At 68.2% G+C, this 55,413-nt stretch carries 52 protein-coding genes and 2 pseudogenes (2 of these 54 cut by a window edge); 19 read left to right on the forward strand and 35 right to left on the reverse strand.

Annotation, left to right across the window (positions count from 1 at the left end; all coding sequences use genetic code 11):
• Both RSP_RS14300 and RSP_RS14305 read left to right on the forward strand, forming a co-directional pair.
• On the forward strand, positions 1–704 hold the end of the coding sequence (locus tag RSP_RS14300; protein WP_011338772.1) for an autotransporter assembly complex protein TamA. The gene continues 1,120 nt to the left of window position 1, outside the view; the window shows 704 of its 1,824 coding nt (coding positions 1,121–1,824); the start codon falls outside the window, past its left edge; it ends in the stop codon at positions 702–704.
• Entirely contained in the window at positions 704–4,534 is a 3,831-nt protein-coding gene (locus tag RSP_RS14305) for a translocation/assembly module TamB domain-containing protein (protein WP_011338773.1), read from the forward strand. The genes RSP_RS14300 and RSP_RS14305 overlap by 1 nt, the downstream gene beginning before the upstream one ends.
• Positions 4,535–4,734: 200 nt before the next feature.
• Here RSP_RS14305 and RSP_RS14310 read toward each other — a convergent pair whose 3' ends face one another.
• The 11 genes and pseudogenes from RSP_RS14310 to RSP_RS14360 all read right to left on the reverse strand — a co-directional run bounded on the left by RSP_RS14310 (position 4,735) and on the right by RSP_RS14360 (position 14,672).
• On the reverse strand, positions 4,735–5,571 hold the full coding sequence (locus RSP_RS14310) for a YihY/virulence factor BrkB family protein (RefSeq protein ID WP_002721655.1): 837 nt from the start codon (positions 5,569–5,571) through the stop codon (positions 4,735–4,737).
• Between the two features lie 74 nt (positions 5,572–5,645).
• Entirely contained in the window at positions 5,646–5,876 is a 231-nt protein-coding gene (locus tag RSP_RS14315; RefSeq protein ID WP_002721657.1) for a hypothetical protein, read from the reverse strand.
• Positions 5,877–5,964: 88 nt separating this feature from the next.
• Positions 5,965–6,648 carry a YjbF family lipoprotein gene (locus tag RSP_RS14320; protein ID WP_017139990.1) on the reverse strand — a complete coding sequence of 228 codons (684 nt, stop codon included), beginning with the start codon at positions 6,646–6,648 and terminating at the stop codon, positions 5,965–5,967.
• A complete protein-coding gene (locus RSP_RS14325) occupies positions 6,627–8,795 on the reverse strand; it encodes a YjbH domain-containing protein (RefSeq protein WP_011338775.1) in 2,169 nt (722 codons plus the stop codon). The genes RSP_RS14320 and RSP_RS14325 overlap by 22 nt, the downstream gene beginning before the upstream one ends.
• Positions 8,796–8,870: 75 nt before the next feature.
• Positions 8,871–10,757: a polysaccharide biosynthesis protein gene (locus RSP_RS14330; protein WP_011338776.1), complete on the reverse strand. Its 1,887-nt coding sequence runs from the start codon at positions 10,755–10,757 to the stop codon at positions 8,871–8,873.
• Positions 10,758–10,904: 147 nt separating this feature from the next.
• Positions 10,905–11,549 (reverse strand): sugar transferase, encoded by a 645-nt coding sequence (locus RSP_RS14335; RefSeq protein WP_011338777.1) that lies wholly within the window; start codon positions 11,547–11,549, stop codon positions 10,905–10,907.
• The gene (locus tag RSP_RS14340; protein ID WP_011338778.1) at positions 11,546–12,379 is read right to left on the reverse strand and encodes an NAD-dependent epimerase/dehydratase family protein; all 834 of its coding nucleotides are present in this window, start codon (positions 12,377–12,379) and stop codon (positions 11,546–11,548) included. Before RSP_RS14340 ends, RSP_RS14335 begins: the two co-directional genes overlap by 4 nt.
• Positions 12,379–12,822, reverse strand: coding sequence for a MarR family winged helix-turn-helix transcriptional regulator (locus RSP_RS14345; RefSeq protein ID WP_002721667.1), 444 nt, complete (start codon positions 12,820–12,822; stop codon positions 12,379–12,381). The genes RSP_RS14340 and RSP_RS14345 overlap by 1 nt, the downstream gene beginning before the upstream one ends.
• Positions 12,822–13,652: pseudogene (locus RSP_RS14350) on the reverse strand (carbon-nitrogen hydrolase family protein). Before RSP_RS14350 ends, RSP_RS14345 begins: the two are co-directional and overlap by 1 nt.
• A gap of 4 nt (positions 13,653–13,656) precedes the next feature.
• Positions 13,657–13,914: a glutaredoxin 3 gene (gene grxC / locus RSP_RS14355; RefSeq protein ID WP_002721669.1), complete on the reverse strand. Its 258-nt coding sequence runs from the start codon at positions 13,912–13,914 to the stop codon at positions 13,657–13,659.
• 35 nt (positions 13,915–13,949) lie between these two features.
• The gene (locus tag RSP_RS14360; RefSeq protein WP_011338779.1) at positions 13,950–14,672 is read right to left on the reverse strand and encodes a ComF family protein; all 723 of its coding nucleotides are present in this window, start codon (positions 14,670–14,672) and stop codon (positions 13,950–13,952) included.
• 32 nt (positions 14,673–14,704) lie between these two features.
• Here RSP_RS14360 and RSP_RS14365 point away from each other — a divergent pair, with 32 nt between their 5' ends.
• The gene (locus RSP_RS14365; protein WP_011338780.1) at positions 14,705–15,517 is read left to right on the forward strand and encodes a methyltransferase domain-containing protein; all 813 of its coding nucleotides are present in this window, start codon (positions 14,705–14,707) and stop codon (positions 15,515–15,517) included.
• A 37-nt stretch (positions 15,518–15,554) separates the two neighbouring features.
• Positions 15,555–16,688, forward strand: a complete 1,134-nt coding sequence (gene hemH / locus RSP_RS14370) for a ferrochelatase (RefSeq protein WP_011338781.1) — start codon at positions 15,555–15,557, stop codon at positions 16,686–16,688.
• Positions 16,689–16,853: 165 nt separating this feature from the next.
• On the opposite strand, the gene RSP_RS22270 is transcribed toward hemH, so the two are convergent.
• Positions 16,854–17,030, reverse strand: a complete 177-nt coding sequence (locus tag RSP_RS22270) for a hypothetical protein (RefSeq protein ID WP_009563233.1) — start codon at positions 17,028–17,030, stop codon at positions 16,854–16,856.
• A gap of 148 nt (positions 17,031–17,178) precedes the next feature.
• Positions 17,179–17,781, reverse strand: a complete 603-nt coding sequence (locus tag RSP_RS14375) for a L,D-transpeptidase (RefSeq protein ID WP_009563235.1) — start codon at positions 17,779–17,781, stop codon at positions 17,179–17,181.
• Between the two features lie 177 nt (positions 17,782–17,958).
• Here RSP_RS14375 and RSP_RS14380 point away from each other — a divergent pair, with 177 nt between their 5' ends.
• Positions 17,959–18,498 (forward strand): divisome-associated lipoprotein DalA, encoded by a 540-nt coding sequence (locus tag RSP_RS14380; RefSeq protein ID WP_002721675.1) that lies wholly within the window; start codon positions 17,959–17,961, stop codon positions 18,496–18,498.
• Between the two features lie 49 nt (positions 18,499–18,547).
• Here RSP_RS14380 and RSP_RS14385 read toward each other — a convergent pair whose 3' ends face one another.
• The 7 genes from RSP_RS14385 to hslO form a co-directional block, all read right to left on the reverse strand.
• Complete coding sequence (locus tag RSP_RS14385) at positions 18,548–19,042, reverse strand: L,D-transpeptidase family protein (RefSeq protein ID WP_002721677.1); 495 nt, start codon at positions 19,040–19,042, stop codon at positions 18,548–18,550.
• A gap of 103 nt (positions 19,043–19,145) precedes the next feature.
• Positions 19,146–20,360, reverse strand: coding sequence for a class I SAM-dependent RNA methyltransferase (locus tag RSP_RS14390; RefSeq protein WP_011338785.1), 1,215 nt, complete (start codon positions 20,358–20,360; stop codon positions 19,146–19,148).
• Positions 20,357–22,201: an ABC transporter ATP-binding protein gene (locus RSP_RS14395; RefSeq protein WP_011338786.1), complete on the reverse strand. Its 1,845-nt coding sequence runs from the start codon at positions 22,199–22,201 to the stop codon at positions 20,357–20,359. Before RSP_RS14395 ends, RSP_RS14390 begins: the two co-directional genes overlap by 4 nt.
• Complete coding sequence (locus tag RSP_RS14400) at positions 22,198–24,042, reverse strand: ABC transporter ATP-binding protein (RefSeq protein WP_011338787.1); 1,845 nt, start codon at positions 24,040–24,042, stop codon at positions 22,198–22,200. The genes RSP_RS14395 and RSP_RS14400 overlap by 4 nt, the downstream gene beginning before the upstream one ends.
• Positions 24,043–24,104: 62 nt before the next feature.
• On the reverse strand, positions 24,105–25,247 hold the full coding sequence (locus tag RSP_RS14405) for a CCA tRNA nucleotidyltransferase (RefSeq protein WP_011338788.1): 1,143 nt from the start codon (positions 25,245–25,247) through the stop codon (positions 24,105–24,107).
• Entirely contained in the window at positions 25,244–25,831 is a 588-nt protein-coding gene (locus RSP_RS14410) for a CoA pyrophosphatase (RefSeq protein WP_011338789.1), read from the reverse strand. The genes RSP_RS14405 and RSP_RS14410 overlap by 4 nt, the downstream gene beginning before the upstream one ends.
• Entirely contained in the window at positions 25,824–26,813 is a 990-nt protein-coding gene (hslO, locus tag RSP_RS14415; protein WP_002721690.1) for an Hsp33 family molecular chaperone HslO, read from the reverse strand. The genes RSP_RS14410 and hslO overlap by 8 nt, the downstream gene beginning before the upstream one ends.
• 72 nt (positions 26,814–26,885) lie before the next feature.
• Here hslO and RSP_RS14420 point away from each other — a divergent pair, with 72 nt between their 5' ends.
• Complete coding sequence (locus RSP_RS14420; protein WP_011338790.1) at positions 26,886–27,323, forward strand: NUDIX hydrolase; 438 nt, start codon at positions 26,886–26,888, stop codon at positions 27,321–27,323.
• A gap of 27 nt (positions 27,324–27,350) precedes the next feature.
• On the opposite strand, the gene RSP_RS14425 is transcribed toward RSP_RS14420, so the two are convergent.
• Positions 27,351–28,607, reverse strand: coding sequence for a PP2C family protein-serine/threonine phosphatase (locus RSP_RS14425; protein ID WP_017139992.1), 1,257 nt, complete (start codon positions 28,605–28,607; stop codon positions 27,351–27,353).
• 185 nt (positions 28,608–28,792) lie between these two features.
• On the opposite strand from RSP_RS14425, the gene RSP_RS14435 reads away from it, so the two are divergent.
• The gene (locus RSP_RS14435; RefSeq protein ID WP_011338792.1) at positions 28,793–29,122 is read left to right on the forward strand and encodes an Hpt domain-containing protein; all 330 of its coding nucleotides are present in this window, start codon (positions 28,793–28,795) and stop codon (positions 29,120–29,122) included.
• Here RSP_RS14435 and ilvA read toward each other — a convergent pair.
• Positions 29,119–30,367: pseudogene (ilvA, locus tag RSP_RS14440) on the reverse strand (threonine ammonia-lyase IlvA). The gene RSP_RS14435 and the pseudogene ilvA sit on opposite strands and share 4 nt — an antisense overlap.
• Positions 30,368–30,488: 121 nt before the next feature.
• On the opposite strand from ilvA, the gene RSP_RS14445 reads away from it, so the two are divergent.
• Entirely contained in the window at positions 30,489–31,715 is a 1,227-nt protein-coding gene (locus tag RSP_RS14445) for an argininosuccinate synthase (RefSeq protein ID WP_002721701.1), read from the forward strand.
• A 63-nt stretch (positions 31,716–31,778) separates the two neighbouring features.
• Positions 31,779–32,456: a tellurite resistance TerB family protein gene (locus tag RSP_RS14450; protein ID WP_017139994.1), complete on the forward strand. Its 678-nt coding sequence runs from the start codon at positions 31,779–31,781 to the stop codon at positions 32,454–32,456.
• On the opposite strand, the gene RSP_RS14455 is transcribed toward RSP_RS14450, so the two are convergent.
• The 4 genes from RSP_RS14455 to RSP_RS14470 all read right to left on the reverse strand — a co-directional run bounded on the left by RSP_RS14455 (position 32,446) and on the right by RSP_RS14470 (position 37,240).
• Positions 32,446–33,168: a sulfotransferase-like domain-containing protein gene (locus RSP_RS14455; protein ID WP_011338794.1), complete on the reverse strand. Its 723-nt coding sequence runs from the start codon at positions 33,166–33,168 to the stop codon at positions 32,446–32,448. The genes RSP_RS14450 and RSP_RS14455 overlap by 11 nt on opposite strands.
• Complete coding sequence (locus RSP_RS14460; protein ID WP_011338795.1) at positions 33,165–34,064, reverse strand: D-amino acid aminotransferase; 900 nt, start codon at positions 34,062–34,064, stop codon at positions 33,165–33,167. The genes RSP_RS14455 and RSP_RS14460 overlap by 4 nt, the downstream gene beginning before the upstream one ends.
• 66 nt (positions 34,065–34,130) lie before the next feature.
• Complete coding sequence (locus tag RSP_RS14465) at positions 34,131–34,985, reverse strand: ribokinase (RefSeq protein ID WP_011338796.1); 855 nt, start codon at positions 34,983–34,985, stop codon at positions 34,131–34,133.
• Positions 34,985–37,240 (reverse strand): NADP-dependent malic enzyme, encoded by a 2,256-nt coding sequence (locus RSP_RS14470; protein ID WP_017139995.1) that lies wholly within the window; start codon positions 37,238–37,240, stop codon positions 34,985–34,987. Before RSP_RS14470 ends, RSP_RS14465 begins: the two co-directional genes overlap by 1 nt.
• 131 nt (positions 37,241–37,371) lie before the next feature.
• Here RSP_RS14470 and mutS point away from each other — a divergent pair, with 131 nt between their 5' ends.
• A complete protein-coding gene (mutS, locus tag RSP_RS14475; protein ID WP_011338798.1) occupies positions 37,372–39,999 on the forward strand; it encodes a DNA mismatch repair protein MutS in 2,628 nt (875 codons plus the stop codon).
• Positions 40,000–40,111: 112 nt separating this feature from the next.
• On the opposite strand, the gene RSP_RS14480 is transcribed toward mutS, so the two are convergent.
• Together RSP_RS14480 and hrcA are read right to left on the reverse strand one after the other, a co-directional pair.
• Positions 40,112–40,672, reverse strand: a complete 561-nt coding sequence (locus tag RSP_RS14480) for a nucleotide exchange factor GrpE (RefSeq protein WP_017139997.1) — start codon at positions 40,670–40,672, stop codon at positions 40,112–40,114.
• 5 nt (positions 40,673–40,677) lie between these two features.
• Positions 40,678–41,748 (reverse strand): heat-inducible transcriptional repressor HrcA, encoded by a 1,071-nt coding sequence (gene hrcA, locus RSP_RS14485; RefSeq protein WP_002721709.1) that lies wholly within the window; start codon positions 41,746–41,748, stop codon positions 40,678–40,680.
• A 133-nt stretch (positions 41,749–41,881) separates the two neighbouring features.
• On the opposite strand from hrcA, the gene rph reads away from it, so the two are divergent.
• Genes rph through RSP_RS14510 form a run of 5 tightly spaced genes read left to right on the forward strand, consistent with a single transcriptional unit; the run spans position 41,882 to position 45,089 of the window.
• Positions 41,882–42,595 carry a ribonuclease PH gene (rph, locus tag RSP_RS14490; protein ID WP_011841941.1) on the forward strand — a complete coding sequence of 238 codons (714 nt, stop codon included), beginning with the start codon at positions 41,882–41,884 and terminating at the stop codon, positions 42,593–42,595.
• Positions 42,592–43,203 carry an RdgB/HAM1 family non-canonical purine NTP pyrophosphatase gene (gene rdgB, locus RSP_RS14495; protein ID WP_011338801.1) on the forward strand — a complete coding sequence of 204 codons (612 nt, stop codon included), beginning with the start codon at positions 42,592–42,594 and terminating at the stop codon, positions 43,201–43,203. Before rph ends, rdgB begins: the two co-directional genes overlap by 4 nt.
• Entirely contained in the window at positions 43,200–43,574 is a 375-nt protein-coding gene (locus tag RSP_RS14500; RefSeq protein ID WP_002721714.1) for a RidA family protein, read from the forward strand. Before rdgB ends, RSP_RS14500 begins: the two co-directional genes overlap by 4 nt.
• Positions 43,575–43,576: 2 nt before the next feature.
• Positions 43,577–44,734, forward strand: coding sequence for a radical SAM family heme chaperone HemW (gene hemW, locus RSP_RS14505; protein WP_011338802.1), 1,158 nt, complete (start codon positions 43,577–43,579; stop codon positions 44,732–44,734).
• A 1-nt stretch (position 44,735) separates the two neighbouring features.
• Positions 44,736–45,089 carry a YbaN family protein gene (locus RSP_RS14510; protein WP_009563264.1) on the forward strand — a complete coding sequence of 118 codons (354 nt, stop codon included), beginning with the start codon at positions 44,736–44,738 and terminating at the stop codon, positions 45,087–45,089.
• Here RSP_RS14510 and RSP_RS14515 read toward each other — a convergent pair.
• From RSP_RS14515 to hemJ, 7 genes are all read right to left on the reverse strand, one after another.
• Positions 45,064–45,966, reverse strand: coding sequence for a ParB/RepB/Spo0J family partition protein (locus tag RSP_RS14515; RefSeq protein WP_017139998.1), 903 nt, complete (start codon positions 45,964–45,966; stop codon positions 45,064–45,066). The two genes, RSP_RS14510 and RSP_RS14515, sit on opposite strands and share 26 nt — an antisense overlap.
• The gene (locus RSP_RS14520; protein ID WP_002721721.1) at positions 45,966–46,790 is read right to left on the reverse strand and encodes a ParA family protein; all 825 of its coding nucleotides are present in this window, start codon (positions 46,788–46,790) and stop codon (positions 45,966–45,968) included. Before RSP_RS14520 ends, RSP_RS14515 begins: the two co-directional genes overlap by 1 nt.
• The gene (gene rsmG / locus RSP_RS14525; protein WP_011338804.1) at positions 46,783–47,403 is read right to left on the reverse strand and encodes a 16S rRNA (guanine(527)-N(7))-methyltransferase RsmG; all 621 of its coding nucleotides are present in this window, start codon (positions 47,401–47,403) and stop codon (positions 46,783–46,785) included. Before rsmG ends, RSP_RS14520 begins: the two co-directional genes overlap by 8 nt.
• Positions 47,400–49,265: a tRNA uridine-5-carboxymethylaminomethyl(34) synthesis enzyme MnmG gene (mnmG, locus tag RSP_RS14530; protein WP_029534489.1), complete on the reverse strand. Its 1,866-nt coding sequence runs from the start codon at positions 49,263–49,265 to the stop codon at positions 47,400–47,402. Before mnmG ends, rsmG begins: the two co-directional genes overlap by 4 nt.
• 11 nt (positions 49,266–49,276) lie before the next feature.
• Positions 49,277–50,563, reverse strand: a complete 1,287-nt coding sequence (mnmE, locus tag RSP_RS14535; protein WP_011338806.1) for a tRNA uridine-5-carboxymethylaminomethyl(34) synthesis GTPase MnmE — start codon at positions 50,561–50,563, stop codon at positions 49,277–49,279.
• A 25-nt stretch (positions 50,564–50,588) separates the two neighbouring features.
• On the reverse strand, positions 50,589–51,857 hold the full coding sequence (rho, locus tag RSP_RS14540) for a transcription termination factor Rho (protein WP_009563271.1): 1,269 nt from the start codon (positions 51,855–51,857) through the stop codon (positions 50,589–50,591).
• Between the two features lie 141 nt (positions 51,858–51,998).
• Complete coding sequence (gene hemJ / locus RSP_RS14545; protein ID WP_011338807.1) at positions 51,999–52,496, reverse strand: protoporphyrinogen oxidase HemJ; 498 nt, start codon at positions 52,494–52,496, stop codon at positions 51,999–52,001.
• 382 nt (positions 52,497–52,878) lie between these two features.
• On the opposite strand from hemJ, the gene RSP_RS14550 reads away from it, so the two are divergent.
• The 4 genes in view from RSP_RS14550 to dnaQ are tightly spaced (each overlapping or abutting the next) and all read left to right on the forward strand, a layout consistent with a single transcriptional unit that may run on beyond the window.
• Complete coding sequence (locus RSP_RS14550) at positions 52,879–53,472, forward strand: Maf family protein (RefSeq protein ID WP_011338808.1); 594 nt, start codon at positions 52,879–52,881, stop codon at positions 53,470–53,472.
• A complete protein-coding gene (locus RSP_RS14555) occupies positions 53,469–54,308 on the forward strand; it encodes a shikimate dehydrogenase (protein WP_011338809.1) in 840 nt (279 codons plus the stop codon). The genes RSP_RS14550 and RSP_RS14555 overlap by 4 nt, the downstream gene beginning before the upstream one ends.
• Complete coding sequence (gene coaE / locus RSP_RS14560; protein WP_011338810.1) at positions 54,305–54,898, forward strand: dephospho-CoA kinase; 594 nt, start codon at positions 54,305–54,307, stop codon at positions 54,896–54,898. The genes RSP_RS14555 and coaE overlap by 4 nt, the downstream gene beginning before the upstream one ends.
• A protein-coding gene (gene dnaQ / locus RSP_RS14565) for a DNA polymerase III subunit epsilon (RefSeq protein WP_009563276.1) crosses the window boundary here: on the forward strand, positions 54,891–55,413 show its 5' portion. The gene runs 167 nt beyond the window's last position; the window shows 523 of its 690 coding nt (coding positions 1–523); its start codon is at positions 54,891–54,893; its stop codon lies off the right edge, out of view. Before coaE ends, dnaQ begins: the two co-directional genes overlap by 8 nt.

Here is a 55,413-nt window from a genome sequence, read left to right on the forward strand (position 1 = left end):
CGCTGACCCGGCTCTTCAGCAAGCGCCTCACCGGCAGCCTCGGGGTCGGCTATACCTACTCGGACGTCGAGGACGATTTCGGAAGCTACGTCTACGAATATGTCTCATTGCCCGGCACGCTCGTCTGGAACTCGCGGGACAACGACCTGAACGCGACCGAGGGCTTCTACGTCGCGGCCGGAGCCACGCCGTTCGCGGGCATGGGCGACACCGGGTCGGGCGGCCAGCTCACGCTCGACAGCCGCGCCTTCGTGGGCTTCGGCAACGAGGACCGGCCCTTCGTGCTGGCCGGGCGCCTGCAGGCCGGAGCGGTCCTCGGCCCCGAACTGATCGAGACGCCGCGGAACTACCTGTTCTATTCCGGCGGCGGCGGCACCGTCCGCGGCCAGCCCTACCAGTCGCTCGGCGTGCGTCCCGACCCGACGGATCCCGATTACAAGATCGGCGGCACCCGCTTCGCCGCGATCTCGGCCGAACTGCGCGCGCCCATCACGCGGCGGATCGGCGTCGTGGCCTTTGCGGATGCGGGCTACGTCACCGCCGAGGATATCGACTCCGACCGCGACGACTGGCACGCCGGTGCAGGCCTCGGCCTGCGCTACGACACCGGCTTCGGCCCGATCCGCGTCGATGTGGCGGCCCCGGTGGGCGGCGACACCGGCGACGGGGTGCAGATCTATGTGGGAATCGGGCAGGCCTTCTGATGCGGATCATCCTCTTTCTTCTCTGGCTTCTCTTGCCCGTTGCGGCCTTCGCGCAATCGGCCGAGGAGGATCGCGGCTTCCTTCAGGGCCTGATCGAGGACAATCTTTCCTCGGCCGGACGCGAGGTGCGGATCGAGGGCTTCCGCGGCGCGCTTTCCTCGCGGGCGACGGTCGAGCGGCTGACGATTGCCGACGATCAGGGCATCTGGCTCACGCTGAACAAGGTCGTGCTGGACTGGAGCCGATCGGCCCTCCTGTCGGGGCGGCTCTCGGTCTCCGAACTGTCGGCCGACGAGATCCTGCTCGAGCGGCTGCCCGTGGCGGACGAGAGCGTCGATGTCCCCTCTCCCGAGGCGCGGGACTTCGCCCTGCCCGAGCTGCCGGTCGCCGTCGAGATCGGCCGGATCGCGGCCGATCGGCTCGTTCTGGGCGAGACCGTTCTGGGCACCCCTGTCGAGGCCACGCTCGAAGCCTCCGGCTCGCTCGCGGGCGGCTCGGGGCAGGCGCAGCTCCTTGCCCGCCGCACCGACGGGCCGCAGGGAGAGCTCCGGCTCACGACCAGCTTCTCGAACGCGGACCGGCAGCTTGCGCTCGATCTGGCGCTGATCGAGGCCGACGACGGGATCGCGGCGACTCTCATGGATCTCCCGGGGCGGCCGCCGCTCGAACTGACGGTGCAGGGTCAGGGACCGCTGTCGAACTACGCGGCCGACATCCGGCTCGTGACCGACGGCGAGGAACGGCTGGCTGGGCGCGTCACGCTGCAGGGCGACGCGGCGCAGGGCCGCCAGTTCGCGGCCGAACTCGGCGGCAATGTCGTGCCGCTCTTTCTGCCGCAATATGCATACTTCTTCGGCCCGGACGTGCAGCTCGACGTGGCGGGCACGCGGGCGACGGACGGCCGGCTGGACCTCAGCCGGCTCAATCTCTCCACCCGCGCGCTGCAGCTTCAGGGCGCTCTGGTGGTGGCCGCCGACGGGCTGCCCGAGCGGATCGCCCTCACCGGCCGGATCGCCTCGGCCGATGGCCAGCCCGTGCTCCTGCCCCTGTCCGGCCCGGAAACGCGCGTGGGCAGGGTCGATCTCGACGTGGCCTATGACGCGGCCCAAGGCGAGACCTGGACGGCGCGGCTTCTGGTGGCGGGCCTCGACCGGCCGGACTTCGCGGCCGAACGCTTCAGCCTCGACGGCTCGGGCCGGATCGCGCGCACCGACGGCGGCACCTCCACGGTGTCCGGCCGCCTCGCCTATGCCGCCGAGGGTCTCGCGCCAGCCGATCCGGATCTCGCCACCGCCCTCGGCCCCCGCATCGCGGGCGCGGCCGACTTTTCCTGGACCGAAGGGGTCGACGGCCTCCGGCTGCCGACGCTCACCCTCGACGGAAGCGACTACGGCCTCGCCGCCGACCTGACGCTGGAGGGCCTGACGAGCGGCCTCGCCGTCTCGGGCGAGGCCGACCTGCGGTTCGAGGACCTTGCGCGGTTCTCCGGCCTCGCCGGCCGTCCGCTTTCGGGGCAAGGCGAAGGCACGGTCAGCGGCACCTATGCGGCCCTGACCGGCGCCATCGACGCCGAGGCCTCGATCACCGGCACCGACCTCGCGCTCGGACAGGCCGAACTCGACAATCTCCTCAAGGGCACCTCGACCATCGAGGCCTCGCTCATCCGCGACACCACGGGCACCCGGCTCCGCACCCTGCGGATCGCGGCGCAGAGCCTGACGGCCACGGCATCGGGGACCCTCGCCAGCGCCGGCAGCGACATTGCGGCCCAGCTGGCCTTTGCGGATCTCTCCGTGCTGGGCCCGGCCTATGACGGCCGGCTCGAGGCCGACGCGCGCTTCACTGGCACCCCCGAGGCCGGGCAGATCTCGATTCAGGCCAATGGCCGGGATCTGCGCGTGGGTCAGCCACAGGTAGACGGTCTTCTCGCCGGCACCTCGACCATCGACATCGCCGGACGGCTGGATCAGGGCGCGCTCGTCCTTGAGCGGGCGCGGGTCAATGCCCGCACGCTCACGCTGACGGCCGCGGGGCGGCTCGCGACCGAGGGAAGCGACCTTACCGCCGACCTGAACTTCAGCGACCTGTCCCCCCTCGGTGCGGGCTACGGCGGCGCGCTTTCGGCCGAGGCCACCTTCAAGGGCACGCCGGAGAACGCCACGATCACCGCCGACGCGCGGGCGACGAACCTGCGCGTCGGCCAGTCTCAGGCCGATGCGCTTCTGCGCGGCGAGAGCACGCTCTCGGCGCAGGTTCGTCTCGAAAACGGCGCGATCCGCGTCGACCGGGCGGCCCTGCGCAACCCGCAGCTCACCGTTACCGCCGATGGGTCGGTGGCGGGCGCGGACCGCAACCTCACCCTCGACGCGCGGCTGTCGAACCTTGCGCTGGTCGTGCCGCAGTTCCCCGGTCCGCTGACCGTGCAGGGCACGGCCCGAAGCCAGGGGACGAGCTACCGGCTCGATCTGCGCGCCCGAGGACCGGGCGGCATCGACCTGCGGGCGCAGGGGACGGCGGCGGGCGACTTCTCGACGGTCGACGTGGGCGTCACCGGCAGCGCGCAGGCAGCGCTGGCCAATCCGTTCATCGAGCCGCGCAATGTGGAGGGCCCGATCCGGTTCGACCTGCGCGTCAACGGGCAGCCCGCGCTTTCCTCGGTGTCGGGGACGGTATCGCTGGCCGGAGGCCGCTTCGCCGATCAGGACCTCGGCCTGGTGATCGAACGGCTGCAGGCCGACGCCCGCCTGGCCGGAGGCCGGGCGACGCTGGATGTGCAGGGCCGTCCCGCGGCGGGCGGGCGGCTGGCGCTGACCGGCAACATCGGTCTCGAATCCCCCTTCGCGGCCGACCTCGCCCTCGAGATCCGCCGCGCGGTCCTGCGCGACCCCGAGCTCTACGAGACGACCGCCAGCGGGCGCATCACCGTTCAGGGGCCGCTCACCGGCGGCGCGCAGATCGCGGGCCGCATCGATCTCGAGGAGACGGAACTGCGCATCCCCTCGACCGGCTTCGGCGGCGCGAACGGGCTGCCCGATCTGCAGCATCGGAACGAACCCGCGGCGGTGCGCACGACCCGCGCCCGGGCCGGCCTTCTGGATGATGGCTCCGGTGGCTCCGGCGGGCGGGACTCGCGGCCCTTCGGGCTCAATCTGCTCATCAGCTCGCCCGACCGGATCTTCATCCGGGGGCGGGGTCTCGATGCCGAGCTCGGCGGCCAGCTTCTCGTCTCGGGGACTACGGCCAATGTGGTGCCCAGCGGGGCCTTCAACCTGATCCGCGGCCGCCTCGACATCCTCGGCAAGCGCCTCACGCTGAGCGAGGCACAGCTGCTGCTCGAGGGCGACTTCGTGCCCTACATCCGCGTCGTGGCCTCGACGGAGAACGACGGGATCACGACCTCGGTGGTGATCCAGGGGCGCGCGGACGAGCCCGACGTCAGCTTCACCTCGACGCCCGAACTGCCCGAGGAGGAGGTGATCTCGCGCCTGCTCTTCGGCAGGGGTCTCGACACGATCAGCCCCCTGCAGGCCGCGCAGCTTGCGAGCGCCGTGGCGACGCTCGCGGGCCGCGGCGGCGAGGGCGTGATCGGGCGGCTGCGGCAGGGCTTCGGGCTGGACGATCTGGATGTGGCGACGGATGCAGACGGCGGCACTTCGGTGCGGGCCGGGAAATACATCTCGGAGAATGTCTATACCCAGGTCGAGGTGGACCAGCAGGGGCAGAGCCAGATCAACCTGAATCTCGACGTCACCCCGAGCGTCAAGCTGCGCGGCAGCGTGGGGACCGAAGGCGATACCTCCATCGGCATCTTCATCGAGCGGGATTACTGAGGGCTGGCAGCCCGGATCGGGCTGCCAGCGCCATCTCACAAAAGCCTCGCGCGGGTGGCTCCTGGCGGATGTGCGACGGCGCGATGCGGCTGCCGTGACCAGATGTGCGCTGCTCTGGCGACACCGCTCAGGGACCGGCGCTCGTGATCCGAGGCCGAGGCTCTCTGCGTCTGTGGGGAGTGCGTCTCAGGCCACGCACCCTAGTGCGGCGTCGCGCGGACGGCGTCGACCGCAGCTCCCAGCAGCACGGCAAAGGCGCTGAGGTAAAGCCAGACGAGGAGCGCCACCACCGCCCCGATGGAGCCGTAGACCTCGTTATAGTTGGCGAAGTTGGCAAGGTAGAAGACCAGCCCGCGCGAGGCTGCGGCCCAGAGGGTGACGGCGATCAGAAGCCCCCAGGTCACGATCGGCCGGGGGCTGCCCTTCGGCCGGTTCGGGCCGAGCCGGTAGACCAGCGCCACCCCGAAGACCACGACGAGGAGGCCCACGCCCACGTTGGCGAGCTCCAGCACCTTCTGGTCGAAGTCACCGAGCGGGATCACGTTCAGAACGAGGGGCGCCACAACCGACAGGAGCATCGCCACGAGGCCCACCCCCACCAGGGTCAGCGTGAGCACGATGGCCCGCACGATGTGCCACGGCCCCATGCGGTTCGGCAGTCGGTGCGTGGCGTTCAGGCCGCGGATCAGGGCCGCGACGCCCGCACGGGCCGACCAGATCGCGGCGCCGGTGGTGAAGAGGCTGGCCCAGCCCAGATGGCGGCTGTTGGCGGCCAGAAGCGCCTCGACCTGACCGCGGAACAGACCGTAGGCCTGTTCCGGCAGGAAATCTGCTGCGAGATTGATCTGGGCGCGGATCACGCTCGGGTCCGAGGCCCAGCCCCAGATGGCGATGAGCGCCGCCACCGCGGGGAAGATCGCGAGGAATCCGTAGAAGGCGATGCCCGCCGCCGCGAGATTGAGGTCGGCCGAATCGACCCGGTCATAAAGCCGGACCAGCAGCCGCCATCGCGCATGCCAGAAACCTTCGCCGCCCACAGATCACCCGTTCCGGAATGAAGAAGGCCCGCGGCTTGCGCGGGCCTCCTTAGGTCGTTCGCATCGAGCCGAAATCAGTCGGTCGTGTCGGTCGAGTCGTCGTTGTCGTCCGACGCGATCAGGGCGATGATCGCCGCAGCGCCGAGCACCGGCAGCAGCATGCCGCCCATGCTGCCGGTTTCTTCGGCAGCGACAACGGCGACCGGTTCGGGTTCGTCAACGACGACGACCGGGCCACCCGCGAAAGCCGTCATGGCAGACGACATCAGGGCAGTGGTCGCGACGAGAGCAGTCAGTTTCTTCATTTGCGTTCTCCAAGTATTTATGGCCGCTTGGGTTTTTAACTCATACCATAGAGGCAACTACCAGCAAAGGATGAACATTGGGTTTAAGTCAATCGATCACTCGGCTGATCTTCAGCTTGCCGAGACCCTGATCGAAAGTCTGCCGACTCTGCCGGATCGTGCCGGCATCATCGACCCAATATTCATTGGTGAACTGCCCCGTAGCTCCCTCACAATGCTCTAACACATGCCGGGTGGGATAGTTTCGTTCCACGATGGTGATGGTTTTCGGACCATCCGTTGCGAGTGTGCAACGATATTCGCGCTTCACCGTCTGATCGAGCCCGTCGATCTGGTAATGCACGCGCAGGTAGTTCCCGCTCGCCGAGGCTATGCGCGCCGCGGAGGGCACCTCCGCCGACATGAGGTCGGGACCGAGGCCACGCGTGGCGAGCAGGACCCCGTCGCGCAGAGCGACGGTGCGGTCGTCGGTCGAGGACCATGTGACGACCCCGCCGTTGGTCTGGAAGGGCACCATCAGCGCCCAGGCGCTGGTTCCTTCCACCTCGACCACCAGAAGCGGCGATGTCACGCGCGCGAGCTTGGCCCGTGTCAGGTTCTGCGGCCCGGTCGCAGGCTTTTCCTTGCCCCCCGTCATGGCGGACAGCGCCTGCTTGACGTAGGTCGCCTTTCCCTGTGTATCCTCCTGAGATCCGCAGGCGGCGAGCAACGCGCAGGCGGCAAGAAGGCTGGCTCCGATCGCGTGCCGCATCACTTCCAGAATCTCCCCCATTGATCGTCGATTTCCTGCGCATGGTAGGGGCGCACGGTCTCGTAGAGCCGGTCCTCGACGCGCAGACGCGCGCCGCCGTCGCGCGTGACCGGACGGATGCTGTATTTCGCCGTCTCCCGGGTGGGCTGGCCGAGCAGCGACGTCAGCGGAATCTCGAGCCGGATGCCCTTGTCGAACGACCCTTCCCCGAATTCCTCGGACGAGACGTCGGTGAGCGTCGCGAAGGCCCCGACCTTCCAGCCGTTCTCGAACTCGCGGTCGAGCGACACCGTCGCGCCGTAATCCCCGGCGAGATAGCGGCCCACATCGATCTGGCCGAGGAACTGGTTGCCGAAGTCGTAGTAGACCGAGGCGTGGCCCGTGACGACGTCATAGGCCTCGTCACCCGAAAGGAAGCCGAAGCCCTGATCGAACTCGCGCTTCTTGGCATAGTTGATCTCGGCCCCCAGCGCGAGGCGGCTTTCGACCGGCTTCCACAGCACCTCGGCCGAGGCGCCGCCATACATCCGCTCGAGATAGCCGACCGTCACCCGGCTGTAGATGTTGCGCGCGGGATGGGCATACCAGGCAGCGGTGAGGCTGTCGATCGTCGTGTCGCCCTCGCGGCTGTAGAGGTAGTTGTCGGTCCGGACCCGCGGGAGGTTCGACTCCGACCGATCCTGATCGCCGATATTGCCGATGAGCTTGTGGCTGATCGCGCCCGACAGGAACAGGCCGGGCGACAGCTCATACTCTCCGCGCAACCGGAGCCCCAGATCCGCCCGCACCGGCTCTTCGGGATCGAAGAGACTGGTGCGCAGGTAGGGGCCGAAGGACCAGTTGAAGCTGGGATAGCGGTCGGGATCGAAGGCCAGCCCCGCAATGGGCGCGCCGGCCTCCGCCACGCCGACCTGCGGCCGCAGCCGGCCCGACGCATTGGGAGCGAACTCCAGCCGTTCGAGATCCGAGCGGCGCACTGTCACCTTCGACAGCGGCACCCCTCGGACCACGGGCACGATCTCGAAGGTCTCGACCGAGGCGGGCAGCGAATAGGCCATCGCGCGCGCCGTGCGCCCGATCGCCTGCGCCTCGGCATCGTAGCGGATGTTGCGGATGCGGATCTGCGCCGTCCGGCCATCGGTGCCGAAGGCCTCGATCAGCACGCCGTCCTTGTCGAGCTGCTTCTGCATGTTGTTGCGCAAGAGCGCGGGCGCATCCTCCTGAGTCACCCACTCCGAGGACCAGGCCTCCGGATCCGCCGCCCGGGCAGGCCGGGGACGGATCGGCGTCGGCGCACGGTCCACGAGACCCGTCGTCGCCCGGTCGCGCGGATTGAGCACGAAGTGCAGGCCGAGCCCGATCTCGCTGCCATACATGTAGTAGGCGCCCAGCTGCACGCCCCGCGAGACCTCATATTCCGCGCCGAAGTTGAACGGGCTCTTCCGGTCGAAGATCTGCCGGTCCTCGGCCTCTTCCTCGTAGTCGTCCGAGGAATATTCGGCCTTGAGGGTCAGCCGGTCGGTCGGCTGCCACTCGATGCCGGCAAAGCCCGCCATATCGCCGCGGAACCACTGGTCCGCATTGACCTCGCCGCCCTCGCTCTCCTGCGGAACGAACTCGGGGCGGGTGCCCACGCCGCCGAAGCTGCCGTAGCTGCCAAGACGGCCCCATCCCACGCCCGCGGTGACCTTCAGGCGCGGGGTGAGATGTTTGGTGGCGGCCACATATTCGGCGCTCTGGATGCCCGTGCCCACGAAATCCTGCAGGCCGATGGTGACGGCGGGCATGTAGCGCCCCTCGTCGAAGGCCCTGAAGCGGAGATCGAAGCTGCGGTCGTAATAGGTGTCGAACTTGTTGACGCCGACGCGGTCCGCCTCGGGGATGGACTTGTTCCAATCGCCGATGCCCTGATAGCGGAAGCTGGCCGACAGGCGCGGCGTGATCTGGAAGGTCAGCGTCGTGCGGGTGATTCCCGCGAAGCTCGTGATGCTGGTGTTGAAGATGCCGTCGGGCTGCGCCTCGCCCGAGGGCATGTCGATCAGGCCGGTCGCACCATACAGGTTCAGGCTGGGACGCGTTTCCGACAGAGCCGGGGCCGTCATCACCAGTGCCGCGCAGGAGACGCCAGCGAGCAGGCCGCGCCGGCGCGCGGAAGGGGGCATTGCCATGGTTACCTCATTCGTTCCGCGCACTCTAGCAGCCGCCTCCTTCCGAACAATGCCATTCAACCGGAATGTCGGCAGCTATCGTCCGGCGGCAACGATTTCCGGAGGGCGATATCCCTCAACCCAGGAGAGTATGACCCGGCGGGCCGCCTGCGGGTCTCCGGCCGCCATGGCACTGCGCAGCGCCCGCAGCGCGGTGGCCATCTCGAGCTCGGACAGGCTCTCCTCCTGAGCGCGCAGGATCTTCGAATGCGGCGTGGTCAGCAGGCCCTCGCCGATCAGAAGCTCCTCGTGCAGCTTCTCGCCGGGCCGCAGACCCGTGACCACAATCTCGATGTCCCCGAAGGGGTTGCGCTCATCGCGCACCGACTTGCCGGCCGCCTCGATCATCTGCACGGCGAGATCGCGGATGCGCACGGGCTTGCCCATGTCGAGCACGAACACATCGCCGCCACGGCAATCGCCCGGATCGGCGAAGGAGCCCGCCAGCAGCACCAGCCGTGCCGCTTCCGAGATGGTCATGAAGAAACGGGTGACATCCTCGTGCGTCAGCGTGACCGGTCCGCCGCGGGCGATCTGCTCCTTGAAGAGCGGGATGACCGAGCCCGACGAGCCGAGAACGTTGCCGAACCGCACCATCGAAAAGATCGTTTTCTTCGACCGCTTCGCGAGATCCTGAATCACCAGCTCGGCCAGCCGCTTCGAAGCGCCCATGACGTTCGTCGGGCGCACCGCCTTGTCTGTCGAGATCAGGATGAAGCGCGCCACGCCGGCCTCGTGCGCGGCATCCGCCAGCGTCCGGGTGCCCAGCACATTGTTGGCCAGACCCGCGATCGGATTGTGCTCGACCAGCGGCACATGCTTGTAGGCGGCCGCATGGAACACCACCTCGACCCCGTGATCCTGCATCACCATCCGCGACAGCCGCGAATCGGTGACGGATCCGAGGACCGGCACGATCTCGACCCCGGTGCCTTCGGCCATCGCCTGCAGCTCGCGGTCGATGGTGTAGAGCGCGATCTCGCTGATCTCGAACAGGACGATGCGCCGGGGACGGATCAGCAGCAGCTGGCGGCAGAGTTCGGATCCGACCGAGCCGCCCGCGCCCGAGACCAGCACCGTGCGGCCGACATAGGCATCGGCCCCTTGCGGCAGCGCATCCTCGATCTGCTGGCGACCGAGGAAACGGCCGAAGGTGAAGGGAGAGAGGTTGTCGACCAGCTGCTCCTCGCCCACGAGCTGCGCGAAGGAAGGCACGGTATGGACATCGACGCCCGCCAACTGCAGCCGGTGGGCGATACGGGCAAGTTTGGCCGGCGACTCCGAGGGCATGGCAAGAAGCACGCGAGACACGTCGCGCTCACGCACCAGCCGCTCGATCCGGTCCGACGGATAGACGCGGAGCCCCGCGATCACCATCGCCTGCAGCGCGGGATTGTCGTCGACGAAGGCGATGGGCCGGATCGTCCCGCGCGAGCGGAGTGCCGCCGCAAGCTGCGTGCCGGTGTTGCCCGCGCCATAGATCAGCACGCGGCACCCCTTCTGGCCGATCTGCAGCACCCAGAGCAGCGCATGCAGCATGACCATCCGGGCGCCGACCGACAGGATGAAGAACAGAAGGCCGAATAGGATCGCCGCTGCCGCGGGCACCGCGGTGCCCACCACCGAGGCGAGCGTCGAGAGCACGAGGGTCAGCACCGCAGCGAAGGCGCCGGTCTTCAGGATGGCCATGGTCTCATAGGCGTTGAGCTTGATCCGGGGCATCCCGAAAAGCAGCGAGAGACCGAAGGCAAAGAGCGCCGCGCCGGGGAAGAGAAGCCACTCGTGCTCGCCTCCGGGGGCGCGGATGAAGATGCCGGTGATCAGCAGCGCAAGCGGCGCCACGAGCACATCCGCCAGAAGGAGAAGCCCACGCTTCTGCGCTCTGGTCAGCCGGTCAACGAGACCGAAAAGGAGTTTCTTCACCTGGAATTCCTGCCCTTTTGCCGCCCCGGTTGTTGTTTCGACCGTTTGTCGCGCCCCGTGTCCGACCTGTCTTCTAACCAAGAAATCTCCGAAATTCGAATGGGGCGAGCCTAGACGAGGCCCAGAATCACCTCAAGCATTGCGGCACTATCGGCTGCGACGATTTGCAAAAGGTTGCCTATTACGCCACAGTAGAACCCTCGCAACGGTCTGAAACATCAGCGCCAGATCGAAACAGAGCGAGCGTTTCTCTTGATACAGCAGGTCCATATACGCCTTTCGGGGTATGCACCTACGGCTGTAGGCGCGGTCCGTCTCGGCGGCGGTCCTGCACTGCGCGAGGATCCATTCCTCGTGGCGATGGAAATGCAGGCTGGCGAGGCCCGTGATGCCGGGGCGATTCCGCAGGACCCGCGCGTAAAGCTCCGGATGGCGCTCGACATAGAGGCGCAGCGGCGGGCGGGGCCCGACGAAGCTCATGTCGCCGCGCAGCACATTCCAGAGTTGCGGGATCTCGTCGAGCCGGGCCCGCCGCAGAACGCGCCCGGTGCGGGTCACGCGGTTCGACTTGTCGCCGCCCGAGACGCCCGCATTCTGCGCCGCGGCTTTCATGGTGCGCAGCTTCCAGAGGTCGAACGGCTGGCCCGGCGCCTTCATCCGCTCGGCCACATAGAAGAGCGGCCGCCCCTCCACGATCAGGAGGACGAGCAGCAGGATCCCGAACGGAAGGGCAAGGAGAAGGATCAGGAGAAGGGCGACCGTCACGTCGAGAAGGCGCTTGCCGGGCGTCATGCGAGCGCCCGCCATTCGTCCACGAGCCGGTCGGGCGCGCCTGCATCGGGCGGGAGGGGGCAGAGCGCCGCGAGCCGGTCGAGCGCAAGCCCCACGCGGGGAATGACGCCCGGCCGCGGCGGCCCCCACCGCCAGTCGAGACCCGCAGCCTCGAGAAGATCGGCCATGTCCACCGGCGGCGGTGCGCCGAGATTGAGGATCGAGGGCAGCGCCACCCCGGCATCCGCCAGACGCGCGAGGCGGGCCAGCACGGCGGCGAGGCTCTGCGGTCCGATATAGGTCCGCACCGGGCCGCGGCCGCCGGGCACCGGATCGAGCACGATGGCCTGCCCCGGCGGACGCTTCGGTCCGAGGAGCGCGTCAGCCCCCGCCACATTGCCGAGCCTCAGGATCGTGAGGCCCGTCCCCACTGTCCGGGACCAGTCGAGCGCCTCCTGCTCCATGCGCAGCTTCGCTGCGCCATAGGCCGTGTCGGGGGCGGGTTCATCCTCCTCGCGCAGATCCTCCGACCGTGCCGAGCCGTAGATCGCGCCCGAGGAGAGCAGAAAGACATGGGCCGCGCCCGCAGCCTCGGCGGCGCGGCAACCCGCAAGCCCCAGCGCCACATTGTCCTCGAGCCGCCCGGTGCGATCCGTGACCCCGGCCAGCCCCAGCACGACGCGGGCTGCGCCTCCCGGATAGGGCGCGGAGAGCATGTCCCACTGGAGATCGGCCGAGGCGTCTCGCCCGTGCCAGACCGGAACCAGCCCCTCGGGTGGCTCGGCCCAGGCACGGCGCAGGAAGCGCCCGATCCGGCCGGTGGAGCCCAGCACGAGAAGGCGGGCCGCCATCAATCCTCTTCCTCGAACCGGGTCCGCATCTCGCGCAGGACCGGCAGAACCGCCCGCACCCGCTCGGCGCCGAGCGAATGGACGACTTCGGCGATCAGGGGCGCAATGGCGGCCACCGCCGCATCGCGCGCGCTGCGGCCCGAGGGGCTGATCGAGACGAACTTGCGCCGCGCATCGTCCCAGTCGGGCCGGATATGGACATGCCCCGCCCATTCGAGCTTCGCCAGCGTGTTGGTCATGGCGCCGCGCGTGACATGGAAGGCGCGGGCGAGCTGGGCCGGCGTGCGCTCCTCGGCGGCGCGGGCGAGATGGTTCAGCACGCCGAAGTGCGACAGCTCCATCCCTTTCGGCAGCACCTTCGACAGCCGGTTCCGGGCCAGCTGGTCGGCCATGAACAGCTCGCCGAACAGCGCCACCGCAAGTTCCTCGGTCCGCTCCGCCATCAGGGGCCGTCGAACGGACGGTCGTGGCCGAGGGATGGCACACGGTGGCGCGCCCGCGCGACCTCGGCCAGATCGAGATCGACGAGCGTCACCCCCGGCTCGGTTCCGGCATCGGCGAGGATCTCGCCCCAGGGCGCCACCGCGAGGCTGTGGCCGTGCGTGCGCCGTCCCTTGCCATGCGCCTCGGCGTGAAAGCCGGTCTGGGCCGGGGCCAGCACGAAGCAGCCGGTCTCGATGGCCCGCGCGCGGAGCAGAACCTCCCAATGAGCGGCGCCCGTCAGGTGGTTGAAGGCGGCGGGCACGGTCAGGATCTGCGCCCCCGCCTGTGCGAGCCGCCGATACAGGTGGGGAAAGCGCAGATCGTAGCAGACGGTCATGCCGACGGCGGCCTCTCCCGCCTACGCCAGAACCGCCGCCCCGCCGGGCCGGTAGGCCGCGGATTCGCGATAGACTTCGGTCTCGGACACGTTCACGTCGAACATGTGGATCTTGTCGTAGCGCGCCGCCACCGCGCCGTCGGGGCCGATGAGGAAGCTGCGGTTGGCAAAGCGGCCGTCCGCCTCGTGCGTCCTCAGGCCGAGCGAGCCCACAAGCAGCCAGATGCCCGCCCGCGCCGCCTCTTCACGCAGCGCGGCCAGCGTCGCATCCTCCTCCTCGGGGCGGAGGATCCGGCGCTGATGCTCGCGGCTCGAGGAGAGCGCGTTGGTGCATTCGGGCGTCAGCACGAACTCCGCCCCGGCCGCGGCCGCCGCCCGGACGTGGCCGAGCGTCACCGCGAGGTTCTCCTCCGGGTCGTCGGTCACGGTGAGCTGGACGAGGGCGGCGCGCATCGGATCAGTCTGCCAGCATCGGGTCGAGCTTGCCCGCATCCTCGAGCGCATAGAGATCGTCGCATCCGCCGACATGCTGGCCGCCGATGAAGATCTGCGGCACGGTCCGCCGGCCATGCGCCCGCTGGGTCATGGCGGCGCGCAGCGAGGGATCGGTGCTGACGTCGGTCTCGGCATAGCTCACGCCCTTGCGGCGCAGCAGCGACTTGGCCGCCTGACAATAGCCGCAGGTGGGCGTCGTGTAGATCTCGACGGACTTCATGGCATATCCTTCCGGTCGTTCGTGACTATAGGGATTTAGGTGTCCTTCGCAACGCGCGCCAGCACCGCAACCGAGACGGAGGTGGCGCCTGCCGCCTGACAGGCTTCGGTTGCGGTGGCGAGCGTGGCGCCCGAGGTCATCACGTCGTCGAGGATCAGGACCGGCCTTCCCTTCAGCAGCCGTCCGCGCCGCGGATGGGGCAGGATGGCGCCGGTCATGTTCTCGAACCGGCCCTCGCGGCTGCGCCCCTCCTGACTGCGGGTGTTGCGCCCGCGAACCAGCGCATCGGGGCAATGGTCGAGCCCCGCCTGCCGCGCAAGCTCGGCCGACAGAAGCGCGGACTGGTTGTAGCGCCGCGTCAGAAGCCGCGTCCAGTGGAGCGGCACCGGCACGACCAATGTCCCCCGCCGCAGGATCGGGCGCGCGGCCCTGAGGATCCAGCCGGCGAGCGGGCGCGCCAGATCGAGCCGGTCCCCGTGCTTCAGCGCCAGCGCAAGCTTGCGGCCGTTGTCGCGGTAAAGGAGCGCCGCCCGACCGTGATCCCAGGGACGGGCCGAGGACAGGCAGTCGTCGCACCGGACCGGATGCCCCGGATCCTCGCCCGGCAGCGGCGCGCCGCAGAGATCGCAGACCAGACCCGCGATGAAGGGCGTGTCGCGCCAGCAGGCGCCGCAGAGGCCGAACTCCGTGGTCACCTGCGTCTCGCAGAGCAGGCATTGCGGCGGAAACAGGAGGCGCAGCGCCGCTTGCAATCCCATCCCCGCCCCCTTACCTCGCGGCGGAGGCCCCCATGACCCCCATCCTGACCGACCGCCCCGCCCTCGCCCGCCACCGGACCCGCGCCTGCCGCGCGCCGGCGCTGTTCCTGCACGAGGAAGCCGCGCGCGAGGTCGAGGAGAGACTGAGCGAGGTTAACAGGCGGTTTACGGCCCCCGCCGTCGTCACCGCCTTTCCCGAAGTCTGGCGCGACCGGCTGCCCAATGCGCGGATCGTGACGGACGCCGAGGAGCTTGCGCTCGACCCCGGCGCGCACGATCTCGTGATCCACGCGCTCGCGATGCACTGGTCGAACGACCCGGTGGGCCAGCTGGTCCAGAGCCGGCGGGCGCTCAGGCCGGACGGGCTCTTCCTCGGGCTGCTCTTCGGGGGGCGCACCCTGTCCGAACTGCGCATCGCTCTGGCCGAGGCCGAGGCCGCCGTGACGGGAGGCCTCTCGCCGCGGGTGCTGCCGATGGCGGAAATCCGGGATCTGGGGGCGCTGCTCCAGCGGGCCGGTTTCGCGCTTCCGGTGGCGGATTCGCTTGTCCGGGAGGTCCGCTATCGCGATACGCTCCACCTCATGCGCGACCTGCGCGCCATGGGCGAGACCAATGCGCTCGAGGCGCGCCTGCGCCGGCCCAGCCGCCGCGCGCTCTTTGCCGAGGCCGAAGCGCGCTATCCGCGCAGAGCGGACGACCGGATCGTGGCCAGTTTCGAGATCATCTGCCTCACCGGCTGGGCTCCGCACGAGAGCCAGCAGAAGCCGCTCCGGCCCGGATCGGCGGCCCGGAGCCTGGCCGAGGCGCTGGCCGCCGCCCGAAAGGACGGGCCCGGCGATGGTTGACCCCGGTCCATATGCCTTTATGTGTCTGACGGATTGAATGTCTGGAAGCGGAATGACGCCGATGCTGCAAGCGACGCCCGAGCAGGCGCGAACCCTGGGGGCTGAAGAGCCCATCCGTCCGGGTCAGGACCGGCTCGCCCATGCGCCCGCAGACCATCCGGAGCTGCCGCAGCCCAAGATCGGCATCCTGCTCGCCAATCTCGGTACGCCGGACAATTACGACTACTGGTCGATGCGACGCTACCTGAACGAGTTCCTCTCGGACAAGCGGGTGATCGACTATCCCGCCTGGAAATGGCAGCCGCTGCTGCAGATCCTGATCCTGTCCAAGCGCCCCTTCTCGTCGGGCGCCAACTACAAGCTGATCTGGAACCATGACAAGGGCGAGAGCCCGCTCATGACGATCACCAAGGACCAGACAGCCGCCATCGCCGCCGAGATCCGCAGTCTCTACGGCAACCGCGTCATGGTCGATTTCTGCATGCGCTACGGCAACCCCTCCACCGAGAGCCGCGTGCGGGCCATGGTCGAGGCGGGCTGCGAGAAGATCCTCTTCTTCCCGCTCTATCCTCATTATGCAGGCGCGACCTCGGCCACGGCGAACGACGAGTTCTTCCGGGCCATGATGAAGGAAAAGCGGCAGCCTGCGGTGCGGACCGTGCCGGAATATTACGACAATCCGCTCTACATCGACGCGCTCGCGCAGTCGGTCGAGCGCGCCTATGCCCAGCTCGACCACAGGCCGGACGTGCTGGTGGCCTCTTATCACGGGATGCCCAAGCGGTATCTGATGGCGGGCGATCCCTACCATTGCCAGTGCGCCAAGACCTCGCGCCTGCTGCGCGAGCGGCTGGGATGGGAGAAGGGCGCGATCGACACCACCTTCCAGTCGGTCTTCGGACCCGAAGAATGGCTCAAGCCATATACGGTCGAGCATGTGGCGGAGCTTGCCCGCGCCGGGAAGAAGCGCATCGCGGTGATCGCGCCGGCCTTCTCGGCGGACTGCATCGAGACGCTGGAAGAGATCAACGGCGAGATTCGCGAGGCCTTCGAGGAAGCGGGCGGCGAGGAGTTCACCTACATCCCCTGCCTGAATGACGACGAGGCGCATATCCGCGCGCTGGTCTCGGTGATCGAGGACAATCTCGCAGGCTGGCTCGCGCGCGGCTGAGAGAGGCCCGAAGGCCCCCGGCGGGCCAAAGCAGACGCGATAGCACGGGATCCGCGGATTAACGGAAGGCTACCGGACCCGGTGGCCTCGCAAGGCCCCAGTAGCCCCATCAAATGAAGAGGGCGGCAGGTTTCCCTGCCGCCCCAAGTCGGGATGTCGTGCAGCTCAGTTGGCGGCGACGGCGGCCACGACGACCAGCAGCATCAGCGGGACCAGGATGCCGCCCGACGAAGCGGTTTCGGCTTCGACGACAGCGGGCTCCATCACGGGCTCGGCCATGCCGCCGGCGAAGGCGGACGTGGCGGCGATCGAAAGGGCAGCAGCGAGCACAAGTTTCTTCATTTAGACCTCCAGATGTGGCACCCGGTCCGAGTAAACATGAGGCAGACGGGTGGCTCCCAAGATATTACCTCGTTACTCCGAGTAACCAGCACGCCTTGGGAAAGGCAATCGGGATGCCAGAAGTTCCGTTCACTGTTGCATGGTTACGTCAGATGAGCAGCACCTGTGTCCCCACCTTCGCGAGCGGGAAGAGCTGCTGGATATGCTCATTATAGAGGCCGATGCAGCCGTTCGAGGATTTCCGCCCGATCTTGCGCGTGTCGTGCGTCCCGTGGATGCGATAATACGTCCAGGAGAGGTAGAGCGCATGGGTGCCGAGCGGATTGTCCGGCGCCCCGCCCGGGACCATGTCCGGCCACTCGGGGTTGCGCTCCTTCATGGCGGGAGTCGGCCGCCACGGCGGCGCCACCACCTTCTGCACCACCTCGGTCCGGCCGCGGCGGGTCAGATCGTCGGACAGCGGCACCGAGGTCGGGAACAGCAGATAGGTCTGCCCGTCCTCGCTCCAGAAGTGCAGAGCCCGCGAGGTGATGTCGACCAGAACCGCACCGTTCCGCAGGTTCGAGAAGTAGGGCTGCCAGTCCAGCATCCGGAAGCTCGAGACGTTGTTGCGCACCGGGCTCTGGGCCACGGGCATCACGCTCTCGGTCTGTTCCTGCGCACGCGCCGGCAGCGCCATGGCACCGAGCCCCGCGGCTGCACTCCACAGCAGCGTGCGACGGTCGAGCCTATTCGATTGATCCGCACCCATTCCGCTCGTCTCCTTGATCTTGGTCCCGGACTTCGGACCGAAGCATCCTATCTCTCGCCGCGAGTGGCGACAATTCACGCCCGCGTCAACGTCGAACTGCGCCCTTGAGTTGCATTTGAACAGCCTGCGGCCTTTCTGTTATGAGGGCCCCCAGCAATCCTTGTGGGTGGAAGACACATGAAGACTATCTCCGCGTTCGCCCTCTGTGGCGCCCTGGTCCTTTCGGCCTGCGCCTCGACGACGCCGATGGCGCTGGGGCCCGACGGAAAGCCGCTGCCGCAGGTCTACAAGATCACGTCCGCTCAGGAGGGTGAAGTCACCTACCGGCTGCTGGATTCGGTCAATGCGCTGCGCCAGGCGAAGGGGGCGGCTCCGCTCCAGCTCAACTCGCAGCTCACCGCCGCCGCGGCCACCCACTCGCGCGACATGTCGGTGCAGAACCGCCCCTGGCACTTCGGGTCGGACGGCTCCTCGCCTCTTCTGCGGGTGCAGCGCGCGGGCTATCAGGGCAAGCTGAAGGGTGAGCTGATCTCGGAAACCTACCAGACCGAGCTCGAGACGCTGGCCGTCTGGATGGAGCAGAAGGACACGCGCGAGATCGTGCTGGATCCGACCGCGACCGACCTCGGCTTCGCCTGGTATCAGGAGCCGCAGGGCAAGATCTGGTGGACCGTCGTGACGGGCAGTTCCGCGCCCATGGCGGTGGCGGGTCTCTGACCCGCATCTGCCGCGCCCCCGGGTTCAATTCAGGGGCGCGGCGGGCGCGTCAGGGAAGGATGTAGATCGGGGTGCCGAGCCGCACCATCGAATAGACTTCCTCGACCTCATCGTCGGTGATTGCGATGCAGCCGGCCGTCCAGTCGCGCCGGTTCGGCCCGTTATATTTGCCGCGACCGTGGATGAAGATGTCGCCCCCGGGCTTCTTGCCCTCGAGGAAGGCCATCTTCTGATCGAGGACGTTGGGATAGGAGATCCCGAGCGACAGGTGATAGGTCGAGCGCGGGTTCTGGCGATCGATGAAATAGACGCCTTCCGGCGTGCGGCCATCGCCCTCGTACTGCTTGTGGCCGGTCGGCTTGAAGCCGAGGCCCACGTCATACTGACGCAGCACCTTGGAGCCGTTCAGCAGATACATCTTGCGGTCCGCCTTGTGCACCTGAACGCTGGTGACCGGCGGGCCATCGTATTTGCGGATCTTCGAGTCGCCGCAGCCGGCGAGCCCGAGTGCGAGAACGATCAGGGTTATCTTCAGAAATTTCATGTTCACTGCCCGACATGTTTTTTATTCCGAGATACCGGGAATCGGCCCGTCTCGCCAGACAATCTTTGGTCAGCAGGGTTAATTCGGCGCGAACAGGCCCGGGTCAGACGGGGCGGCTGAAGCGCGCGGCAAGCTCGACATGCGACGACCAGCGGAACTGGTCGACGACCTGCACCCAGTCGAGCCGGTAGCCGCCGCGCACCAGGATCAGCGCGTCGCGGGCGAAGGTCACGGGGTTGCAGGAGACGAAGGCCACGACCGGCACCGCGGCGCGGGCGAGCGCCCGGGTCTGAGCCTCGGCTCCGGCGCGTGGCGGATCGATCACCACGGCCTCGGTCTTGCGGAGCTCGTCGGGCTCGAGCGGGCGGCGGAACAGGTCGCGCGTTTCCACCGTCACCCGCTTCAGCCCCGGCGCCTGCCGCCAGCCGCGGTCGAGCGCCGCCATCATCGCCGCATCGCCCTCGACGGCATGGACCTCGGCCCCGGCTGCGAGCGGCAGGCTGAAGGTGCCCGCACCGCCAAAAAGATCCGTCACCGTTCGCGCTTCGCCGATGGCATCGCGCACGGCAGAAAGCAGCGCCGCCTCGCCCTCGGCCGTCGCCTGCAGGAAGGCGCTCGGCGGCGGAACCACACGCGCCGGCCCGAAGGCCTGCGCCGGGGGCACGCGGAGGGCAATGGTCTCGCCCTCCCACGTCAGCCGCGCGAGGGCCTGCGCCTCGGCCACCTGCGCGAGGGCCGCCCGCAGGCCCGCGTCGAGCGGCTTGCCGCCCGTCACCGCCACGTCGGGCCCGCCGAGGCTGCGCGTCACGGTGAGCGACAGCTCGCCCGAGCGCGAGCCGCCGGTCTTCACCAGCGCCTCGAGCGCGGGCATGGCCGCCATCAGGTCGGGATGCAGCAGCTTGCACTCGGGGATCGCGACGATCGTGCCCGACTGGCGGGCGTGGAAGCCCACGAGCGCGCCGCCCTTGGTGCGCCGCGCCGAGAGGGTCGCGCGCCGGCGCGAGGCGGGCGGTGAGACGGCGAGGGGGCGGAACGGCGCCTCGATCCCCTGTCCGGCGAGGGCCGAGCGCACGACCTCCTGCTTCCAGTCGGCCACGAATCCGTCGGAGGCATGCTGCAGCAGACAGCCGCCGCAGCTGCGGGCATGGGGACAGGGCGGGCGCACGCGGTCGGGCGAGGGCGTCACGATGCGCGGCGCGGCCATGCGGTCCTGCACCACCTCGCCCTCGACCGTCTCGCCCGGCAGCGCGCCGGACACGAAGACGCCCTGCCCGATGCCGTCGCCCAGATGGCCCAGCCTCTCGATGGTGACGATCACTCCGCGGCCTCTTCCTCGCAGTTCATGAAGCCGCCGCTTTGCCGGTTCCAGTAGCGCGCGTAAAGCCCGTTCCGCGCCAGCAGCTCTTCATGGGTGCCCTGCTCGGCCAGAAGACCCCGGTCGAGCACGAGGATCCGGTCCATCTCGGCGATGGTGGACAGCCGGTGGGCGATGGCCAGCACGGTCTTGCCCTGCATCACCCGCGCCAGCGCCTCCTGAATCGAGGCCTCGACCTCGCTGTCGAGCGCCGAGGTGGCCTCGTCCAGCACGAGGATCGGCGCATCCTTCAGGAAGGCCCGCGCCAGGGCGATCCGCTGCCGCTGTCCGCCCGAGAGCTTCACCCCGCGCTCGCCCAGGAAGGCGTCGTAGCCGTGACGGCCGGAATGATCGGCCATGGCGGCAATGAACTCGTCGGCCTCGGCGGCGCGGGCGGCGGCGATCATCTCCGCCTCGGTCGCGTCCGGACGGCCGTACATGATGTTGTCGCGCGCCGAGCGGTTGAACATTGCCGTCTCCTGCGTGACCATCGCGATCTGGCGGCGCAGGCTCTCCTGCGTGACCGACCGCAGATCCTGCCCGTCGATCAGCACGCGCCCCACCTCGGGGTCGTAGAGCCTGAGGAGGAGCGAGACGAGCGTCGACTTTCCCGCCCCCGACGCGCCCACGATGCCCAGCTTCTCGCCCGGCCGCACCGTCAGGTCGAGCCCGTGAAGCCCGCCCGAGCCGCGCCCGTAGGCGAAGCTCACCCCGTCGAAGCGGATCTCGCCCTGCACGCGGGCGAGCGGCAGCGCCCCCGGCCGGTCCGGCAGCGCGTGCGGCACCGAGAGGGTGCGCATCCCGTCCTCGACCTCGCCGATCGAGGTGTAGATCGATATGAGCGTGAAGCTCACCCAGCCCGACATCTGCGAGATCCGCATCGCGATGGCGCCGGCTGCGGCGATGGCCCCCGCGGTCGCCTCGCCCTGCTGCCACAGAAGGAGCGTGCCGCCGATCAGCAGCACCGGCAGCAGCCCCGAAAGCGTCATCAGGGCCGAGCGGAACCAGGTCGAGATCACGCCGAACTCGAGCGAGCGGTCGCGGAAGCTCTCCATCGCCCGCAGCGCCACCTGATCCTCGAAGGCGGCATGGGCGAAGAGTTTCACCGTCTTGATGTTGGTGATCGTGTCCACCACCTGCCCCGAGACCATGGCGCGGGCCGAGGCGCGGGCGGCGGAATTCTCGCGCACCTTGGGCAGGTAGTAGCGGATGAGCCCCAGATAGGCCACGAGCCACAGGCCCAGCGCCGCAGCCACCCGCCAGTCGACGGAGATCAGATAGAGCATCGAGGCCACGACCGAGGCCAGGGCGAAGGCCACGGTGTTGATGATCTCGGTCACGGCATCGGTGACGGCGCGCGCCGCCTGCATCTGCTTCTGCGCGATGCGGCCCGCGAAGTCGTTGTCGAAGAAGGTCACCGCCTGCCCCAGCGTCCAGCGGTGCAGGCGGCTCAGCACCAGCGGCAGGACGTTCGGCCCGATCACGATGGAGTTCGAGGCCGAGGACAGGCCGAAGGAGACCGGCCTCAGGAACAGGTAGAAGACGAGGAAGAGGGCCAGAAGACCGAGATGCTCGGTGAAGAAGGAGGCGGGATCCGAGGAGACGGCCGCATCGATCACCCAGCCGATGATCATGGCCGAAACCACCTCGAACGTGCCCGCCAGCGCCGAGAGCGCCGCCGCGGCCGCCAGCATCGGCCACGAGCCGCGCAGGCACCAGCGCATGAAGGCGCCGAGCGTCTGCGGCGGGGGTCCGTCCGCCGGGCGGAAGGCATCGATCAGGTTTCCAAGCCGCATCAGTCTCATTGCGCTTCATCCTCGGTGCCGATGAAGCCGCCGGACTGCCGTGTCCAGAACCGGGCATAGAGCCCGCCCCGCGCCAGAAGCTCGGCATGGCTTCCGATCTCGGCCACGCGGCCCTCCTCGAGCACGACGATCCGGTCCATCGCCGCGATGGTCGACAGGCGGTGCGCGATGGCGATCACGGTCTTGCCCTCCATCACCCGGTAGAGCGTCTCCTGAATGGCGGCCTCGACCTCGCTGTCGAGCGCCGAGGTGGCCTCGTCGAGGATGAGGATCGGCGCGTCCTTCAGCATGACGCGCGCCAGCACGATCCGCTGGCGCTGCCCGCCCGAGAGCTTCACGCCGCGCTCGCCCACATGGGCGTCGTAGCCGCGCCGGCCTTCGGGATCCTCCAGCGTCAGGATGAAGTCATGCGCCTCGGCCCGCTTGGCGGCGAGGATCATCTCCTCCTCGCTCGCATCGGGGCGGCCATACAGGATGTTGTCGCGCACCGACCTGTGCAGGAGGCTCGAATCCTGCTGCACCATGCCGATGGCGCGGCGCAGGCTTTCCTGCGTCACCTCGGTCACGTCCTGCCCGTCGATGAGGATCCGCCCCCTCTCGGGGTCGTAGAAGCGCAGCATGAGCTTCACGAGCGTGGATTTCCCCGCGCCCGAGCGGCCGACGATCCCCACCTTCTCGCCCGGCGCGATGGCAAGCGTCACCCGGTCGAGCCCGCCCGAGCCGCGGCCGTAATGGTGCGAGACCTGATCGAGTGCGATGCCGCCCTGCGTGAGCCGCAGGGGCCGCGCCCCCGGCTTGTCGACGAGGCCGATGGGCTGGGCGATGGTCTCCATCCCCTCGGCCACCACCCCCAGCGCCTGCACGAGCGAACTCGTGGCCCACATGATCCAGTAGGTCATGTTGTTCAGCCGCAGCACCAGAGCCGTCGAGGCGGCCACGATCCCCACGCTCGCCTGCCCCTGATACCAGAGCAGGATCGCCCAGCCCGTGACCGAGGTGATGAGCGCGCCGTTCAGAAGCGTCAGCGCCACATCCATGCGCGTGATGATCCGCATCTCGCGCTGGAAGGTGGTGCGGGCGGTCTCGATGGCCTCGCGGGCATAGGAGAGCTCGCGGTCGTGATGGGCGAAGAGCTTCACGGAATGGATGTTGGTATAGGCATCGACCACCCGCCCCGTCACCGCCGAGCGCGCGTCCGACGAGGCCTTGGCGGCAGGACCCGCGTGGCGGATCGTCCAGCGCACCAGCAGCGCATAGAGCGCGAACCACAGAATCAGCGGCAGGGTCAGGCGCGGGTCGGCATCCGCGAGCACGGCCACTGCGCCGATCACCGTGGTGATGGCGAAGGCGCCCGCGTCGAAGGTCTGGAAGACGGCATCGCCCGCCGCGGGCGGCGTCTGCATGATCCGGTTGGCGATCCGGCCGGCGAAGTCGCTCTCGAACCAGCCGACGGGCTGGCGCAGCACATGGTTGTGCGCCCGCCAGCGGATGAGCGTGCCGAAGTTCGGCAGGATCGTGTTGTGCAGTAGCGCCACATCCACCCCGGCCACCAGCGGTCGGATCAGGAGGATGGCCAGCGCCACCGCCAGGATCTCGGACCCGTGGCTCGCCCAGACCTCCTGCGGCGCACCCTCGGCCAGCAGGTCCACGAGACGGCCCACATACCAGATCAGCAGCACCTCGACGGACGCATTCAGCACCGACATCAGGCCGGTGATCGCGAACACCTTCCGGAAGGGCCGCACATAGTCCTTCAGGAAGGGCCACAGGCGGCGCGGCGGCGTATCGGTCCGATCCCAGGGCGCATAGGGATCGACCAGGTTCTCGAAGAAGCGGAACATCGGGGGCCTCGTTGGTGCCGCCAGAATATAGGTGTGTTTCCCCCGAAGGAAACGCGACACGTTCAGTCGAGCAGGGCGGCCCGGTCGAGGCGGAAGTCCGAGGCGATCCACCGCTCTTCGAGCGCGCGCAGGCGGGCGCCCAGCGCCGGACCCGCGAGCGCGGGCATCAGGTCGGCCGCAGCCACCGGGAAGCGCGCGGTGGCGCCGCGCTCCACCGCCGCTTCCCAGCCCGCCGGCGGAGGCGTCTCGGTCAGCGCCGCGCGGAGCAGCACCGCCCCGGCCCCCAGCCGGGCCCCCAGCCGGTAACCCTGCTCGGCAGGTGGCGCGCCGGCCAGCGCGGCCTCGCGCAGGCGCGCCAGCGCCGCGGCGTCCGCGCGCGACAGGCGCAGCCGGTCGGCCACCTCCGCGCCGCCGAGGCTCGCGAGCCGCAGAAGCCAGTCGGGCGCGCGCCCCTCCTCGAGATGGACCAGCACCGGCAGCGCCCGCGCCTCGGCGCCGGGCAGAACTACGGCCAGCACGCCCGCGCATTCCATGGACGCCACCGAGCGCGCGGGATCGTCGGCCGCCAGCAGCTTGCGCATCTCGGCGCCCACCCGCTCGCGCGAGAGCTGCGCCACGCCCTCGGCCCGCGCGGCACAGGCGGCGAGCCCCTCCGCGTCGAGCCCTTCGTCGGGCGCGCCGTAGATCGCATGAAAGCGGAAGAAGCGCAGGATGCGCAGGTAATCCTCCTCGATCCGCCGGATGGGATCGCCCACGAAGCGCACCCGTCGCGCGATCAGGTCGGGCAGCCCGCCCAGCGGGTCGATGACCGCGCCCGAGGCCTCGGCATAAAGCGCGTTCATCGTGAAGTCGCGCCGCGCCGCATCCTCGGCCACGTCGGTCGAGAAGGCCACCACGGCGTGGCGCCCGAAGGTCTCGACATCGCGGCGGAAGGTCGTGACCTCGTGCGGCACGCCGCCCGCGATCACCGTCACGGTGCCATGATCGATGCCGGTGGGCACCACCTTGAATCCGGCCGCCGCGGCCAGAGCCGAGACCGCCGCGGGCACTGCATCGGTCGCCAGATCGATGTCCGACACGGCCCGGCCCAGGAGTGCATTGCGCACGCAGCCGCCCACGAAGAGCGCGCGATGCCCCGCCTCGGTCAGCACGGCGCAGAGCCGCTGCGTCGTGGGCCGCACCAGCCAGTCGCCCGAGATCCTCATCCCTGCATCCTCCGCGCAAGACCGTGCAGGATGCGCGCCGTAGCCCCCCAGATGTAGTAGGGCCCATAGGGCACGACATAGTAGCGCCGCCAGCCGCCGCGCCAGAGCCGCTGCTCCACCCGGTAGCGGGAGAGATCGAGCAGGTGGGCGAGCGGCACGGTGAAGGCTTCCTCCACCTCGTCCTCCTGCGTCACCGGCACGAAGCGCCCGCGCACCTCGGCGAGGATGGGGATAACCGTGAAGCCCGTGACCGTCTCATGCGCAGGCAGGCGGCCGACGACCTCGACCATCTCGGCCGGAAGCCCGATCTCCTCGCGCGCCTCGCGCAGCGCGGCCTCCTCGGGGCTGGCATCCGTCGGGTCGATCTTGCCGCCCGGGAAGGCGATCTGTCCGGGATGATGCGCAAGATGCGAGGCCCGCTTGGTCAGGATGACCCGCGCCCCGCCCTCGCGCTGCCAGACCGGCACCAGCACCGCCGCCGCGCGCAGGCGGCGGTCGGGCGGCAGCACGATCTCGGGGTTCAGGTCATGGTCCGACGAGGCGGCGCCGCCGCTCTCCAGCGCGCGCCGCAGCGCCTCAGGCATCGTCGCTCCGGGCGCCGGTGCCGAGCGTCGCCGGGTCGAACTCGTAATGCGCGCCGCAGAACTGGCAGTCGGCCGTGACGATCCCCTCGTCGGTCGTCATCTCGGCGATCTCCTCGGGCGCATAGATCGAGAGCGACTCGCGCACCCGATCGGGCGAGCAGGAGCAGCCGAAGCGCAGCGTCTGCGCCTCGAACACCCGCGGCGCCTCCTCGTGGAACAGCCGCACGAGCAGGTCGGGCGGCTGGACAGAGGGGCCCACCAGCTCCAGATCCTCGACCGTATCGAGGAGCAGATTGGCCCGCGTCCAGTTCTCGCCTTCGTCACCCTCGAGGAGATCGCCATGCTGCAAAAGCCCGCCTTCGCCCGAGCCGCCCTCGCCCGCCACACCCGGCGAGGCCTTGGGCATGTGCTGGAGCATCACGCCGCCGCCCCGCCAGTGCGTCGCGCCATTGGCGGTGGACTGGCCGAAGGACAGGGCGAACCGGGTGGGCAACTGCTCGGACTGCGCGAAGTAGGTTTCGGCGCAGGCGGTGAGCGAGCCTCCGGCAATCGGCGTGATGCCCTGATAGGGCACCATCCCCTGCCCCTGATCGATCAGGATGGCGAAATAGCCCTCGCCGATCTGATCGAAGGCCCGTGCGCCCGGCTGCAGATCCTCGGCCACGAAGCTCGCATAGGCGCGGATCCTCGCGGGTTGCCCGTCCTCGGAAGGGCCGTAATAGTCGGTGGCGATCATCCGCACCGCACCGTTGCCGCGGATCTGCAGCGACAGCTTCCAGCGCAGCTTGATGGCCTGGCCGATCAGGGCGGTCAGAAGCGACGCCTCGGCCACCAGCGCCTCGATCTGCGGCGGGTAATCGTGCTTCGACAGCACCTCCTCGAGGACCCCGTCCAGCCGCACGACGCGGCCGCGGATGTCCGAGCGGTCAAGCTGGAAGGGCAGGACGGTATCGTCCCAGGCGATCTGTGAACCGATGGTCATGGGGTTTCCTTGAGGCATGAGCCTTGGCATACCGCCCCAATATAGGCGCGACAACCGGGGGACCAAGGGCAGATGATCAGGCGATACGGCGACCCCGTGCGGGCGGATCGGCACTATCGGCGCAGGCCGGGGGTCTATGCGGTGCTCCTGAGCGGCGACGACATCCTCACAACCTTTCAGGAGACGCCGCTGCCCGAGTTCCAGCTTCCGGGTGGCGGGATCGATCCGGGCGAGCATCCGATGGCGGCCCTGCACCGCGAGGTGCGGGAGGAAACCGGCTGGCGCATCGGCGGCCTCCGTCGGATCGGCGCCTTCCGCCGCTTTACCTACATGCCGGAATACGATCTCTGGGCCGAGAAGCTCTGCACGGTCTATCTCGCGCGTCCGATCCGCCGCCTTGGCCCGCCCACCGAACCGGGCCATCACGCCGTCTGGCTGCCGGTCGAGGAGGCGCTTGTGCGGCTCGGCAATGCGGGCGACCGGGCGCTTCTGGCGGCAGCCCTGCGCTGACGGCCTCGGGTCTCGGGCGCGCGCTCCTCACGGCCGGTAGTCGAAGAGCACGCCCGAGACATCGTCCCGGAAGTCTCCGCCGCCCATCCGCTCGTGGAGCGCCCAGACGAGAGCCTCCATCAGTTCCTCGGATCCGAGGCCCGCATGTTCGGCAAGCAGGCGCACCAGCCCTGCCTCTCCCAGCTCGTGCCCCGAGAGATCCGGGCATTCCGTCACCCCGTCCGACAGCAGAAAGAGCCGGTCGCCCGGCAGAAGCCGCGTCTCCGACCGCTCGAAGGTGGCGTCGGGGAGGAGACCCACGGGCAGTCCGCCCTGCCCCAGAAGCTCCACCCGCCCGCCGGCGCGCAGCACCACCGGATGCGGATGGCCCGCCTGCACCAGCGCCAGCGCCCCCGACCGCAGGTCGATCTCGGCATAGGCCATGGTGAAATACTGCTCCACCCCCAGATCCGCGATCATCATGCGGTTGAGGCGCGCGGCCAGGATCTCGGGCGGCCAGCTGTCATGCCCGGCGCACTGCCGGCAGGCGCCGTCCGACCGGGCCACCCCGCCGTCGGTCGAAAGGCCCGACAGGAGCCCCGCCAGCCGCGCCGTCATCAGGGCCGAGGCGACGCCATGACCCGAGACGTCGATCGAATAGAGCGCGATCCGCCCCGTACCGAGATCGAGAGAGCCCGCAAGATCGCCGCCGACATGACCGGAGGGCCGCAGGAGCAGCGTGACGGTCGAGCGGCCGAACCGCCGGGACCTGTCCCGGGCGAAGGACTGCTGCAACCGCCGCGCCTCGATCAGATCGCGGTCGAGCGACTCGTAGATGGTGCGCAGCTCCGAAAAGGCGCGCTCCAGAAGCTGGTTCTTGTCGACGAGCTCGGCCTGCATCGACAGCACCCGCTCGCCGGCCCGCAGGCGCGCCCTGAGTTCGTCGGGCGCCGCGGGCTTCACCAGATAGTCGTCGGCGCCGCAATCGAGGCCGTCGACCACCTCGCCGGTGCCGGACCGGGAGGTGAGCAGGATGAAGTAGCAATAGGCCTCGCCCGGCAGCGCCCGGATCCGGCGGCAGAGCTCCAGCCCCGACATGCCGGGCATCATCCAGTCGCTCAGCACGATATCGACGTCGCCGCCTTGGCACAGGGCCAGCGCCTCCGAGGCCGTTGCGGCCTCGCTCACCCGGTAGCCCCACCGCGCAAGCGAAAGCGCGACGAGCCGCCGCTGCGCCCGGCTGTCGTCCACGATCAGGACATGCCGGACGGGCGCGGAAGCGCCGTGCGCACCGGTTTCGGCCAACGGAAGGGATCGTGCATTCACTGGGGCATCTTCGGGATCGGCCTCGCGGCAAGTAGGGCCACGCTGACCCGGCACCGCTTAAGGCAGCGTGAAGGCTCAAATCATCCGAAACTGCCGGGATCATCCTCATCGGCCGTTAAGGCGGGCGCCCCAGTCTGGAGCGGCACATTCAACGAGCGGGCAGCATGATCGACTGGGGACGGGTTTCGGCATTGCGCGAGGAAGTCGGTCGCGAAGCGTTCGAGGAGGTCGTCCTCATGTTCCTCGAGGAGACGGACGAGACGATCCGCCGGCTCTCCGCTGCTCCGGTCGCGCCGCTCGATGAAATGCTGCACTTCCTGAAGGGATCGGCGCTGAACCTTGGCTTCAGATCGGTCTCGCGCCTCTGCCAGGAGGGCGAGCGGCTCGCCGCCTGCGGACGCGGTGCCGAGGTCGAGCTGGGCGTTCTGGTGACGAGCTACCGGCTGGCCCGGGTGGAGTTTCTCAAGGGACTCGAACGGATGGAGGCCGGCTAGACCAGAAACTCGGCCAGGGCATCGTCGCCGGTGATGTCGCGGTAGTTCAGCCCCGCCTCCTCCATCACCGCCGTCAGCCGCGCGAAATTCCCGGCCTCGCGGGTCTCGATCCCGATCAGGACCGATCCGAAGTTGCGCGCGGACTTCTTGAGATATTCGAAGCGCGCGATGTCGTCGTCGGGGCCGAGCATCATCAGGAACTCGCGCAGCGCGCCGGGGCGCTGCGGCATCCGCAGGATGAAGTATTTCTTGAGGCCCGAGTAGCGCTGCGCCCGCTCTTTCACCTCGGGCAGGCGCTCGAAGTCGAAATTGCCGCCCGAGGTCACGCAGACGACCGTGCGGCCGCGGATCCGGTCGGCCAGCTCCGGCAGGACGTCCACCGACAGCGCCCCCGCAGGCTCGAGCACGATGCCCTCGACGTTCAGCATCTCGAGCATGGTGATGCAGATCCGGTCCTCGGGCGCCAGATGCACCTGATCGGGGCGCACCCAGTCCAGCATCGAGAAGGGCAGCTGTCCCAGCCGCGCCACGGCGGCCCCGTCGACGAAGCTGTTCACGCGCGGCAGCGCCGTGGGGCCTCCCGCCTCCAGCGCGGCGAGAAGGCTGGCCCCCCCCCGCAGGCTCGACGAACCGGAAGTCGGTCTCCGGCGCCTCGCTCCGCAGGAAGGCCGTGACACCCGAAGCAAGCCCGCCGCCGCCCACCGGCAGCACCACCAGATCCGGCGCCCGGCCGAGCTGTTCGAGCAGCTCGACCCCCACACTCGCCTGCCCCTCGATCACGTCGGGATCGTCGAAGGGCGCGAGGAAATGCGCCTTCTGCTCGGCACACCAGGACTGGGCCGCGGCGAGGGTCTGGTCGAAATAGTCGCCCGTCAGCACGATCTCGACCGCTTCGCCGCCGAAGGTCCGCGTCTTGGCGATCTTCTGCTGCGGCGTCGTCACCGGCATGAAGATCGTGCCCTTCACGCCGAAATGCCGGCAGGCGTAAGCCACGCCCTGCGCATGATTTCCCGCCGAGGCGCAGACGAAGGACCGCTGGTCGGGGCGCGCATCGCGCACCTTCCGCATCGCCGTGAAGGCGCCGCGCAGCTTGTAGCTGCGCACCGGCGTCAGATCCTCGCGCTTGAGCCAGATGTCGGCACCGTAGCGGGCCGAAAGGTGATCGTTGCGCTGGAGCGGCGTCTCGGGGAAGAGATCGCGCAGGGCGCGGGTGGCGGCACGGGCGTTGCGGGCGAACTGGGTCATGCGCGCACCCTACCCGCTTCCTTGCGGCTCCGCCACGGGCCAGGTGCCGCCCGCGCCCCTTGTTCACAACGGCAAACTTCACTAGACCGGCGTGCAAACTTTCCCGCGATGGAGCCCTCCCATGTCCGCCCCGAAGAAAGTCGTCCTTGCCTATTCCGGCGGGCTCGACACCTCGATCATCCTGAAGTGGCTGCAGACCGAATATGGCTGCGAGGTCGTGACCTTCACCGCCGACCTCGGCCAGGGCGAGGAGCTTGAGCCCGCCCGCGAGAAGGCGGTGATGCTGGGCATCAAGCCAGAAAACATTTTCATTGAGGATGTGCGCGAAGAGTTCGTGCGCGACTTCGTCTTCCCGATGTTCCGGGCGAACGCGCTTTACGAAGGGCTCTATCTGCTCGGCACCTCGATCGCGCGGCCGCTGATCGCCAAGCGGCTGGTCGAGATCGCGGCCCAGACCGGCGCCGACGCGGTGGCCCACGGCGCCACCGGCAAGGGCAACGACCAGGTTCGCTTCGAACTGACGGCCTATGCGCTCGACCCGGCGATCAAGGTGATCGCGCCCTGGCGCGAATGGGACCTGACTTCGCGCACGAAACTCCTCGAATTCGCCGAACAGAACCAGATCCCGATCGCCAAGAACAAGCGCGGCGAAGCGCCCTTCTCGGTCGATGCGAACCTGCTGCACACCTCGTCCGAGGGCCGCGTGCTGGAGAACCCGGGCGAGGAAGCCCCGGATTACGTCTACCAGCGCACCGTCGATCCCGAGAAGGCGCCCGACGCGCCCGAGTTCGTGGAGATCGCCTTCGAGAAGGGCGATGCGGTCGCCATCAACGGCGAAGCCATGTCGCCCGCGACCATCCTCACGAAGCTCAACGAGCTTGGCGGCAAGCACGGGGTGGGCCGTCTCGATCTGGTGGAAAACCGTTTCGTCGGCATGAAGTCGCGCGGGATCTACGAGACGCCCGGCGGCACGATCCTGCTGGAGGCCCACCGCGGCATCGAACAGATCACGCTCGACTCGGGCGCAGGCCACCTGAAGGATTCGATCATGCCGCGCTATGCCGAGCTGATCTACAACGGCTTCTGGTACAGCCCCGAGCGCGAGATGCTTCAGGCACTGATCGACAAGTCGCAGGAACATGTCACCGGCACCGTGCGCGTCAAGCTTTACAAGGGCTTCGCCCGCACCGTCGCCCGTTGGTCGGAGCATTCGCTTTATTCCGAGAAGCACGTCACCTTCGAGGAGGATGCGGGCGCCTACGACCAGAAGGACGCGGCCGGCTTCATCCGGCTGAACGCCCTGCGGCTGAAGCTGATCGCGACACGCAACGCCCGCGTGAAGGGCTGAGGCTGGAACCGGCGCCCTGCGGCGCCGGTTGACCTTCTTTCCCAAGGGAGAGGAGACCCTGCAATGAGCCTCAAGAAAGTCCTCGGGCTGATGCTGGCCTCGCGCATGGCCGGCCGCGGCGGCCGCACGGGAGGGCTCGGCTCTGCCGCCGTCCTCGGCTCGAGCGTGAGCAAGAAGGCCGGGATGGCGGCGCTGGCCTACATGGCCTATCGCGCCTATCAGGATCATCAGGCGCGCAACCCGGGCGGCACGACCCGGACTGCGGGCGGCACGGGCGGCATCGGCGGCATGATCGGCGGCATCGTCGACAGCCTGACCGGACAGCAGGGCGATGCCGGTCAGACCTCGGCCGCTCCTGCCGGCGCGGCGATGGGGCAGTCGCCCGAGGATGCGATTTCCGACGCCAAGGCGCTCCTGCTGCTGCAGGCGATGGTGGCCGCGGCCTGGGCCGACGGCGCGATCTCTCTGGACGAACGGCAGCGGATCCTCGACCAGCTCGATGCGGCGGGTGCGGACGACAGCGACCGGCGGCTCGTCGAGCGCGAGGTCGCCCATCCGCAGCCGCTCGACCGGCTGCTGGAGCAGGTCCGCGATCAGGAGACCGCCGAGCAGTTCTATCTCGCCTCGCGCGCCGCGGTGGATCCGACCACCAGCGCCAACAAATCCTACCTCTGCACCCTCCGCGGGCGGCTGAACCTCTCGGAGGCGGAAGTGCGCGAGGTGGAAGCCTTCACGTCCTGATGCGGAAGGCGGCAAGGCGCTCGTAATGCGGCAGCGCCTGCCGGGCGAGGTCCGCATAATGCGGGGCAAGGTCCGGCAGCGGGCCTTCGGGATCCTCGAAGCCCGAAGAGAGATGCACGGCGCCGTACCAGTGCGGCGCCCAGACGCCGTCGGCCTTGTGTCCGCCCGCAGGCCAGCGCAGCATGGCCTCGGTGAAGGGGAGGCCCAAGGCCGCACAGAGGGCCGTCAGCATCCCTTTCGGGTCCTGCCGGACGTCCGCGCTGTCCACCACGAGAGGCGGGCGACCCAGCCATTGCGCCACCTCGTCGAAGAGCTTGGCCTGCTGCACGAAGCCGATGTCGGCGAGACTGGGACCCTCGCGCTTTTTGGCGTAGCTCGCTACGACCCGCGTCGGGTGGCGGATCAGAAAAACATTTTCGCAGTCCCGCATGAAGCCTCGGTCGAAGGACGGGATCATGTGCAGCGTCATGTGCTTCTGGTAGAAGATCGGCTCGCCGAGCGGTGCCTCTCCGCTGCATCTGTCGGCGATGACGGAAGCGTCCGTCTCGTGCGCGGCAAGGATCTCGGCGCGCATCGGATGGTCGATCCCCGTGGCCTTGAGATAGGCGGCGTAGAAGGGTTCGTCCCAGATGCCGCAATCGCCCCGCGCGGCGAAGGAATACATCATGGCCGTGGAGAGGTTCCGCGGCCCGGACCACATGGCGATCCTCATGCTGCCACCAAGGCCTTGTAGAGGCCGCGGAGGCGCTCGGTCAGGGGGCCCATTTCGCCCGTGCCGATCCGCCGACCGTCGATCGAGCCCACGGGGGTCTGCGCGCCGAAGGTGCCGGTCAGGAAAGCCTCGTCGGCGGAGTAGGTCTCGACCAGCGAGAAGTTCTTCTCGAAGACGGGAATGCCGGCCTCGCGGCAGATGCGGATGACCTTGCCGCGGGTGATGCCGTTCATGCAGTAGTCGCCCGTCGAGGTCCAGACCTCGCCCTTTCTCACGATGAAGAAGTTACAGGCGTTGGTCGTGTTCACGAACCCATGCACGTCCAGCATCAGCGCCTCGTCCGCGCCCGCCTTCTCGGCCGCGATGCAGGCGAGGATGCAGTTCAGCTTGGAATGCGAGTTCAGCTTCGGATCCTGGCTCATCGGCAGGCCGCGGATATGGGGCACGGTGGCAAGCCGGATCGGCCGCGGGATCTTCGGCTTGGAATGTTCCATGATGATCGCGACGGTGGGCCCCTGCCGCGAGAGCGACGGATGCTGGAAGGGCCGCGTCTTGACCCCGCGCGTCACCATCAGCCGGGCATGGGCGTCTGTCGTCATGCCGTTCGCCGCCGCCGTGTCGAGGATCGCCTGCCGGAGCGCGGCTCGGTCCATCCCGATGTCGAGGTCGATGGCCAAGGCCGCCTCGAACAGCCGGTCGAGATGCTCGTCGAGAAAGGCCCAGCGCCCATCGTAGAGGCGGATGCCCTCCCACACACCGTCGCCGAGCATGAAGCCCGAGTCGTAGACCGACACCAGCGCCTCGGCCCTGGGCAGGATCCGCCCGTTCAGCCAGAGGCGGATGGTCTCGTTCCGAGCATCTTCCTCGGCCTGGTGGGTGGTAACGTGATCGGTCATCGGCGGCTCCCTGTTCCCGCCGACGCTAGACCGGAGAGGGCCCGCCCGCCAAGGGGGGCAGAGGCGTCAGCCGAGGAAGGCGTCCACCTCTTCGGCCGTGGGCATGGCCTCGGCCGCGCCCGGACGCGTGACCTGAAGCGCGGCGGCCGCGGATGCCCGGCGCATCGCCTCTGCCGGAGCAAGCCCGGCATCGAGCGCCGCGGCAAGGTTTCCCGTGAAACAGTCGCCCGCACCCACCGTGTCGACGGCCGTCACGGGAAAAGCGGGAACGGAGAGCCGATCCTCGCCCGGCACGAGCCATTCGGCACCCCGGGCGCCGAGGGTCACGACCATCGCCACCTCGGGCAGCGCCCCGAGCGCGGCTCTCAGGGCCGCCGCTTCGCCCTCGTTCATCACGAGGAGGCTGACATAGGGCAGGACGGCCTGCACGGCGCCGATCTCGAACGGGGCGGCGCAATAGATCACCCTCAGGCCCCGCTGCGAAGCCAGACGCGCCGCCTCGACCTGCGCCGAAGTCTCGTTCTGCAGAAGGAGCGTATCGCCCGGGCCCGCCGCGGCGAGCGCCGCCGTCACCGTGGCCGCATCGAGCGTCCGGTTGGCGCCCGGGAAGATCACGATGGTATTCTCGGCCTCTTCATCCAGGTTGATGATGGCATGGCCGGTGGCGACCTCGCCCACCGCCACATGGGTCACGTCGACGCCCGCCGCAGCCATCCAGTCGCGCGCCCAGCGCCCCTCGGGCCCGACCGCGCCGACATGAAGGATCCGTGCCCCGGCCCGCGCCGCGGCGACGGACTGGTTGGCGCCCTTGCCGCCGAGACCCACGCTGTAGCTTTCGGCCTCGAGCGTCTCTCCGGGCGCCGGCAAGTGCGGCATCCGGTAGACATGGTCGATGTTGATCGAGCCCAGATTGAGCAGCATCACCCCACCTTGCACGCGGCCATCACGGCCATGTTGAGAATGTCATTGACCGTCGAGTTCACGCCGCAGATCTGGATCGGCTTCGACACGCCGGTGAGAATGGGACCGATCACGGTCGCCCCCGCCATCTCCTGCATGAGCTTGATCGAGATCGACGACGAGTGCCGCGCCGGAACCACGAGGATATTGGCAGGACCCGTGAGCCGGCAGAAGGGATATTGCGCCATGGCTGTCTTGTTCAGCGCCACGTCGACGGTCATCTCGCCCTCATATTCGAAATCGACCTTCATCCCGTCGAGCACGCGCGAGGCCTCGCCCATCTTGGCCGCCCGCTCCGAGACCGGATAACCGAAGGTCGAGAAGGAGACGAAGGCCACCCGCGGCTCGAGCCCGAGGTTGCGTGCCACCCGCGCCGACTTGATCGCAATGTCGGCCAGATCCTCGGCCTCGGGCCATTCATGGACCAGCGTGTCGGCGATGAGCACGATGCGGCCCTTGTGCAGCAGCGCCGTCACACCCACCGCGCCGTCCGAGGCCTTGGCATCGAACACATGGTTGATGAGCTGCATCACATAGGCCGATTTGCGCGTGGCGCCCGTCACCAGCCCGTCGCCGTGCCCATGCGCCAGCATCAGCGCCGAGAAGACATGCCGGTCGCGCGTGGCCAGCCGCTGGATGTCGTAGCTGTCGAAGCCGCCGCGCTGGAGACGGTTGTAAAGGAAGCTCTTGTAGGCCTCCATGTGGCGCGAATTGGCGGCGTTCACCACCTCGAGCTCGCGCACCGCATCGCCGAGGCCCGTCGCCTCGAGCTTCTCGCGCACGTCCTGCTCGCGGCCCACGACCAGCGCCTTGCCCATGCCGGCGCGCTGATAGGCCACGGCCGCGCGCAGCACGCGCGGATCGTCGCCCTCGGCGAAGATCATCCGGGCCTGCGCCGCCTTGGCCCGGGCATGGATGCCCTGCAGGATCGAGGCGGTCGGGTCCATCCGGGACTTCAGCGCCAGCTCGTAGCCCTGAAGGTCGATGATGGGCCGCCGCGCGACGCCCGTATCCATGCCGGCCTTCGCCACCGCGGGCGGGATCGTGTAGATCAGCCGCGGGTCGAAGGGCGTGGGAATGATGTAGTCGCGCCCGAACGAGAGCTTGCGCCCGTAGGCCATCGCCACCTCATCCGGCACGTCCTCGCGCGCGAGCTGCGCCAGCGCCCGGGCGCAGGCGATCTTCATCTCGTCGTTGATCGCGCGGGCGTGGATGTCGAGCGCGCCCCGGAAGAGATAGGGGAAGCCCAGCACGTTGTTGACCTGGTTCGGATAGTCCGACCGGCCCGTGGCCACGATGGCGTCGGCGCGGACCGCCTGCGCCTCCTCGGGCGTGATCTCGGGATCGGGGTTGGCCATGGCGAAGATCACCGGATTGTCGGCCATGCTCCTGACCATCTCGGGCGTGACCGCGCCCTTGGCCGAGACGCCGAGGAACACATCGGCCCCTGCCATCGCCTCTTCCAGCGTGCGCAGCTCGGTGCGCGCGGCATGGGCCGACTTCCACTGGTTCATGCCCTCGGTGCGGCCCTGCCAGATCACGCCCTTGGTGTCGCACATGATGCAGTTGTCGTGGCGCGCGCCCATGGTCTTGAGGAGCTCCAGACAGGCGATCCCCGCCGCCCCCGCGCCGTTCAGCACGATGCGGCAATCCTCGATCTTCTTGCCCGACAGCTCCAGCGCGTTGATGAGACCCGCCGCGCAGATCACCGCCGTGCCGTGCTGGTCGTCATGGAACACCGGAATGTCCATGAGCTCCTTCAGCCGCTGCTCGATCATGAAGCACTCGGGCGCCTTGATGTCCTCGAGGTTGATGCCGCCGAAGGTCGGCCCCATCAGCTTCACCGCCTGGATGATCTCGTCCGGATCCTCGGTGTCGAGCTCGATGTCGATGGCGTTCACGTCGGCGAAGCGCTTGAAGAGCACCGCCTTGCCCTCCATCACCGGCTTCGAGGCCATCGCCCCGAGATTGCCCATGCCGAGGATCGCGGTCCCGTTCGAAATCACCGCCACCATGTTGCCCTTGACCGTATAGTCGTAGACCGTCTCGGGCGCGTCGGCGATCGCCTGCACCGGGACGGCCACCCCCGGCGAATAGGCGAGGCTCAGGTCGCGCTGCGTGGCCATCGGCGTCGAGGCGGTGATCTCGTATTTGCCGGGCCGCGGTTCCAGATGGTAGAGAAGCGCCTCTTCGGGCGTGATCTTGGTCTTGGTCATGAGGGGGCCATCCTGTGCAAGCACGGCCCTTCTAGCGCCGCCCCGCCCTCGCAACAATGACCAAGGATTTGCGGCTTTTCCCCGCAGAGGGGCTTTTGTAGGGTCGCCCGACCGAAGTGGAAGGGGGCAGCGTGAGCGACGACACCGTCACGCCGATGATGGCGCAATATCTCGAGATCAAGGCGCAGAACCCCGGCGCCATCCTGTTCTACCGGATGGGCGACTTCTACGAGATGTTCTTCGACGACGCGGCTCTGGCCGCCGAGGCGCTCGACATCGCGCTCACCAAGCGCGGCAAGCACCGCGGCGAGGATATCGCCATGTGCGGCGTGCCCATCCATGCGGCCGAGGGCTATCTTCTCACGCTGATCCGCAAGGGCTTCCGCGTGGCCATCGCCGAGCAGATGGAGGATCCGGCCGAGGCGAAGAAGCGCGGCTCCAAGTCCGTGGTCCGGCGCGAGGTCGTGCGCCTCGTCACGCCCGGCACGCTGACCGAGGACACGCTGCTCGAAGCGCGGCGGCACAACTACCTCTGCGCCTTCGCCGAGATCCGCGACGAGGCGGCACTGGCCTGGGCCGACATCTCGACGGGTGAGCTCAGCGTCACGGCCTGCCCGCTGCCGCGCCTCATGCCCGAACTGGCCCGCCTCGCCCCGCGCGAGCTGCTGGTGGCCGACGAGCGGGAGCTCGACTGGATCGAGGAGGTGGGCTGCGCGCTGACGCCGCTCTCGCGGGCGAGCTTCGACAGCGCCTCGGCCGAGAAGCGGCTCTGCGCGCTCTTCGGCGTGGGCACGCTCGAAAGCTTCGGCAATTTCACCCGGGCCGAGCTTTCGGCCATGGGGGCGCTGGTCGACTACCTCGACCTCACCCAGCGCGGCAAGCTGCCGCTCCTGCGCCCGCCCGTGCGCGAGACAGTAGGCGGCACGGTCCAGATCGACGCCGCCACCCGTCGCAACCTCGAGATCACGCAGGCGCTTGCCGGAGGCCGCGACGGCTCGCTCCTCTCCGCCGTGGATCGCACCGTCACCGCTCCGGGCGCGCGCCTGCTCGAACGGCGGCTCTCGAGCCCCACCCGCGACCTCGGCCTGATCCACGAGAGGCTCGGCGCGGTGCGCTGGCTGACCGAAGAGCCGCGCCTGCGCGAGGAAATGCGCGCGAGCCTCCGCCGCGTGCCCGACATGGACCGCGCCCTCTCGCGGCTGGCACTCGACCGGGCCGGTCCCCGCGATATGGCCGCGATCCGGGCAGGCCTCGCCCAGGCCCAGGAGATCGCGCAGCGGATGCCCGCCGAGGCGCCCGCCCTCGTCACCCGCGCACTCGAGGCGCTCGGCGGCCACGAGGCGCTGGTGGATCTCCTCGATCAGGCTCTCGTGGCCGAGCCGCCGCTTCTCGCCCGCGACGGCGGCTTCATCGCACAGGGGTTCGATGCGGATCTCGACGAGACGCGCCGCCTGCGCGACGAGGGCCGCGGCGTCATCGCCTCGATGCAGGCGGGCTTCATCGAGGTGACCGGCATCCAGAGCCTGAAGATCAAGCACAACAACGTGCTGGGCTATTTCATCGAGGTCACCTCGACCCATGCCGAGAAGATGCTCTCGGCCCCGCTCTCCGAGCGATTCATCCACCGCCAGACCACCGCCGGGCAGGTGCGCTTCACGACGGTGGAGCTGTCGGAGCTGGAAACGCGGATCCTGAACGCGGGCAACCGCGCGCTCGACCTCGAGAAGATGCATTTCGCAGCCCTGCGGACGGCGATCCTCGATCTCGCCGGCCAGATCGGTCGCGCCGCCCGGTCGCTGGCCGAGCTCGACCTGATCTCGGCCTTCGCCGACCTCGCGGTGACCGAGGACTGGACCGAGCCCGAGATCGACGACAGCCGCGCCTTCGCCATCGAGGCCGGGCGCCATCCGGTCGTCGAGCGCGCCCTGCGCCGCACCGGCACGCCCTTCGTCGCCAACCACTGCGACCTCTCCACCGGCGAGACGCCGGCGGTCTGGCTCATCACCGGGCCGAACATGGCCGGCAAATCCACCTTCCTGCGCCAGAACGCCCTGATCGCGCTCCTCGCACAGGCGGGCAGCTTCGTTCCGGCCCGCCGCGCCCATATCGGCCTCGTGAGCCAGATCTTCAGCCGCGTCGGCGCCTCGGACGATCTGGCGCGCGGCCGCTCGACCTTCATGGTCGAGATGGTCGAAACCGCGGCCATCCTGAATCAGGCCGACGACCGCGCTCTCGTGATCCTCGACGAGATCGGCCGCGGCACCGCCACCTGGGACGGGCTCTCCATCGCCTGGGCCACGCTCGAACATCTGCACGACCGGAACCGCTGCCGCGCCCTTTTCGCCACCCACTACCACGAGATGACCGCGCTGGCGGGCAAGCTCAAGGGCGTGGAAAACGCGACCGTCGCGGTGAAGGAATGGGAAGGCGACGTGATCTTCCTGCACGAGGTGCGGCGCGGTGCGGCCGACCGCTCCTACGGCGTGCAGGTCGCACGGCTTGCGGGCCTGCCCGCCTCGGTGATCGAGCGCGCACGCACCGTGCTCGACGCGCTCGAGTCAGGCGAGCGCGAGAGCGGCGGGCGACGCCAGACGCTCATCGACGACCTGCCGCTCTTCCGCGCGGCCCCGCCGCCGCCCGCGCCCGCGGCGCCGAAGACCTCACCCGTGGAAGAGCGGCTGCGCGAGATCCAGCCCGACGACCTCAGCCCGCGCGAGGCGCTGAAGCTCCTCTACGATCTCCGCGCGCTGCTGACCTGAGGCCGCTTTCATTCTGGCCGAAATATCCCGCGGGGGAGCCCGACCCCCGGGGTCGGGCGGGGGGGGCGCGCAGCCCCCCGTCCCGGGCGGCCACAGGCGCGCCCGCTGGCGCTCAGGCGCCGGTGTTCGAGGAAACGCCCACCTGCGCCGGACGCAGCAGCCGGTCGTGGATCATGAAGCCCTCGGTCATCACCTGAATGATCTGGCCGGCCTTGGTGCCGGGCACCGGAGCCTCGAACATCGCCTGATGCTGCTGCGGGTCGAACGTGTCGCCCACCTGCGGCGTGATCGGGCGCACGCCATGCTTGTTCATCACGTTGCGCAGTTCGCGAAGCGTGAGTTCCACGCCCTCGATCAGGGCCGCCGCCGCGGCGCGCTGCTCGTCGGTCGCCACCTCGAGCGCGCGGCTCAGGTTGTCGTAGACCGGCAGCAGGTCGCGCGCGAGCCGCGTGCCGCCATATTGCTCGGCCTCGCGCCGGTCGCGGTCGGCCCGCTTGCGGCTGTTCTCGGCATCCGCCAGCGCCCGCATGAATCGGTCGCGCAATTCGTCGCGCTCGGCGCGCAGGGTCTCGAGTTCGTCGATCTCCGGCGCCTCCGTCAGTTCGGGCGCTTCGACAGTTTCTTCCCGGGGTGCCTGGTCCTCGGCCATCTCGTCTTTCCTTGCGTTCGTCATGCTCGTCATCCCTTGCCGCGGTCGGACACCAGCCGACCCACCAGCTGCGCCGTGTAATCGACGATCGGGACGATACGGCCGTAGTTCAGCCGCGTCGGACCGATCACGCCAATGGCGCCGATGATCTTTCGATCCGCGTTCATATAGGGAGAGACCACCAGAGAGGAACCCGAAAGTGAGAAAAGCTTGTTTTCCGAGCCGATGAAAATGCGCACACCCTCGCCCGCCTCGGTCAGTTCCAGATATTCCGCGATGTCCCTCTTGCGCTCCAGATCGTCGAAGAGCGTGCGGATCCGCTCGAAATCGGCGGCCTCCGCCCCGCCTTCCAGCAGGTGCGACTGCCCCCGAACGATCAGCCGCTCCGACTGCTCGCCCGGGTTCTCCCAGACGGCCAGCCCGCTCTGGACCAGATCGTGCGCCAGCGCGTCGATCTCCTGGCGTCGGCGGGTGATCTCCTGCCCGATGGTCTGGCGCAGGTCGCCGAGCGTCCGCCCTTCGACCAGCGCATTCAGGAAGTTCGCCGCCTCGCGCATCGACGAGGCGGTCTGACCCGACGGCGGGCGGAAGACCCGGTTCTCGACGTGCCCGTCCGCAAAGACCAGCACCACCAGAGCCCGATCCGCGCCGAGGCTCACGAATTCGATGTGGCGGATCGCCGCCTCGTGCTTCGGCGCAAGCACGAGGCTCGCCCCCTGGGTGACCGCCGACAGCGTGGCCCCCACCCGGTCGAGGAGCGAGACCACGTCGTGCTCGTTGCCCCCGAAGGTCGAGTCGATGCGCTCGCGGTCCTTCTCCGAGACCTGGCCCACCTCGAGCAGCCCGTCCACGAACATCCGCAGGCCGAGCTGGGTCGGGATCCGTCCCGCGGACACATGCGGGCTGTCGAGCAGGCCCAGATATTCCAGATCCTGCATCACATTGCGGATCGTGGCGGCGCTCACCTTCTCGGACATGTGCCGGGTAAGGGTGCGCGAGCCCACCGGATCGCCCGAGGCGAGATAGCCTTCCACCACGCGGCGGAAGACCTCGCGCGAGCGGTCGTTCATCTCCGAGAGCATCCTGCGGCCTTCGTTCATCCTGCTGCCTTCCAAGCGACTGCCGACTTTAGCGAGGCCCCGCGCCGCCCGTCAATCGGGCTCGCCGTCAATCAGGGTTGCATCCCGGCCCGCCCGGGGCCTATCTGACGGCGGTCCAGAGATGAGGTTTTCCATGCGTCCTTCCGGCAGAAAACTCGACCAGATGCGGTCGGTTTCCATCGAGCCCAATGTGATGAAACATGCCGAGGGCTCGTGCCTTATCCGCATGGGCGAAACGCATGTGCTCTGCTCGGCCTCGATCGAGGACAAGCCCCCGCCGTTCCTGAAGAATACCGGCCTCGGCTGGGTGACGGCCGAATATGGCATGCTGCCGCGCGCCACCACCTCGCGCAACCGCCGCGAGGCGGCCGCGGGCAAGCAGAGCGGCCGCACGCAGGAGATCCAGCGCCTGATCGGCCGGGCGCTCCGCGCGGGCGTCGACCGCTCCGCCCTCGGCGAGCGCCAGATCGTGATCGACTGTGACGTGCTGCAGGCCGACGGCGGCACCCGCTGCGCCTCGATCACGGGCGGCTGGGTCGCGCTGCGGCTCGCGGTGAACAAGCTGCTAAAGGCGGGGATCATCGTCTCGGATCCGATCGTCGATCATGTGGCGGCCGTGTCCTGCGGGATCTACGCGGGCCAGCCGGTGCTGGATCTCGACTATGCCGAGGATTCGACCGCCGGCACCGACGGCAACTTTGTCCTCACCGGCCGCAGCCGGATGATCGAGGTGCAGATGTCGGCCGAAGGTGCGAGCTTCTCGCGCGACGAGATGGGGCAGCTTCTCGACCTCGCCGAGGCGGGCATCGCCGAACTGGTGGCCGCGCAGAAGGCTGCCCTCGGATGACGCGGAAATTCTCGGGCGACCGCCTGCTCGTCGCCACCCACAACAAGGGCAAGCTCGAAGAGATCCAGCATCTCTTCGAGCCTCTGGGCATCGAGGTCGTCTCGGCGGGAGAGCTGGGCCTGCCCGAGCCGGAAGAGACCGAAACCACCTTCGCGGGCAATGCGCGCATCAAGGCCCATGCGGCGGCGAAGGCCGCCGACATGGTGGCGCTGGCCGACGATTCCGGGATCACCATCGACGCGCTGGACGGCGCGCCGGGCGTCTATACGGCCGACTGGGCCATGACCCCCACGGGGCGGGACTTCGTGAAGGCCATGACCGACACCTGGGCCAGGCTCGAAGCGGTGAACGCCCCCTTCCCGCGCCGCGCGCAGTTCCGCTGCACGCTGGTCCTCGCCTGGCCCGACGGCCATGACGAGGTCTTCGAAGGCGTGATGCCGGGACAGGTCGTCTGGCCGATGCGGGGCCAGCAGGGCCACGGCTACGACCCGATCTTCCAGCCCGATGGCAGCGAGCTCACCTTCGGCGAGATGGACCGCTGGGAGAAGAACGAGATCAGCCACCGCGCCCGCGCCTTCCGCAACCTCATGCAGGGCTGTTTCAAATGAGGCGCATCTCCAGCGGCTCGCCGTTCGAGGCCACGATGGGCTATTCGCGCGCCGTGGTGAAGGGCGGCTGGTGTTTCGTCTCGGGCGTCACCGGCTATGACTATGCCACCATGACCATGCCCGAGGACATCGCAGCCCAAGGGCGAAACTGCTTCGCCACCATCGCACGCGTTCTTGAGGAGGCCGGTTTCACGATGGCCGACATCGTGCGGGTGCAGTATACGGTCACCGATGCGGCGCTGGTCGAGGCGCTGGTCCCCGTTCTGGGGGACGTGCTGGGCGAGATCCGCCCGGCCGCGACCATGGTCATCGCCGGGCTGATCCGCCCCGAGATGCTGGTCGAGATCGAGGTGACAGCCTTCAAGGGGTAGCGATGGACGACTGGCGGAACGGCGGCTTCGGGCTTTACCTGCACTGGCCGTTCTGTCAGTCGAAATGCCCCTACTGCGACTTCAATTCCCACGTCGCGGCCACCATCGACCAGGGGCGCTGGCAGCGCGCCTATCTCTCCGAAATCCGCCGTCTGGGCGCCGAGACCGAAGGCCGGGTGCTGAACTCGGTCTTCTTCGGCGGCGGCACGCCCTCGCTGATGGAGCCCGACCTCGTGGCGGCCATCCTCGAGACGGTGCGCGCCACCTGGCCGCTCGCCAACGATCTGGAGGTGACGCTCGAGGCCAATCCGGGCTCGGTCGAGGCCGGGCGCTTCCGGGGCTATCGCGCAGCGGGCGTGAACCGCATCTCGATGGGCATTCAGGCGCTGAACGACGCGGACCTGAGGAAGCTCGGGCGGCTCCATACGGTGGCCGAGGCGCGGGCCGCGTTCGACGTGGCCCGCACGACCTTCGACCGGGTGAGCTTCGACCTGATCTATGCCCGGCAGGATCAGCCGCTGGAGCATTGGCGCAGCGAACTGACCGAGGCGCTGACGATGGCCGCCGATCACCTCTCGATGTATCAACTTACAGTTGAAGACGGCACGGCTTTCGGCGACCGTTTCAAGCGGGGCAAGCTGCGGGGGCTGCCGGAAGAGGAGCTGTCGGCGGACATGTATGCGCTGACGCAGGATCTGTGCGAGGCGGCGGGCCTGCCCGCCTATGAAGTCTCCAATCACGCGCGGCCGGGCGCCGAATCGCGGCACAATCTGATCTACTGGCGCGGCGGCGACTATGCGGGCGTGGGACCCGGCGCCCACGGGCGCCTCACCTTTCCGACCGGACGCTGGGCGACCGAAGCCCCCAGGGCACCCGCCGCCTGGCTCGAGCGCGTGGAACGCGACGGCACTGGCGAAGGCCCGCGGGTCCGACTGGACGCCGAGGATCATGCGCTCGAATATCTGATGATGTCCCTCCGCCTGCGTGAGGGGCTCGACCGCGGGCGCCATGCGGCGCTCGCCGGGCGGCCACTGGACGAGCGGCGGGTCGCGGACCTGCGGGAGATGGGCATGATCGACACGGACGACGAGCGGATCTTCGCGACGACCGAGGGCCGGATGGTCCTCAATTCCGTCATCACCGCTCTGGCGGGGGCGTAGGATGCGGCTCCTGTGGGTCTCGGCCGGCCTCGCCGCGCTGGGACTGGGCGTGCTGGGCATCTTCCTGCCCCTCCTGCCCACCGTCCCCTTCCTCCTGCTCGCGGCCTTCTGCTTCGCCCGCTCGTCCGAGAGGCTGCACAGCTGGCTGATCCACCACCCCGTCCTGGGCCCGCCCATCCGCGACTGGGAGCGTTCGGGCGCCATCTCGCTCAAGGGCAAGCAGATGGCGACCCTGTCGATGCTGGCCGTCTTCGGGATCTCGGTCGGCCTTGGTCTCCGGCCGACGATCCTGGCCGTTCAGGCGGCGGCGCTCTGCGCCTCCGGCCTCTTCATATGGACCCGTCCCTCGGCATGACCGAGAGTGTCCGGCACAGGGTGTCGAGATCGTCGAGCGTGTTGTAGCGGATCGTGAGCCGACCGTTCTCGCCGCCCGGCTCGTGATCGATCGTCACCGCCATCTTCAGATTGGCCGAGAGATCCGCCTCGAGCGCCCGCGTGTCGGCATCCTTCTCGCGGCCACCGCGCGGCGCGCTCGGCTTGCGCTTCTCGCCCGCCCCGCGCGCCAGACGCTCCGTGTCCCGCACCGAGAGGTTGCGCGAGATCACCTGCCGCGCCAGATCCGAGGCGTTGGGCGTGGTGATGAGCGCCCGCGCGTGGCCCGCGGTCAATTTCCCCTCCCGCAGCCAGGCCTGAACGTCGTCAGGAAGTTGAAGCAATCTCAACAAGTTAGCGATGTGAGAGCGGCTCCGTGACAGCGCCTCTGCCAGCTTCTCCTGTGTGTGGCCGAACCGGTCCATCAGCTGACGGTAACCCATCGCCTCTTCGATCGCATTCAGGTCGGCGCGCTGGATGTTCTCGATGATCGCAACCTCGAGCACTTCCGTATCGTCGAACTCGCGCACGATCACCGGCACTTCGTGTAGCTGCGCGAGCTGCGACGCCCGCCACCGCCGCTCGCCCGCCACGATCTCGTAGCGGTCGCCATCCGGCATCGGCCGGACGATCAGCGGCTGGATCACGCCCTTCTGCCGGATGGAAGCGGCCAGATCCTCCAGCGCCTCCGGTCCGAAATCGCGACGCGGCTGATTCGGGTTCGGCATCAGCTTCTCGACCGGCACGAGAAGGTCCGGCCGGCGCGCTGCGCCCTGCCCCGCATCGACCTCGACCTGAATGTCCGCCATCAGCGCGGACAGGCCGCGGCCAAGCCCACGACGCTCCATCTTCTTCTCCATCACAAGGCGGGTTCCTGTTGGGCCACGAGGCCGTGGCGCACCGCGATCTCCCGAGCCAGCGCCCGGTAGGCCTCGCTGCCCTTCGAGGTCGGATCGTAGGACAGCACCGGCAGCGCATAGGACGGCGCCTCGCTGACACGGACATTTCGCGGAATCATCGTGCGGAAGACCAGGTCGCCGAGGTTCTGGCGGGCATCGCCCTCAACCAGTTGCGACAGGTTGTTCCGTTTATCATACATCGTGAGCAGCACGCCCTCGATCTTCAGCGCCGGATTGGCCGTCCCCCGCACTTCGCGGATCGTCAGCATGAGCTGCGACAACCCTTCGAGGGCGAAGAACTCGCTCTGCAGCGGGACGAGAACCGAATCGCAGGCGATAAGCGCATTCACCGTCAGCAGGCTCAGCGACGGCGGACAGTCGATCAGGATATAGTCGAAGCCGAACCGCTCCATGCCCTGCTGCCGCAGCGCCTCGCGCAGCAGCTGGCTTCGCTTCTCGTTCACCGCAAGCTCGATGTCGGCCGAGGCAAGATCCGCATTCGCCGGACAGATGAAGAGGTTGTCGGTGCGCGTCGGCAGGACGACCTCGTCCAGATCCGGCCTGTCGAGAAGAAGGTCGTAGCTGGTCTTCAGCCGGTCGGGAGCCTCGATCCCGAGGCCGGTCGAGGCGTTGCCCTGCGGATCCAGATCGACCACCAGGATCCGGGCTCCGAGTTCCGCGAGGCCGGCAGCCAGGTTGATCGCAGTCGTGGTTTTGCCCACGCCCCCCTTCTGGTTCGCGATCGCCAGGATGAGCGGCTTTCCGGGTCGGTTCGAGTCAGACATGAGCCAGGGCTTTCAGCTTCAGGATGACAGCGTCGGGATCGGTGAGGCTCGGCAGAGTCTCCACCTCCATGTTCCACGACTGGCGCGCCGCTGCAATCTCGCTGATGTGTCCCACGCCTTTCGGGAAGAGGCAGATCCCATTCGGCGCCAGATGCGGCGCAGCCAACGCGCACAGGTCGGGCAAGGCGGCCAGAGCGCGGGCGCTGATGACATCCGCCTTCTGTGGCGGAAGCGACTCGATGCGGGCGGCCAGCACCGAGGCGGAGAGCTTCAGCTCGCGACAGGCTGTCCGCAGGAACGTGGCCTTGCGCTGATCCGATTCGACTAGAACGAATCGAGACTCCGGCGATTCGTATGCCGCCATGATCGCAACGACGATCCCCGGAAAGCCGGAACCGCTTCCAAGATCGAGCCACAGGCGAGGTTGAGAGGCGAGGTGCGTCCGCAGCTGCGCCGAGTCAAGGACGTGCCGAGTCCAGATGCTGTCTACCGTGGAGCGCCCGATCAGGTTGACCGCCTTGTTCCACTTCTCCACCAGCGCCACGAAGTGCGAAAGCTTCTCAGATGTTTCACGTGAAACATCCAATTGCGCGAGCACGCTCTCCTGCATCATACCGCCGCCGCGTCCCGGCCAGCGCGGCGCAGACGAGCCAGGATCAACGTCAGGGCGGACGGGGTCATCCCCTCCAGCTGTGCGGCCTGAGCGATGGTCGACGGACGGGCACGCATCAGCTTGGACTTCAGCTCACTCGAAAGTCCCGATAGCGGCGCATAATCGAAGTCCGCGGGAATGCGGATCGCCTCGTCGCGCTTCAGCGCCGCTGCCTCCTCTTCCTGCCGCAGGATGAATTGAGCATAGAGCCCGTCCTTTGCCAGCTGCTGACGGATCTCTTCCGGAAGATCGCCGTACCCCTCGACACCCCGCGCAACGGCGCTCGCGGCCTCCTCCCCGAAGGCCATCACGGCGAAAGCTGTGCGTCGCATGCCATCCTGGCTGACCTGGATCCCCAGCTCGTTCAACTGCGACGGAGTGAAGCTGCTGCCCTCGAGAAGGGCCCTCCCCTTCTCCAGCAACTCGCGCTTCCTGTTGAAGCTCTCCCGCCGCGCATCGCTGACGCAGCCCAGATCCAGCCCGATGGGCGTCAGGCGTTGGTCGGCATTGTCGGCGCGGAGAGACAGACGGAACTCGGCCCGCGACGTGAACATCCGATAGGGTTCGGTGACGCCACGGCTCGTAAGATCGTCGATCATCACGCCGAGGTAGCTCCCCGAGCGGCTGAAGTGGAGCGGCTCGCGCTCCCGGATCGAAAGGGCCGCATTGAGCCCCGCCGCGAGCCCTTGGGCAGCGGCCTCTTCGTAACCGGTGGTGCCGTTGATCTGCCCGGCGAAGTAGAGCCCGCCAAGTGCCTTCACTTCGAGAGTTGGACGGAGCTCACGCGGATCGAAATAGTCGTACTCAATCGCGTAGCCGGGCTGCAGGATGCGCACATCCTCGAGCCCGGCAATCGTGCGAACGTACGCCTCCTGAACCTCCGCTGGAAGAGAGGTCGAGATCCCGTTGGGATAGACGGTGTCATCATCGAGGCCTTCGGGCTCAAGAAAGACCTGATGCGCCTCCTTATCCGCGAAACGCACAATCTTGTCCTCGATGGACGGACAGTAGCGCGGCCCGACACCCTCGATATGGCCCCCATACATTGCGGAGCGACTCAGGTTATCCCGCACGATCTGGTGAGTCCGTGCGTTCGTATGGGTGATCCCGCAGGCAATCTGACGCGCTTTGGGCGCCCGGTTCAGGAACGAGAAGACAACCGGATCCTCGTCTCCCGGCTGCATCTCAAGCTCGGTCCAGCGAATCGTGCGGCCATCGAGGCGCGGCGGGGTGCCAGTTTTCAGCCGCCCGCGCGCCAGAGACAGCTCTCCCAAGACTGCCGCGAGCCGCTGCGATGGATCGTCGCCCATCCGACCCCCGGGACGCCGTTGGTCGCCGATATGAATAATGCCGTTCAGGAACGTCCCCGAGGTGAGGATCACCCGCCCTGCCCAGACACTCGTCCCGTCTGCCAACGAGACTCCCTGAACCCGACCGCCATTGACCTGCAGGTCGACGACCTCACCCTCAATAACCGTCAGACCGGGCTGCGCTGCCAGAAGCCGCTGCACGGCTTCACGATATAGCCGGCGATCCGCTTGGGCGCGCGGGCCTTGCACGGCCGGACCCTTCTTCCGATTCAGCAGGCGGAACTGGATGCCCGCCTCATCGGCCGCGCGGCCCATGATGCCGTCGAGTGCATCGATCTCGCGCACGAGGTGGCCTTTTCCAAGCCCACCGATGGCCGGGTTGCAGGACATGACGCCGAGCCCGGACTTGCGGAGGGTAAACAGCGCAACCTGAACGCCCATGCGCGCAGCAGCGGCAGCCGCTTCACAGCCGGCGTGCCCCCCACCGATGACAACAACGTCGAAATGTTTCACGTGAAACACCCTCACTTCCCGATGCAGAAGCTGGCAAAGATCTCGCCCAGAAGCGACTCCACATCCACCCTCCCCACGAGAGAGTCGAGGGAGCGGATCGCGCGTCGCAGGTCATCTGCCGCCAGTTCCGTGTGCTGTTGGCCCCTCAATAGCTCAGCCCGCACCGATTCCATAGCCCCGATTGCGCGTTCGATGGCGAGACGGTGCCGCTCGCGGGTCAAACTTCCGGCACCTGCAGTGCGTCCCAGAAGCCTCTCGCCGATGGCGGCCACGAGTTCTGGCACGCCCTCTCCCGTCCGGCCCGAGAGGCGCAGCCCCTGCCCCGGTCGAAGGTCTGCCTTTCCCTGCACAACCAGATCATCAGCCTGAACGGTGATGCCGGACAATGGTCCGCTGTCGTCCAGAAGGAAAACACGCAGGTCCGCGGCCTTGGCCCGGGTCACGGCGCGTTCGATGCCAAGGCTCTCGACAAGGTCCGACGTGTCCCGCAGTCCCGCCGTGTCCAGGAAGGTCACAGGAAGCCCGTCGAGATCCATCCGCACCTCGATTACATCGCGCGTCGTGCCGGCGATCTCAGAGGTGATCGCCGCCTCTCTTCGCGCCAGCGCATTGAGAAGCGTGGATTTCCCGGCATTGGGCGCGCCAACGATGGCGACCTCGAATCCGTCGCGGATCCGTTCCGCAATCCGCGATCCGTCGACCTCCCGCCGAAGATCCGCCAACAGGCCGTCGATCAGGGTCAGCACTTCGGGCGTCACATCGACCGGCACATCCTCATCGGCGAAATCGATGGTCGCCTCGAGCAGCGCCGCTGCCCGAATGAGGTCCGCCCGCCACCGCTCTGCCCGCTCACCGATGGCGCCGGAAAAGACCCGCATCGCCTGACGGCGCTGAGCTTCCGTCTCGGCATCGATCAGGTCAGCCAGCCCCTCGACCTGCGCGAGGTCGAGCCGACCGTTCTCCAGGGCCCGGCGGGTGAACTCCCCGGCTTCGGCCGCCCTCAGCCCGGGCAGGCCGGACAGGACCCGGAGCACCGAAGAGACGGCAGCAGGACTACCATGGAGATGCAGTTCGGCCGAGGTTTCACCAGTGAAACTGGCGCCAGCGCCGAAGAGCAGCACCAGCGCTTCGTCGAGAACTTCACCGTTCCACGTCAGACGCCGCAGGGCGGCGTGCCGGAGAGAAGGCAAAGGAACGCCGAACGCCTGCACCGCCTCATGCGACCGCGGTCCGGAAAGGCGCAAAACCGCCACTCCGGCCTTGCCGCGTGCGCTGGCCAAGGCGTAGATCGTGTCCATTCCGGCGTCCTGTCGAGCGGGTCGCTCAGGTGTTCATGGAATCGAAGAATTCCGCGTTGCTCTTGGTCTGCCGCAGCTTGGAGATCAGGAACTCGATCGCATCGGTGGTGCCCATCGGGTTCAGGATGCGGCGCAGGACATAGGTCTTCTGCAGATCGGACTTGTCGACCAGCAGATCCTCTTTCCGGGTGCCAGATTTGAGGATGTCCATGGCGGGGAACACGCGCTTGTCGGCGACCTTCCGGTCAAGGACGATCTCGGAGTTGCCGGTACCCTTGAATTCTTCGAAGATCACTTCGTCCATCCGGCTGCCGGTATCGATCAGGGCGGTCGCGATGATCGTCAGCGACCCGCCTTCCTCGATGTTCCGCGCTGCGCCGAAAAACCTTTTCGGACGCTGAAGCGCGTTGGCATCGACGCCGCCGGTCAGCACCTTGCCGGACGAGGGCACCACGGTGTTGAAGGCGCGCCCGAGGCGGGTGATCGAGTCGAGCAGGATCACCACGTCGCGCTTGTGCTCGACGAGGCGCTTGGCCTTCTCAATGACCATCTCGGCCACGGCGACGTGCCGCGTGGCGGGCTCGTCGAAGGTCGAGGAGACGACCTCCCCCTTCACCGACCGCTGCATGTCCGTGACCTCCTCGGGCCGCTCGTCGATGAGCAGCACGATCAGGTAGCACTCGGGGTGATTGGTCGCGATGGAGTGGGCGATGTTCTGCAGGAGCACCGTCTTGCCGGTCCGCGGCGGCGCCACGATCAGCCCGCGCTGCCCCTTCCCGATCGGCGCCACCAGATCGATGATGCGCGCGGAACGGTCCTTCATCGTGGGATCGTCGACTTCCATCTTCAGCCGTTCATCGGGATAGAGCGGCGTGAGGTTGTCGAAGTGCACCTTGTGGCGCGCCCGTTCGGGATCGTCGAAGTTGATCTTCGTCACCCGCGTCAGGCTGAAATAGCGTTCGTTCTCGCGGGGCGCGACGATCACGCCCTCGATCGTGTCGCCGGTGCGCAACGAGAACTGACGCAGGATCTCGGGCGAGACGTAGATGTCGTCCGGGCCCGGCAGATAGTTGGCCTCGGGCGAGCGCAGGAAGCCGAAACCGTCCTGCAGCACCTCGAGCACGCCGTCTCCGCCGACTTCGTAGCCTTCCTCCGCATGTTCCTTGAGGATCGAGAACATCATCTCGCCCTTCCGCATGGAAGGCGCGTTCTCGATCTCCCACTCCTCGGCCATGGCCAGTAGATCGGCCGGAGTCTTGGCCTTCAGGTCAGCGAGGTTGAGACGTTCGTTCATGGCACTCTGCGCTCGTCAGGAGCGCCTCCGGAAGGGGGAGTCGCTGCAGCATAGGATGGGAAGATGCAATGGACCGGACGGCCCTGCAAGGCCGCACATAGGCGCTGCGACGCCGCGAGTCAATGATCTTGGGCCGGGGGCTCAGAAGCCCCAGTAGTTCCATTTCGCCACAGCGGAGAAGACGATCACCAGCATGAGGAGCGTCGGAAGCTCGTTCATCATGCGGTAGGTGCGCCCCTTGTGGCGGTTGGCGCCCGCCGCGAAGTCGCGCCGGCGGGCCGCGAGCCACATGTGAAATCCGGTCATCGCCAGAACGCAGGCGGCCTTCGTCCAGGGCCAGAGCATCGACCAGTCGACGATGCCCGGCGTGAAGACGAGGAGCAGGCCGAAGATCCAGGTCGCGATCATGGCCGGGTTCATGATCGCCCTCAGAAGCCGCCGCTCCATTGTCTGGAACAGCGCGTCCGTCTCGGTTCCGGCTTTCACGACCTCGGCGTGATAGACGAAGAGCCGGGGCAGGTAGAACAGCCCCGCCATCCAGGCCAGCACCGAAATCACATGCAGCGACTTGGTCCACAGGTAGTAGTCGGCCAGGAACGTGCCCATCGTCGTCTCCTCGAAGTGGTCGGCCATCCTCATAAGAAAAGAAAGATTAGAAGGGAATGATGCAGTAGGGCGCAGGGATAACTGGATTTCCGATCTTACCCCTGCGCTTTTCCACAGGATCCCGCCTGGGGGCAGCGGTGTGTATAAGTGTGGAGAATTTCCGGACCCTCCGTGAAACACAAATCCGAACAGTGTGTTGCAGGAATTATTCTGTGTGGATAAGTTTCAGGCCGCTCCCCCCAGCCATGGGAGAGATGGATCGTCCACGGGAGGCGGGAAGCTTCGTCCACGAGTGGACAACTGTGGCTCTTTGCCCGATAACATGGCATCTTGACGGCCCATCGGTCGCCGACAGCCCGGCTTGTGCCGGATTCGCCGTCAGGAACAGAAGCAGACTATCCACAGCCTCCTCCCCATGCGCCTTCTCCTCGCCTCTGCCTCGGAAACGCGGCTCGCGCTCCTTCGGGCCGCGGGGCTGGAGCTCGACGCCCTGCCCGCCCGCATCGACGAAGAGGGCGTGCGCGCGGCGCTGGAGGCCGAGGGCGCCTCGCCGCTCGACGTGGCCGACACGCTGGCCGAGATGAAGGCGCAGAAGCTGGCCGAGCGGCACCGCGAGGCGCTGGTTCTGGGCTGCGATCAGGTGCTGGCCTTCCGCCGCGAGGTCTGGGGCAAGGCCCCCTCGCCCGAGGCGCTGCGCGCCCAGCTCCTCCGGCTGCGGGGCGAGACCCACAAGCTGATCTCGGCCCTCGTCCTCTACGAGGAGGGCCGCCCGGTCTGGCGCCATGCGGGCGAGGTGCGGCTCACCATGCGCGAGTGTTCCGACGGCTGGATTGACGGCTACATCGCCCGCAACTGGGAGACCGTGCGCCATTCGGTCGGAGGCTACCACCTCGAAGGCGAGGGGGTGCGGCTGTTCTCGGCCGTCGAGGGGGATTATTTCACCGTCCTCGGCCTGCCGCTCCTGCCGCTCTTGAATTATCTGGGTCAAAGAGGCTTCATTCCGACATGACGGAACTCACGCGGATCCCGCTGGCGGGGGTGATCGGATCGCCCATCGCCCACAGCCGGTCGCCGGCGCTGCATGGCTACTGGCTGAAGCGCTATGGGCTGAAGGGCCACTATATTCCGATGGATGTGGCGCAGGCCGACCTGCGCGACGTGCTGGCCGCGATGCCGCGGATGGGGTTCGTGGGCTGCAACGTGACGATCCCGCACAAGGAATCGGTGATCGGTCTGGCCGATATCGTGACCGACCGCGCGGCGCTGATCGGTGCGGCCAACACGCTGATCTTCGGCAAGGACGGCAAGATCCACGCCGACAACACCGACGGGACCGGCTTCACCGCCAACCTGCGCCAGAATGCGCCCGCCTGGCAGCCCCAGTCGGGGCCGGCGGTGGTCTGGGGCGCGGGCGGGGCCGCGCGCGCCGTCATCGCCGCGCTGATCGAGGTGGGCGTGCCCGAAATCCGGCTCGCGAACCGCAGCCGGGCGCGGGCCGACGCGCTCCGCTCGGACTTCGGCGCCAAGGTGCATGTGCATGACTGGGTGCAGGCCGGCAACATCCTCGAAGATGCGATGACGGTCGTGAACACCACCTCGCTCGGCATGGTGGGCAAGCCCGAGTTTCGTGTTCCGCTCGATGCGCTGAACCCGAAGGCCGTGGTGACGGATCTCGTCTATGCGCCGCTGCGGACGCGGCTTCTGGTCGAGGCCGAGGCGGCGGGCTGCCGGACCGTGGACGGGCTCGGGATGCTCCTGCACCAGGCCGCTCCCGGCTTCGAGCGCTGGTTCGGCGTCCGCCCCGAGGTGGATGAGGAGACCCGGGCCGCCGTGCTGGCCACATGAGGCCCTTCCGCCTCGGCCTGACCGGCTCGATCGGCATGGGCAAGTCCACCACGGCCGCCCTCTTCGCCGAGGAAGGCGTGCCGGTCTGGGATGCCGATGCCGCCGTCCATCGGCTCTACGCGCCCGGAGGCGCGCTGGTGGGCCCGGTGGCGGCCCTCTGCCCGGCCGCGCTCAAGGGCGGCGCGGTGGACCGCGGCGCGCTCCGCGACTGGATCGCGGCCGACCCCACGGCCCTGCCCCGGCTCGAGGCGCTGGTCCATCCGGCGGTCGCGGCCGACCGGGCCGCCTTCCTCGCCCACGCCCGCACAGACATCGTGCTTCTCGACATCCCGCTCCTCTACGAGAAGGGCTCCGAGGCCGAGATGGATGCCGTGCTGCTCGTCACCGCGCCGCCCGTGCTGCAGCGGGCCCGTGTGCTCGGGCGCGGCACCATGACCGAAGCGCAGTTCGAGGCGATCCTCGCCCGCCAGATGCCCGACCGCGAGAAGCGTGCCCGGGCGACCCATATCCTCGAGACGCTGGGCCTTGAGGCCGCACGCGCCTATGTCCGGGCGCTCATCGCCCATATCCGGGAGACCGCCGATGCGTGAGATCGTCCTCGACACCGAAACCACCGGCTTCGAGCCCTCCGAGGGGCACCGGATCGTCGAGATCGGCGCGGTCGAGCTCTTCAACCACATGCCGACGGGGCGCACCTACCACCAGTATATCAACCCCGAGCGCCCGATGCCGAACGAGGCCTTCGAGGTTCACGGCCTCGGAGACGAGTTCCTGCGCGACAAGCCGGTCTTTGCGGCCATCGGACGCGCCTTCCTCGATTTCGTGGGCGAGGCCCGCCTCGTGATCCACAACGCCGCCTTCGACATGAAATTCCTGAATTTCGAGCTCGGGCGCGCCGGCCTGCCCCGCCTCGCGCCCGATCAGGCGCTCGACACGCTGGCCCTGGCGCGGCAGCGGTTTCCGGGCGCGCCCGCCACGCTCGATGCGCTGTGCCGCCGCTTCGGCGTCGACAATTCGGCGCGCGAAAAGCACGGGGCGCTGCTCGACAGCGAGATCCTGGCAGAGGTCTATCTGGAACTGATCGGCGGGCGGCAGCCGGATTTCG

The sequence above is a fragment of the Cereibacter sphaeroides 2.4.1 genome, from assembly GCF_000012905.2.
GTDB lineage: Bacteria > Pseudomonadota > Alphaproteobacteria > Rhodobacterales > Rhodobacteraceae > Cereibacter_A > Cereibacter_A sphaeroides.

Coding starts and splice junctions, on each gene's coding strand:
- grxC (WP_002721669.1), bottom strand. CDS start 13,914: ATGAAGTCCGTCGAGATCTACACGACGCCCACCTGCGGCTATTGTCAG.
- RSP_RS14510 (WP_009563264.1), top strand. CDS start 44,736: ATGCGGCTCCTGTGGGTCTCGGCCGGCCTCGCCGCGCTGGGACTGGGC.
- RSP_RS14385 (WP_002721677.1), bottom strand. CDS start 19,042: ATGAAATTTCTGAAGATAACCCTGATCGTTCTCGCACTCGGGCTCGCC.
- RSP_RS14450 (WP_017139994.1), top strand. CDS start 31,779: ATGAGCCTCAAGAAAGTCCTCGGGCTGATGCTGGCCTCGCGCATGGCC.
- RSP_RS14410 (WP_011338789.1), bottom strand. CDS start 25,831: ATGCCTGAGGCGCTGCGGCGCGCGCTGGAGAGCGGCGGCGCCGCCTCG.
- RSP_RS22270 (WP_009563233.1), bottom strand. CDS start 17,030: ATGAAGAAACTTGTGCTCGCTGCTGCCCTTTCGATCGCCGCCACGTCC.
- RSP_RS14320 (WP_017139990.1), bottom strand. CDS start 6,648: ATGGGGGAGATTCTGGAAGTGATGCGGCACGCGATCGGAGCCAGCCTT.
- RSP_RS14465 (WP_011338796.1), bottom strand. CDS start 34,985: ATGCTGCTCAATCTGGGCTCGATCAACATCGACCATGTCTACCGGATG.
- RSP_RS14405 (WP_011338788.1), bottom strand. CDS start 25,247: ATGAGGATCTCGGGCGACTGGCTGGTGCGGCCCACGACGCAGCGGCTC.
- rdgB (WP_011338801.1), top strand. CDS start 42,592: ATGACGCGGAAATTCTCGGGCGACCGCCTGCTCGTCGCCACCCACAAC.
- hslO (WP_002721690.1), bottom strand. CDS start 26,813: ATGACCATCGGTTCACAGATCGCCTGGGACGATACCGTCCTGCCCTTC.
- RSP_RS14315 (WP_002721657.1), bottom strand. CDS start 5,876: ATGAAGAAACTGACTGCTCTCGTCGCGACCACTGCCCTGATGTCGTCT.
- RSP_RS14515 (WP_017139998.1), bottom strand. CDS start 45,966: ATGGAGAAGAAGATGGAGCGTCGTGGGCTTGGCCGCGGCCTGTCCGCG.
- RSP_RS14480 (WP_017139997.1), bottom strand. CDS start 40,672: ATGACGAACGCAAGGAAAGACGAGATGGCCGAGGACCAGGCACCCCGG.
- rho (WP_009563271.1), bottom strand. CDS start 51,857: ATGAACGAACGTCTCAACCTCGCTGACCTGAAGGCCAAGACTCCGGCC.
- RSP_RS14455 (WP_011338794.1), bottom strand. CDS start 33,168: ATGAGGATCGCCATGTGGTCCGGGCCGCGGAACCTCTCCACGGCCATG.
- RSP_RS14360 (WP_011338779.1), bottom strand. CDS start 14,672: ATGGGATTGCAAGCGGCGCTGCGCCTCCTGTTTCCGCCGCAATGCCTG.
- rsmG (WP_011338804.1), bottom strand. CDS start 47,403: ATGATGCAGGAGAGCGTGCTCGCGCAATTGGATGTTTCACGTGAAACA.
- RSP_RS14380 (WP_002721675.1), top strand. CDS start 17,959: ATGAAGACTATCTCCGCGTTCGCCCTCTGTGGCGCCCTGGTCCTTTCG.
- RSP_RS14550 (WP_011338808.1), top strand. CDS start 52,879: ATGCGCCTTCTCCTCGCCTCTGCCTCGGAAACGCGGCTCGCGCTCCTT.
- RSP_RS14435 (WP_011338792.1), top strand. CDS start 28,793: ATGATCGACTGGGGACGGGTTTCGGCATTGCGCGAGGAAGTCGGTCGC.
- RSP_RS14445 (WP_002721701.1), top strand. CDS start 30,489: ATGTCCGCCCCGAAGAAAGTCGTCCTTGCCTATTCCGGCGGGCTCGAC.
- hemW (WP_011338802.1), top strand. CDS start 43,577: ATGGACGACTGGCGGAACGGCGGCTTCGGGCTTTACCTGCACTGGCCG.
- RSP_RS14395 (WP_011338786.1), bottom strand. CDS start 22,201: ATGAGACTGATGCGGCTTGGAAACCTGATCGATGCCTTCCGCCCGGCG.
- RSP_RS14375 (WP_009563235.1), bottom strand. CDS start 17,781: ATGGGTGCGGATCAATCGAATAGGCTCGACCGTCGCACGCTGCTGTGG.
- mnmE (WP_011338806.1), bottom strand. CDS start 50,563: ATGGACACGATCTACGCCTTGGCCAGCGCACGCGGCAAGGCCGGAGTG.
- RSP_RS14325 (WP_011338775.1), bottom strand. CDS start 8,795: ATGGCAATGCCCCCTTCCGCGCGCCGGCGCGGCCTGCTCGCTGGCGTC.
- RSP_RS14340 (WP_011338778.1), bottom strand. CDS start 12,379: ATGGCGGCCCGCCTTCTCGTGCTGGGCTCCACCGGCCGGATCGGGCGC.
- RSP_RS14345 (WP_002721667.1), bottom strand. CDS start 12,822: ATGGCGGAGCGGACCGAGGAACTTGCGGTGGCGCTGTTCGGCGAGCTG.
- coaE (WP_011338810.1), top strand. CDS start 54,305: ATGAGGCCCTTCCGCCTCGGCCTGACCGGCTCGATCGGCATGGGCAAG.
- RSP_RS14420 (WP_011338790.1), top strand. CDS start 26,886: ATGATCAGGCGATACGGCGACCCCGTGCGGGCGGATCGGCACTATCGG.
- RSP_RS14335 (WP_011338777.1), bottom strand. CDS start 11,549: ATGACGCCCGGCAAGCGCCTTCTCGACGTGACGGTCGCCCTTCTCCTG.
- hemH (WP_011338781.1), top strand. CDS start 15,555: ATGTCTGGAAGCGGAATGACGCCGATGCTGCAAGCGACGCCCGAGCAG.
- RSP_RS14500 (WP_002721714.1), top strand. CDS start 43,200: ATGAGGCGCATCTCCAGCGGCTCGCCGTTCGAGGCCACGATGGGCTAT.
- RSP_RS14470 (WP_017139995.1), bottom strand. CDS start 37,240: ATGACCAAGACCAAGATCACGCCCGAAGAGGCGCTTCTCTACCATCTG.
- RSP_RS14555 (WP_011338809.1), top strand. CDS start 53,469: ATGACGGAACTCACGCGGATCCCGCTGGCGGGGGTGATCGGATCGCCC.
- hrcA (WP_002721709.1), bottom strand. CDS start 41,748: ATGAACGAAGGCCGCAGGATGCTCTCGGAGATGAACGACCGCTCGCGC.
- RSP_RS14365 (WP_011338780.1), top strand. CDS start 14,705: ATGACCCCCATCCTGACCGACCGCCCCGCCCTCGCCCGCCACCGGACC.
- hemJ (WP_011338807.1), bottom strand. CDS start 52,496: ATGAGGATGGCCGACCACTTCGAGGAGACGACGATGGGCACGTTCCTG.
- RSP_RS14460 (WP_011338795.1), bottom strand. CDS start 34,064: ATGACCGATCACGTTACCACCCACCAGGCCGAGGAAGATGCTCGGAAC.
- RSP_RS14400 (WP_011338787.1), bottom strand. CDS start 24,042: ATGTTCCGCTTCTTCGAGAACCTGGTCGATCCCTATGCGCCCTGGGAT.
- RSP_RS14520 (WP_002721721.1), bottom strand. CDS start 46,790: ATGTCTGACTCGAACCGACCCGGAAAGCCGCTCATCCTGGCGATCGCG.
- rph (WP_011841941.1), top strand. CDS start 41,882: ATGCGTCCTTCCGGCAGAAAACTCGACCAGATGCGGTCGGTTTCCATC.
- RSP_RS14305 (WP_011338773.1), top strand. CDS start 704: ATGCGGATCATCCTCTTTCTTCTCTGGCTTCTCTTGCCCGTTGCGGCC.